We start from the raw sequence: 56133 nt of genomic DNA, 5'->3' as shown, positions 1-56133 counted from the left end.
ACCGGTACAGCAGCCGGCGCCGGCCCCCGGTGCCCTATACTGTCCGACAGGCAGCACCCCCTATTTCCCCTGGGAGTATCCTGGGCCGCCGTGGCGGCCCTTTTTTACCCCCAAACAGGGCGCTTCCGGAAACCTCGGTTTCCCCGCCGTGGTCTGACCACGGAACTGCGGTTTCCGGAAATGCTCACAAGGAGCGCAATATGTCTCACGCACTGCATCTGCTCATGGCCGGTAGCCTGCTGTTGGCTGCCGGTTGCCAACAGCCCATGGCAGCCACCACTCCGCTGCTGATACAAAGCAACAGCAGCAGCTGGCAATGCCCAGCCAACCAAAGCTGCGATGGCACGCCAGACTACCGGGCGCTACTGGTCAATGTCGGCAAGCAGGAGGTCTACCTGTCCTTCGGCCCTGAGCTGAAAGCGCCCTACACCCCGGCGCAGCTGGCCCAGCATTTCCGCTTTGGTGATATTTACCATCCCACCGCCAAGGGCATGATTGCCATACACCTGGAAAACAGCGAGCGCGGCGAAGGCCGTATCGAATTCGTCAGCGCTGCCGATGGCCGCCTCAAGGCCCAGGTCACGGCCCAGCGCTATCGCCTGCAGAACCAGGGCAAGCCCGGCCCGGACTGCCGTACCGACGATATCAAGGGCTATTGCCTGGAAGAGAAGCGCATTGAGGCGCCACTGACCTTGCAACTGGATCTGGCCCTACCCTGATGCCCGCTGCATCACCATGCCGTCTGTCGTGTAGATGCGTTGCCAAGCCATCGGTTGGGTAAGGATTACCACAGTCGAATGCAATGTTAGTATTTGCTTAATGCGCAACGCATACACGGATGGCATAATCTCTTATTAATCATAGGTTTTTGCTGCCATGCCTCTTTTCCGCTCAAGCCGGGGCTTTACCCTGCTCGAACTGCTGATCGCCCTCGTCATCATCGGCCTACTGGTCGGCGTGGTCGGTCCCAATCTGTTCAAGAACCTGGGCAAGTCCGAAATCACCACAGCCCGCTCGCAGATAGACGCCATCAGCAAGGCGGTAGAGGCCTACCGGCTTGATAACGGCCACTTCCCCCGTAACGAGCAAGGCCTTGCCGCGCTGACCCAGCCCCCGTCGGGCGTCAGCACCTGGCGCGGCCCCTACCTGAAGAAAGCCGCCCCGCCCGACCCCTGGGGCAACGCCTATCAGTACCGGATACCCGGCAGCAACGGCCGCGAGTTCGAAGTACTATCATTAGGCCGTGATGGTCGCCCTGGTGGCGCCGCCGAAGACGCGGATCTGAGCAATTGAAATGAGCCGGTCGTACCTGGTCAGCGCGCTCGATAGCGAGCGGCGCATCGTCAGCCTTCGCCTTGAAGCGGCCTCGGATACCGAGGCCCGGGCGCAGCTGAGCGCACGCGGGCTAACGCCGCTGACCCTGCGTCCGGCCGGCTTTGGCGCCAGCAAAGGCGCCGCCAAGGTCAAGTTCGACCTGCTGCTGTTTGCCCAGGAACTGGCTGCCCTGTTGTCTGCCGGCCTGGGGCTGAGCGAAGCCATCGCCACCCTGGCCGAAAAAGAGACCCGCCCCGGCACCCAGCAGATACTGGTTGAAGTGCGCGATGCCCTGCACCAGGGCCAGTCGCTGTCGGCTGCCCTGGCCGCCAAGCCGGCCCTGTTCCCCGAGCTGCTGGTGGCCAGCGTGCGTGCCAGCGAGACCACGGGCGACCTGGACCGGGCGCTGGGCCGCTATATCGCCTACCAGCAGCAGATAGACGCGCTACGCAAGCGCCTGATCAGTGCCGCGACCTACCCTGCCATGCTGCTGTTCGCAGGCGGTGGCGTATGCCTGTTCCTGGTCGGCTACCTGGTGCCCAAGTTCTCCCAGATCTACGACGGCATGCAGGGTGAGCTGCCGCTGATGTCGCGCCTGCTGCTGGGGTTTGGCGGCTTCCTGGCCGAGCACCGTGCCATGGCGGCCGGCGTGCTGTTTGCCACCATCGCCGGCAGCGTCGCCCTGCTCATGCAACCAGCCAGCCGCGCCAAGCTGGCCGACCTGGCCTGGCGCAGCCCAGGCCTGGGTGCCCGCCTGCGGCTGTTCCAACTGGCCCGCTTCTACCGCGCGACCGGCATGCTGCTGCAGGGCGGCATACCGTTGGTCACCGCCTTCGAGCGGGTAACCGATCTGCTCCACCCGGCCCTGCGGCCACCGCTGCGCCAGGCCATACAGGCTTTGCGCCAGGGCCAGCCACTGGCCGAGACGCTGTCGCGCGCCGGCCTCACCACGGCCATTGCCCTGCGGCTCTTGCAGGTGGGTGAGCGCACCGGCCAACTGGGCGAGATGCTGGAACGTACTGCCGCCTTCCATGATGAAGAGCTGAGCCGCTTTGTCGATACGGCTGCCAAGCTGGTGGAACCCATACTGATGCTGCTGATGGGCGGCTTTATCGGCATGATCGTGCTGCTGATGTACCTGCCCATCTTCGACCTGGCGGGAGGCATGCAGTAATGGCCACGCCCAATACCCTGGAACGCAAGCTCAGCGCCGAACAGCTGGCCCGCGCCCGCGTCGAGGCGGAGACCGGCGGCCTGCACCTGCTGACGGCCCTGGCCGCGCAATCGCAATCCAGCAAGGAGGCCGTGCTGGCAGCCTTGTCGTCGACCTTGCGGATTCCGCTGGTGCCCACCCAGAAGCTGGCCGACCTCAGCCCCGATTTCACCCGCCTGCCCTTCAGCGAAGCCTCGGCCCGGCTGTGCCTGCCCATCAAGCACAAGGACCGCACCATCGCCATCGTGGCAGACCCGCTGCAGGCCGGCCTGCTGCACTGGCTGGAACACAAGCTGGACGGCGCCTACCAGCTGGCCCTGTGCGATGACGAGGCCCTGCGCGAGCGCCTGGGCGCCCTGGAAGAAGGCCGCCGCGCCATCGATGGCCTGTTGCCGCAAACCGAGGGCAAGAAGCGGGGCGAGGTGGTGGAAGTCATCACCCTGGCCACCATCGCCGAGGAATCCAGCGCTGCCGTCAGGCTGGTCAACTCCACCCTCTACGATGCGCTCAAGAGCGGTGCCAGCGACATCCATATCGAGAGCGAGCCTGACGGGCTGTGCGTCAAATACCGCATAGATGGCGTGCTGCATGCCGCCAGCCGGGTCAATGGCCAGGAGCTGGCCGAACAGGCCATCTCGCGTATCAAGATCATCAGCGAACTCGACATCGCCGAGCGCCGGGTGCCGCAGGATGGACGCTTCAAGGCCTTTATCCTGGAGCGGGAAGTGGATTTCCGCGTCTCCATCATGCCCAGCATGCACGGCGAAGACGCAGTCTTGCGGGTGCTGGACAAGCAGGCCGTCACCCAGCAGATCAATGGCCTCAGCCTGGCCAGCCTGGGGCTGGATGCCGCCACCTGCAGCACCATACTGAGCCTGGCCCGCGAGCCCTACGGCATGCTGCTGGTCACCGGCCCGACCGGTTCGGGCAAGACCACCACCCTGTATGCCGCGCTGGCCGAGGTGAACAGCAGCGAGGAAAAACTCATCACCATCGAAGACCCGGTGGAATACCAGCTGCCCGGCGTGCTGCAGATACCGGTGAACGAGAAGAAGGGCCTGACCTTTGCCCGTGGCCTGCGCTCCATCCTGCGGCACGATCCTGACCGCATCATGGTGGGCGAAATACGCGACCCGGAGACCGCCCAGATTGCGGTGCAGGCGGCGCTGACCGGCCACCTGGTGCTCTCCACCGTGCACGCCAACAGCGTGTTCGATGTGATCAGCCGCTTCCTGCACATGGAAGTCGACCCCTACAGCCTGGTCTCCGCCCTCAACGGCGTGCTGGGCCAACGCCTGGTGCGGCGTATCTGCAGCCACTGCAGCGTGCCCTATCGGCCGCCATCGGACCTGCTGATCGCGTCCGGCATTCAGGCATCCTGGCTGCCCCGCTTCCAGTTCCGTATTGGCCGTGGCTGCCCGGCATGCCGGCAGTCCGGCTATCAGGGCCGGATCGCCATTGCCGAAGTGCTGCAACTGAACGACACCCTGCGCGAGCTGATATTGAGCCGCGCCCCCATGAGCGAGATCAAGGCCGCCGCCCGCAAGGCTGGCAGCCGCCCCTTGCGTCAGATCGCCCTGGCCGCTGTGGCCCAGGGCGCGACCACTTTGCAGGAAATCAACCGTGTTACCTTCGTTCGCTGAACTGCGCCCCGATAGGGTGGTGCTGTTCCTCGGCGCCGATTCCCTGCTTGCCGTCGAGCAACATGGCTGGCAACGCCGTCACGCGGCCGAGCTGCGCCTGCCCCTGCGGCTGCAGGACGGCCTGCCGCAACTTGACCTGCTGGCCCAGTGGCTGGGCGAGCGCCGTGCCCGCCGGCTGGAAGTCCGGCTGTCCAGCGCCTGGGTGCGCTTCGCCATCCTGCCCTGGCAGACTGCCCTGAGCGACGAAACCGTCGCACAGGCCATGGCCCAGGCCCTGTTTGCCGAACAGTACGGCGCCGCCAGCGCCGGCTGGGAAGTCACCCTGTCGCCGTTCAAGCCTGGCAGCGCCCGGGTTGCCAGTGCGCTGGATGGCCGCTGGCTGGCCGCCCTGCGTGAGCTGGCAGAGCAGCAACGCTACCGGCTGGTCTCCATGCAGCCGGTGCTGGTCTCGCTGTTCAACCGATTGGCCGACAAGCTGCCGCAGGATGCCCTGCTGGCCGTGGTGGAACCGCGCCGGCTGGCGCTGCTGCAGTTACAGCGTGGCCAGTGGGCCAGCCTTTACAACCGGGTGCTGCCCGAGCCCTGGGAGCGCCGCCTGCCCAGCCTGATTACCCAGGCCAGCGCCACCCTGGACGCGCTCAACAGCCCCGTCTACATTGCCGCCCCGCTGTTCCAGCGGCCGGATCTGGGCAGGCTGTCCGCCACCTGGCTGCGGCTGCCGGCACAACGCGGCTATGATCCGCGCAGGGACCCCGAATGGGCCCTGTGCACAGGTGTTTGAATGGCACGCATGCAATTGGATTTCGTGGCGACGCGTCGCCATTTCAGTGTTTTCGGTCTGCTGCTGCTCACCGCTGGCCTGGCCTGCCTGCTGCTGGCCAGCTGGCGCATGAGCCAGACCCAGCAGGTGCAACAGCAGCTGGAAGGCCAGCTATGGCAGTTGCAGGCGCCGCCCGCCAGCCCCGAAACCGATACCGAGGCCACCGCCCTGGTCGCCGCCGACCGCCTTGCACGGCAGTTCCGCCGGCCCTGGACCATGCTGTTCCAGCGGCTGGAGCAGATCAATGTTCCTGGCGTGCGCCTGGGCCAGATATTGCCGCAGGCGGGCGACAAGGCCTCGGTGCAGTTGGGTGGTGAGGCCAGCGATGCCGAATCGCTGTATGAATACCTGCGCGCCCTGCGCCGCCAGGGCGGGGTAACTGACGTCTACCTGCTGCAACAGCACTGGGATGCCGAGAGCGAGGCGCTGCGCTTTGTGGTGCAGGCGCGCTGGGATGCCGGCCAGGAACCGGTGGGGGCGCCATGATGGTCTGGCCACGCTATATCTGGATGCTGCTGGGCACCTCGGGCCGCCTGGGAGTGTGGCTGCTGCTAGGCGCCGCCGTATTCTGGCTGGTGCAGGTGCAACCTGCCGCCACCCAGTTGACCGAGACCCAGGCCAAGCTACGCCAGGCGCAGCAGACGCAGACCCTGTCCGCGCCGGCCAAGCCACGCCGCATCAACGACTTCTATGCCCGCTTCCCGCCGCTGGAGCAGCTACCCGACCAACTGGCGGCGCTGGATGTGGCCGCCGAGGCAGCGGACCTGGCCATCAATGAGTCGTACTACCAGCTGCAGACCGTCAACGGCCTGGCGCTGCGGCGCTACCAGGTGAACCTGCCGCTGGATGGCGACTACCCGTCGCTGCGGCTGTTCCTCAACCGTGCGCTGGGCGATGCGCCCAATGCGGTGCTCGATGAAGTCCGCTTCGAGCGCGACCCCAAGAGTGATGTGGTCACGGCCCAGCTCAAGCTCAGCTACTACTATCGCGAAGCCACACCGGCAGGCGCAGATGCGCCGCTGCCAGCCAGCGTACCCGCCGTGGCCGGCGCGGTACCACCTGTCGCAGTGCCGACGCCAGCACCGGCACCCGCTACGGCACCTGCACCTGCCGCACCCGCTGCATCCGTACCAGCAGCGGCGACACCACCCGCCGCGCCCCTGCCACCCCCTGCGGGAGCCCGGCCATGAGCCTGAACCGCAAGCAGGCCATGGGCCTGGCCCTGGTGGTCGTGGTCGGCCTGTCCGTCTGGTCTACCCGGCTGGGTGGCGACGAAGACGACCTAACGCCGGCGGGGCCGACCGTCAGCATCAGCGACCCGAATGTCGCATCGGCCACCCCCACCCTGCCGCCCGACGCCACCACCGCGCCCGCCACCGGCGAAAGCTGGCAAAGCGCCATGCAGCGCGACACCGGTTCGCTGCAAGGCGTGGTGGCGGATCCCTTTGGCTCCAGCAAGCCCAAGGCCACGCCCCCGGCCGAAGCCGCCGTGACCGAACCGGCCGCTGTCGTCGCCCCCCCGCCGCCCCCGCCGCCCCTGGCACCGCCCTATCGCTACCTGGGCAAGCTGGAGAAGGGCGGCAAGCTGGATATCTATCTCGATAATCAGGGCAGCCCCCTGATAGCCCGCCCTGGCGATACCCTGCCCGGTGGCTGGCGGCTGGACAGCCTGACCGGCGGCCAGCTTGTATTCACCCATCTCGCCACCAGCGAACAACACACTGTGGGCCTTACGCCATGAATCTGATACGCCCCGGCCTGACCGGCCTGATGTTGCTGACCCTGGTAGCCTGCGCCAGCCAGCCCCAGCAACGCTTCGACCAAGCCCGCCAGATGCTGGGCGAGAACCGCAGCGAAGAAGCCCTGCTGGCGCTGGAAGAACTGGTGAAGCAGGAGCCCGGCAACCAGGAATTCCGCCGCTACTGGCTGCGCCAGCGCGATGCCATCGTCGAGCGCACCCTGCGCGAGGCCGAATCGCTGCGTATCAACCAGCGCTACAGCGAGGCCCAGGCGCGGATAGAGACCGTGCTGCGGATACAGCCGGGCAACCCGCGCGCAGCCGATATGCGGCTGGCGCTGGACCGCGAGCTGGCGCATAACACCCTGGTGGAGCAGGCCATAGCGGCCCAGCAGGCCGGCCAGCCCGCCCAGGCCCGTGCCCTGCTCAAGCAGGTGCTGGCCGAATCGCCCCGCCACCTGGGCGCCCGCAAGCGCCTGGCCGAGCTGGACAAGGCCCGCAACAAGGCCGAGATGGCGCCGATATCGGCCAACTCGCCGCTGCGCGCCCCCGTCACCATGGAATTCCGCAACGCGCCGCTGCAAAGCATCTTCGACATGCTGAGCCAGAGCACCGGTGTCAATTTCGTATTCGACCGCGATCTCAAGCTGGACGGCCAGGCCACCATCCTGGCCCGCGACACCCCGCTGGACGAGACCCTCAATGTGCTGCTGACCAGCCAGCAACTGGCCAAGCGGGTGCTGAACGACCGCACCGTGCTGATCTACCCGGCCACGCCCAATCGCCAGAAAGATCTGGAAGGCCTCAACGTCAAGACCTTCTACCTCAACAATATCGAGGCCAAGGCGGCCGCAGCGCTGATCAAGACCATCGTCAAGACCCGCGACATCTATACCGACGACAAGCTCAACCTGCTGGTGATGCGCGACACCCCCGAAGCCATAGGCGTAGCCGAGAAACTGGTGGCCGCCCATGACCTGGCCGAAGCCGAGGTCATGCTGGAAGTGGAAGTGATGGAAATCGGCAGCGAGCGCCTGGCCCAGTTGGGCGTGCAGTTCCCCGACCAGCTGTCGCTGTCGCTGCCCAAGGCCTTTGACGGCAGCAGCCTCAGCCTGGGCGAGCTGAAGAACCTGGGCCGCGATGGCCTCAAGCTGGGCATAGGCGATCCGGCCCTGCTGCTCAACCTCAAGCACACCGACGGCACCACCGATACCCTGGCCAACCCGCGCATACGGGTACGCAACCGCGAGAAGGCCAAGATCCATATCGGCGACCGCGTACCGGTGATCACCACCACCACCAACCCCACCTCGGGCTCGGTGGCCGAATCGGTGGCCTATCTGGACGTGGGCCTCAAGCTGGATGTGGAACCGCAGGTATTCCAGGACGACGAGGTGGGCATACGCCTGAACCTGGAAGTCAGCAATATCGTCAAGGAAGTGCCCAGCAAGACCGGCCTGCTGACCTACCAGATCGGCACCCGCACCACCAGCACCGCCCTGCGCCTGCGTGATGGCGAGACCCAGGTGCTGGCCGGCCTGATCAAGCAGGAAGAACTGGAATCGGCCTCGCGCCTGCCGGGCCTGGGCCAGCTGCCCATGCTGGGCAAGCTGTTCTCGTCCGAGAAGCGGCAACGCACCAAGTCCGAGCTAGTGCTGCTGATCACCCCAAGGATACTGCGCAACCTGGCCGTACCCGATGCCAGCCAGACCGAGTTCACCAGCGGCACCGAAGACCATGTCGGCAGCGAAACCCTGCGCCTGCCGGACGGCAACAGCCAGATCAGCATACCGGCCGAGGGCAGCCAGCCGCTGGCACCCCCGCCCGCACCGCAGCCACAGGTAGAACCGGTGCCACCACCGCAGGTTGACCCGGTGCCGCCGCCACCGCTACCGGTCCCGCCGCAGAACCCGAAATGAAGCAACGTGGCTTTACCCTGATAGAGCTGCTGGTCACCCTGACCCTGCTGGCCATCCTGGCCGGCGCAGCACTACCCTTGGCCCAGTTGCAGGCCCAGCGCAGCCGCGAGCAGAATCTGCGGCAGGCGCTGTGGTCGCTGCGCAATGCCATAGACGAGTACAAGCGCGCCTACGATGAAGGCCGGCTGGAAAAGACCGTGGGCAGCAGCGGTTATCCGGCCAATCTGCGGGTGCTAGTGGACGGGGTATCGGATATCTCCTCGCCGGACGCGCAGAAGCTGTATTTCCTGCGCCGCATCCCACGCGACCCTTTCTTCCCCGACCAGACCGCGCCCCCCGAGACCACCTGGGGCCTGCGCAGCTACGCCTCGCCCGCCGAGGCCCCCAGGGCCGGCGCCGACGTGTACGATGTCTACAGCCTCAACCCCGGCACGGCGCTGGACGGCCAGCCCTACCGACTATGGTGACCCCCATGCGCCATCGCGGCTTTACCCTGCTGGAACTGATGATCGCCATGGCCATCGTCGCCACCCTGCTCAGCATCGTGGCACCGCGCTACCTGGGCAGTGTGGACCGCGCCAAGGAGACCGTGCTGCAGGATGACCTGCACACCATGCGCAAGGTGTTGGACCAATTCCATGCCGACCGTGGCCGCTACCCCAATGATCTGGAAGAGCTGGTCAGCGCCCGCTACCTGCGCAGCATCCCGGTCGACCCCCTGACCGAGCGCAACGATACCTGGCGGGTAGAGCCACCACCGCCCGGCAGCCAGGGCAATGTCGGCGATGTCCGCAGTGGCGCCAGCGGCCGTGGCAGCGACGGACGCGACTATGGCAGTTGGTGAACGGGGCTCGGCCTATCTCTGGCTGATGGGTGTGCTGGTGGTACTGGGCCTTATCATGGGTCGCGCCATTGAAGTAGCCAGCACCCAGGCAGATCGCCAACGCGAACGCACCCTGCTGCAGGTGGGCGACGCCTACCGCCGCGCCATCGCCAGCTATGCCGCCCTGCCCGGCAGCGACGGCAGCCTGCCACGCTCGGTGGAAGACCTGCTGCAAGACCCCCGCGCCAGCGAACCGGTACGCCACTTGCGCCGTGCCTATGCCGACCCAGTCAGCGGCCAGCCCATGCAGCTGATACGGCGCGAGGACGAAGGCATCGTCGGCGTCCACAGCCCCTCCGACCGCCCTCCCCTGATGCGCCGTGGCTTTGCCCTGCGCTACAAGGAATTCGAGAAGGCAGAGCGGATAGCGGACTGGCAGTTCCTGTTCCAGCCTAGCGGGCAGGCTAAGAACTAGGTTGGTTGGCCATGATGGGCCACACCAGCAGGTAAAGCGCTGCCGTCAGACTGAATGGCCATACTGTTATGCTGCGGCTCCCTTCAGTCAGGCGATCTGGCCACCGAACCGTCGGCCTGCAATACCTGACCTCCTCCAAAACCGGCTCGCCACCAGCGCCATACACGCTGGCCTGCGGCCTGCCCCTATAGGCAGGCGTGGCAGGACAAGCCAATCACGGCACGGCCGGCACAGGCCGTGGGGGCGAGCCCAGCCAGGCAAACACGGCCGACCACAATTCCGGATGCGCAGTGACGAAATCGTGCCCCCCGCGCAGCATCAGCACCTGGTCTGCCACAAACTGGCCGTGCGCGGGCTGCGATACCAGATCTTCCCGCGCGTAGGCCGCAAATGACAGCCTGCTGTCTGACTTCACCTTGTACAGCCCATCCAACGCCAACTGGGATGCTGCGCGATTCTGGTCCGATACCCCCAGCATGGCCGCCTCGAAGTTTTTCTGATACGTCAGGTTGGGGCGGGGAGAGAAGGGAGTGCCTGACTTGCCGACCCAGTGTTCCGGTGGTTGCAGGCGCAGTAGCGGGGCAATCAAGACCAGCCGATGCGGCACCTCGAGTGCGTCGCTGGTCAGCTTGGCCAGCGGACCACCCAGGCTCTCGCCATGAATAACCAGCTGGCCCGCAGGATTGAGCTTACGGATGAAACTCGCCGTGTACTCGGCATCCTTGCGCATGGCCTCAACCATACCCTGTGTACGCAAGCGACTGGACACGCCACTACCCGTACCAAGGTTGCCGCTATAGTTCACCGCCAGCACATTCCAACCCGCGTCCATGTACTCCCTGATCGAATTGGAATCCAAATTCGCTATGGTGCCGCGTGGTCCACCACGAAAAAACACCACCAAGCCCTTGGTACCGGACGCCTTGGCCATCAAACCATGCAGCGGCCAATCATCGGCGCCCAGACTGAGCTGCGCCAGACTGAAGTCCGTAGGCTCGCCCGCCGTGTTGTTGGCCGGGCAGGACTGCAGGAAACGACGACCGCTCCTGCTCAGAACGATCACCTTGCCCGCGTTCACTTTCTTCAAAATCAGTCCGTAGTCGCTGCCATCACTGGTCGCTAGATCATGGATATAGAAACCCGGGTGCTTACCCAGCGCTTCTGCCACTGCCGCCTCCAGACTCTTGGCCCCCTTCGCGGTGCTGTTGATATACAGCCGCGCCTTATCAAAATACCCTAGCAATCGGCCGTTGTTGGAAGCGATTAGGGGTTTGGCGAAGGGCGGCAGGGCACCAGCTGGCATATCTGGGGCGATGCCGACATCGCTTAACCAAGGCAAACCGGCTGACCCCAGAGGCCTCGTCAGCTTACCCTGTGGTAGCTCTACGCCTTTGAAGGCGGTTGGCGTACGCGCATTGCTAGTCAGGACCGCCAGATCCAGCCCATGGAAATTTTCGACCAGCGCGCCAATCGGCCCGTGGCTATCCATGAACAGACCCATCAACATATCCCCTGGTACCGCCGTGTGCATCGTCGCTGCTTTGCCAGCCGCCAGATAGGCCGCCGCCGTCTCAGCCGTATCGCTGGGAATGGCTCCCCATACCACCGATGTGGTTGCGACCTGCTTGTCGATAGGAATTCTTTGGCCAATTCTTCCCTGCCCCGTCTGTGCATCGAATACCATGCGAGACAACATCTGGCCATTTTCCACCAGATACAACCCACGCTCATTCTTATCCCAGGCAAGCGCCCTGACGCTTTTATACGCCTCAGCACCCGTCATGCAGGTCTCTTCGGCGCCTGTCTTGAATGCGCAATCAAGATTCAGTATTGATAATCTTCGCCCTACCCCAACAACTGTCGTTTTGCTGGCAATATCCTGATAAAAAACAGCATGCTTACCACTCGGGGACAAGTTAACCCCCTCGCCGCCAAACTCACAAAGTTTTTTTGATGACGCCCGATAAGCGTCAAAATAAGGCCAGGCCTGTGCTTGCTGCTTTTGGTCAGCACAGGCATTCGTCAACAGCACGAGCGATACAGCGATAGCGAGTTTCTTGTCTTGTACAATATTAATTTTCATACTTGATCACTAGCATTGAATACCCTTTGCCTGAAAAGGACAAGAGAAAAAAGGACGGCATCTTGAAGGACTTACGAACATTAAGCAACCCGCCTCGGCAAATGCATAGTAGTCAATTTGAAAATTTTAGGCCATTGCGCGATTAGGGAGGCAAACGCGTAGGGCGCAATAAGCGAAGAGCATTACGCCGCATGCTATCACTACCACTTATGCTAAATACAAACCATACAGATTGATTACTCAGCGGTGCCAATTTATTAATCTTTACGATACATCGGTGGATAGTTGAGGGCAGCCCCTTCGGAATGATGAACATATTGACCATCGCGGCATTCGGCATCAAACCAAGTGCCGAGCTGTCCTTATACAACGCCACGCCCCCTGCTTAATGCGCGCAATGAAAGACCGAGGTACTGAGCTGGTAACGAACGCCATGCTGGGCGCTTCGGAGCTGCAAGAGTATGATGGCGGATAGATACATACTTAGAGGAGGCTAAAATGCATAACGAGAATGATGCATGGGCAAGGGACCAGTACCAGATTTCGAAGTTTGCACAGGCATTGGAGCTGCAACTCCGTGGAAAATATGAGGACGCGGCAGCTGCTGAGCAGGGAACAAGGGCTGCAGCAGATCGCACTTTAACTCTGGCCGTGAATGCGCCGTGGGGGAAGGGAAAAAGTTTTTTCCTGGAAGGATTTGTTCAGCAATTAAAGTCTAATCATGTGGTCGTAACTTTTGACGCATGGGAGACAGATTTTGCAGGCAATCCCTTGGTCGCATTTTGTCTTGAGGTTACATCGCAAATTGCAGCGACGACTGGTATAGGAGACTCTGTTAAGGACGAATTAAAGAAAGCGGCCGGTCAATTGTTTTTCCACTATGCGAAACACATGGTAGGTGGAGTTTTTAGTGCTTTGCTCAGTACTGCTGTTCCTGCGGGAGGTGTTTTAGCGAGTGGAGCGTTGAAAGGAATCGAGGGGGCTGGAAATCAACCGCCAGCAACTGACGAGGACTGTGTCGAAAAGATGCAAGCGGAGTATACCTCGATAAAAAAATCAATTAATGCCATGAGGGATGTTCTGGCAAACTTAGTGGAAACAGTGAGCAAAAGCAATGACTTGTATTTGCCTATTTTTATAGTAGTGGATGAGTTAGACAGGTGCAGACCAAATTATGCCATAGAGTTACTGGAAAACATAAAGCATATTTTTGAGGTCGAAGGAGTATATTTCGTATTTGGAATTAGCCTGGATTCACTAGCGCATTCAATTCAGGCTGTATATGGCAATGGATTTGACGGCAGAGCCTACTTAGATAGATTTTTTTCTCTGGAGTATTCTTTACCAATAGCATCAAATTTTGATTATATCCACAGTGCACTTAAGGAAAAGTACATCATCGACTTTAAAAAGCTAATAATATTAGCACCCAGCCATCACGAAGGCATTGACAGGGAGGCTTCGAGATTATTAGGAAAGATTGCCAGTTGGTATGAGATGACCCCACGCGATATCGACAAGGCTTGCCTAAAGTTGTCTATGATACTGAAAGAAAGCAATGCAATGCATGCATTGCCATTGTTTGTCCTTCTTTGCTACTGGCAGTGCAATAAGACACTATCAGCATCATTATTTAAGAAAATAAAAAATGGGGAGGCCTATGGTGAATTGTTTGCTGGGACTAGCAAAAAGAGTAAGCCATACATTGAGATTGGCGAAGGCAATCATGATGTAGATCAGGTCTTTTCGATTTATATGATTGTCGCGAGAAAAGTTGCGAATGAAAGAGACTCAACAAGTAGTGCATCTGTAATTTCCACCGCCGTCTGGGATTCGGCACTATCCAGGCTGAATAGTCATTCTTCGGCTAGCCATTCACTTGGTCACATCATGGAGTATCCTGATCTAATTACGAGTGGCACTTTGAACCATAAGCGCGGCGCCCCCTAAGCTAATTAGCCATCGATGGTGTTTCAAGTGACTTTGTTTTTTACAGTCACCACGCGGCGCAAGGTGCAAGTCTTGTATTTTGTACACCACATGGCCTGTAGCAACCCCTACCACCGAACGAACCCGAAAATAAATCGCTCAATACGGCTGCTTAACCAAACTACGCCAGCTCCGCCACCCTGTCCTCAACAGCCGCCGGCACCATACGCCAGGGCGGGGTCGGGCGGAAGTGGTCCTGCAGGAAGTTGAGAAAGGCCCGCAGGCGCATGGGCATGCCGTTGCGGTGGGGGACCAGGGCGACTACGTCGGCGTCGGCTACCTGCCAATCGGGCAGCACCCGTTGCAGCGTGCCGGCAGCCAGATCGTCGGCCACATGCCACTCCGAGCGCAGCATGAGGCCTTTGCCGACCAGCGCCCACTGCCGCAGTACGTCGCCGTCGTTGACGCTGAGTGCCTCGCTGATGCGCACATTGGTCTTTTCACCGTTCTGGTGGAAAGACCACAGGGTGGTGTCTTCGTCGTTCTCGCGCAGTACCAGGCACTGGTGCCGGCGCAGATCTTCTGGCGTTTGCGGTTCGCCGTGCAGGGTCAGGTAGTCGGGCGAGGCGCACAGCACGCGACGGTTGGGGGCAATGGGGTAGGCGACCCAGTCGGAATCGGGTAGCTCGCCTATGTGCAGCACCAGGTCGAAGCGCTCGTTGCGGTTGACCGAGAAGCGGTCGCTCAGTATCAGTGAGATATCGAGTTCGGGGTGCTGGGCGTGGAAGGCCGCCACGATGGGTGCCAGGTAGCGCCGGCCAAAACCCAGCGGGCCATGGATGCGCAGCGCGCCGGCAATGCGGCCGCTGCTACCGCGCACGTCGTCCATCAGGCGGTCGAATTCCCGCAGCAGCTCCTGCCCGCGTGCCAGCAGCAGCTCACCTTCTTCGGTCAGCTTGATGCCGCGCGCATTGCGGTCCAGCAGCCGCACGCCCAGTCGTCCCTCCAGCTGCTTCAGGCGCTGTGACATCGCCGCCGTACTCAGGTCCAGTTGCTTGGCCGCGCCGGAAAAACTGCCGGCCTCGGCGATCGCCACGAACATGCGTATGGACTGAAGCTCGCTGTAATCATTCATGATTTTTGGGCGCCGCCGGGAGCTGCAACAGGCGGTTAGATACCGGTATTAATAAGGGCTTATATAATATCATTCCGTCATAATGCTAAATGACCGCTGGTCGGTTGTATCCTGCCAAGTAGCAGGTGAGGCATTGCTGTCTAGACAGCCTACGCTCCTGCCTGCTTGCGCTGCAGCCCGCATTCCGCCTTTGTTTCAAGCACTTGGCCTACCTTTGGCCTGGTCGGGGTGTGAGTATTACCGAGTAGCCTGCCGTAGCAAGGAGGCCGCACCACAGGGGTAGCCGGGGTGGGGCTGCTGCCCGCCCCGGTACCAACGATTGCGGCAGCTCAAGCTGCAGCACGCCCTTTATCGTGCGCCGCCGTCGCCAGCCCTTCCAGTATCGGGCAGTCTGGCCGGTGGTCGCCGCAGCAGGCCTGGGCCAGGGTCTGCAGGGTGGCCCGCATCTCGCTCAGCGCGGCGATGCGCGCATCCAGTTCGGCGATATGGCTTTCGGCCAGTTGCTTGACCGCCGCGCTTTCGCGCTGTTTGTCTTCCCATAGTGATAGCAGCAAGCTTATCTGCTCCAGCGAGAAGCCCAGGTCGCGGGCGCGGCGGATAAAGCGCAACAGGTGGATATCGCGCTGGCCATACTGGCGGTAGCCCGACTGGCTGCGCTGGCTGGCTGCCAGCAGGCCTATGCCCTCGTAGTGCCTGATCATCTTGGCACTGACCCCGCTGGCGCGGGCGGCTTCTCCGATATTCATGGCGTGGTTACCTGGTGGTGTCGCTGCGGACAAGCCCACAAGCGTACGTAGCATTATCGTTCCCCCGGCTGCCAGCGCCGCAGCAACAGGGCATTGGCCACCACACTGACGCTGGAGAACGCCATGGCGGCCCCTGCCACCACCGGGTTGAGCAGGCCCATGGCGGCCAGCGGTATGCCCACTACGTTGTAGCAGAAGGCCCAGAACAGGTTCTGCCGTATCTTGGCGTAGCTGCGGCGGGAGATGGCGATGGCATCGGCCACCCGGGCCAGATCGCCCCGCATCAGGGTGATGCCAGCTGCATGCATGGCCACGTCGGTGCCGCTACCCATGGCGATGCCGACATCGGCGGCCGCCAGTGCCGGTGCATCATTGATGCCGTCGCCCACCATGGCCACCACATGGCCTTCAGCCTTGAGCGCCAGCAGGGTCTGGGCCTTGTCGGCCGGCAGAATACCGGCCTGGAACTGGCCCAGCCCCAGCTCGGCAGCCACCTGGGCGGCGGCGCCCTGGTTATCGCCCGTCAGCATGATGGTCTGCACCCCCATGGCCTGCAGCCTGGCCAGTGCCGCTGCCGCGCCGGGCTTGATGGCATCGCCAAAGGCCAGCAGCCCCAGCACCGCCGGCTCGCCTACCCGGGCCAGCCAGGACAAGGTGCGGCCCTGTTGCTCCAGCGCAGCGGCCTGCTCGGCCAGGCCTGCCAGGGCTATGCCTTGCTCCTGCATTAGGCGGGCGGTGCCCAGCAGGTATACCGCTCCGTCGATTTCGCCGCTGATGCCACGCCCCGGCAGGGCCTGCAACTGGCCGGCCGGCAGCGCGGTAACCCCAGCCTGTTGTGCCGCCCCGACCACGGCATGGGCCAGCGGATGCTCGCTACCCGCCTGCAGCCCCGCTGACAGTGCCAGCAAGCTAGCGTCGCTCACCCCATTGCCGGCCATGGCCAGCAGGCGCGGCTTGCCCTCGGTCAGGGTGCCGGTCTTGTCAAACGCAACGGCACTGATACGGTGGGCCGTTTCTAGCGCCTCGGCATCCTTGATCAGTATGCCGTGCCTTGCCGCCACCCCGGTGCCCGCCATGATGGCCGTGGGCGTGGCCAGCCCCAGGGCACAGGGGCACGCGATCACCAGCACGGCCACTGCGTTGATGATGGCCGGCTCCAACTGGCCGGCCAGCAGCCACCAGGCCAGCAGCGTCAGCAAGGCGATGACCAGTACCACCGGCACGAATACCGCGCTGACCTGGTCCACCAAACGCTGTATCGGCGCCTTGGCCGCTTGGGCATGCTCTACCAGCCGGATGATGCGTGCCAGGGTGGTCTCCGCCCCGATAGCCACGGTACGCACCAGCAGCAGGCCATCGCCATTGATGGCACCGCCGGTTACCCGCTCACCCGGGCCCTTGGGAACGGGCAGGCTCTCGCCGGTCAGCAGTGCCTCGTCCAGCTGGCTGCTGCCTTCCACCACCTCGCCATCCACTGGCACCCGCTCACCGGGGCGCACCACCACCATATCACCCACGGTAATCAGGGCGATGGGCACATCCTCATCCCGCCCCTCACGGCGGCGCCTTGCAGTGGCTGGCCGCAGGGCCTGCAGGGCATGAATGGCCTCGCTGGTCTGGCGCTTGGCCCGGGCTTCCAGCCATTTGCCCAGCAGCACCAGGCTGATCACCACGGCCGAGGCCTCAAAGTAGAGATGGGGCATGCCGTGCTCGCCATGCCGTAGCAAGAGATAGACACTCAGGCCAAAGGCCGCGCTGGTGCCCAGGGCGACCAGCAGATCCATATTGCCACTACCCGCCCGCACCGCCAGGTAACCGGCACGGTAAAAGCGCGCGCCCAGCCAGAACTGTACCGGGGTGGCCAGCAGCAGTTGCAGCCAGCCCGGCAGCATCCAATGGCCACCCGCCAACTCGGCCAGCATAGGCAGCACCAGGGGCAGCGACAGCGCGCCCGATACCGCCACGGGCCACCAGGCCGGCAGCGCAGGCCGCGCGCTGTCCTTGTCCGCCTGAGGCAGGCTGGCGCTGTAGCCGGCGCGTGCCACGGCGGCCATCAGGCAGGCGCTCTCCACCCCTTGGTCCACCAGCAGTGTGGCCTGCTCGGTCGCCAGGTTGACACTGACTTCGCGCACGCCAGGCTCCCGCGCCAGCACCTTCTCCACCCGCCCTACGCAGCTGGCACAGCTCATCCCGCCTATGGCCAGGGTCAGGGTCTGCTGCGGCACGCTGAAGCCCGCCTGGGCGATGGCGCCGCGCACCATGGCCAGCGTCAGCTCGGGGCCCGCCGTGAGCGTGGCCGATTCGCTGGCCAGGTTGACGCTGGCTGCCTTTACACCGGGCAGCCGTGCCAGCACTTTCTCCACTCGGCTAACGCAGCTTGCACAGGTCATGCCGGCCACCGGCACGGTCAGTTGGCGGGTCGGCTCCTTAGTCTCGGTTTGCATGGTGTCAGTCCTTGTCATGGATACGGGGATGACTGCAGTCTGCACCTTCCCATCATGGTAAGGTCAAGCATCTTGTGCGCGGATTCGTCGCCGCCAGTCGCCCGCGCTGTGCGCAGTGCAGGCCAGCCGCTATCATCCGCCTCCCGCTACCCCTTGATTAAAAGCAATGATGGATTGGCAGCCCTGGCAATACACCGACCCGAACGGCCTTACCCTGCGCGGCTGGCATACCCCGCCCTCGGGCAAGCCTGTGCTGCATTTCCTGCATGGCAATGGCTTCAGCGGGCGCACCTATGAGCCCATGCTGGCATGGTTGGCGGCGGATTTCGACCTGTGGCTGTGTGATCTGCCCGGCCATGGCCGTAGCGATGCCGGTGATCGTTTTCTGGGCTGGAACCGCAATGCCAGCCTGGCGCTGGACGCTTTTATGGCACACCAGTCGCTGTGGGATGCCGGACTGCCGCGCTACGCCCTGGGTCACAGCTTTGGCGGGGTGCTGACGGCGCTATCGCTGGCAGAGCGGCCTGGCCTGTTCCAACGTGCCGTGCTGCTGGACCCGGTGATCTTTACCCCCTGGATGAACCGGTTGCTGCGGGCGGCGGAAACCCTGGGGCTGGCACACCACACCCCGCTGGCCAGGCTGTCGCGCAAGCGCCGCCGGGTCTGGCCCAGTGCCGCTGCGGCGCAGGCAACACTCAGCGGCCGTGGCATCTTCCGGGGCTGGACCGAGGCCGCCATGGCCGCCTATGTGGCCCACGCCATGGCCCCGATTGCCGAGGGTGTTGGTCTGTGCACGCCTGCCTGCCTCGAATCCACCATCTTCGGTTCGGCCCCGCAGCGGCTATGGCCTTCGCTACGTGCCAGCACCACCCCGGTGCGGCTGATCCACGGCGACCAGACCTACCCCTTCGTGCCGGTCTCGGCCCAGCGCTGGCAACGGCTCAACCCCCAGGTCGAAGTCATGCAGACCCAAGGTGGCCATTGCTTTATGCAGGAGGACCCGGCACAGGCGGCCGATTTGACACGTGCCTACCTGCTGGGAAAAAGCTGAAAAACCTGGCGCATGGCCGCATGCGTCACAGGCAGGCGGCAGGCGGCAGGCGGCAGGCGGAGCATGCCGGGCAGATAGCAGGCCAAACTACGGCGCTGCTATTCCCCCAGCAACTGCCGGGCACTGGCCAGCGTGCGCAACTGCCTGCGCACATGGCACACCACATCCTGCCGGCTCAGGCTGTCGCCGCTGCAGATCACTTCATCGGGCGCCACGCCCAGCTCGGCACATAGCAGCAGGGCATCGTCGTCGTAGTTGCTGACGGGCGGCAGGGCACGGCCCAGGCGGCAGGCCGGCACCGACAGGTTGTCGTCCATCTCGTCAACCGGCAGCAGGTTGATGCCAAAGGACGGCTCTTCCGCCTCTATCATGGCCAACAGGTCATTGGGGGCCAGCGGCTCGCCTATGGCAACGCAGTGCTCGATCAGCACCCCGGCCATGGGCGTCAGCACCATATGGGTCTCGCCGGCCACGGCCAAGCGCACCAGCGGCGTATCGGCCGGAATATCGGCGCCTATGGCCACCAGCCATTCGGTCACCACCGTGGGGGTGCCAAGATCGTCGGGGGCGCAAACCAGATGGGTGGTGGAGGGCATGGTAGCGAACCTGTTAGAAATTGCGCCTAAGGCTAGCACGCTGCCGCCCATAAAAAAACGCCGCTGGGAGCGGCGTTCTTGCCTTTGGGCAGCGACCGGTATCAGCGCTTGTTGCGACGCTCGCTGACAGCGCCGGCCAGCTTCTTCAGCACGGCCACGCTGTCGTCCCAACCCAGGCAGGCATCGGTAATACTGCAGCCGTACTTCAACTGCTGGCCTTCCACCAGATCCTGGCGGCCTTCGTTGATATGGCTTTCTATCATCACGCCAAACACTGCATGGTTGCCGCCGGCAATCTGGCTGGCCACATCGTCGGCCACCGTGATCTGCTTGCGGTAATCCTTGCTGCTATTGGCATGGCTGAAGTCCACCATGACTTTTTCCGGCAGGCCGGCTGCCGCCAGGTCATTGACCGCACCCGCCACATGCTCGGCCGAGTAGTTGGGTGTCTTGCCACCGCGCAGGATGACGTGGCAATCGGGATTGCCACCCGTGGCGACGATGGCGGAATGGCCGAACTTGGTCACCGACAGGAAATGGTGCGGCACGCTGGCCGAGCGGATAGCGTCGATGGCGATCTTGAGATTGCCGTCTGTACCGTTCTTGAAACCCACCGGGCAGCTCAGGCCCGATGCCAGTTCGCGGTGAACCTGCGACTCGGTGGTGCGGGCACCGATGGCACCCCAGCTGATCAGGTCGGCAAAATACTGCGGCGTGATCATATCGAGGAACTCGGTGGAGGCCGGCACCCCCATGTCGTTCAGATCCAGCAACAGCTTGCGGGCAATGCGCAGGCCGTTGTTGATATCGAAGCTGCCATCCAGGTGCGGGTCGTTGATCAGGCCCTTCCAGCCCACCGTGGTACGCGGCTTCTCAAAGTAGACACGCATGACGATCAACAGATCGCGCGCCAGTTCCTCGTGTAAGGCCAGCAGGCGTCGGCCATAATCGAGCGCCGCCTCCGGGTCGTGTATCGAGCAGGGGCCTACCACCACCAGCAGGCGATCATCCTCGCCGGTCAGGATACGGTGTATGGCCTGGCGGGCCTGGAAGGTCGTGGTCGTCGCCACCTCGGTCACCGGGTACTTTTCCAGTGCCGCGATGGGCGGGAGCAATTCCTTGATTTCCTTGATGCGTACGTCGTCGGTTTGGAACAGCATGGCGGGCGCTTGCGGTTGGATTCGGGGACTGCCTAGGTTATCGACAGCCCTGCTGCGGCGCAAATAACTTTGTTCGATGGCTACGATAGCGGCCACGCATATACAGGAGGCAACCTTGAAGATCCACCAGCCCTGGCTGGCCAGGCTATTTGTATTGCTGCTGGCTGGCGTGGCCCTGCTGGCCGGCTACAGCCTGATCAGCACCTTGTGGCGCATGTGGCAGTACGGCGGTGACGGCCGCCCCGAGATAGCCTGGCGCCTGGCCCTGCAGGCCAGCCTGTTGCTGCTTGCCGCGCTGGCCCTGTATGTAATGCGCCGGCGTGCCATGCGCAAATCGCGCTAAAAACAAAACCGCCGGTTTCACGCGGCGGTTTTGTCTTGGGCGCTTGCAGGCTCAGTCGGCGTATTGCTTCTTGAGCCGTTCACGCCGCTCCTGCGCCTCTACCGTCAGCGACGCGGTAGGACGGGCCAGCAGACGGGCCAGGCCTATCGGTTCGCCGGTATCGTCACAGTAGCCGTAATCGCCATCGTCTATCTTCTTGACGGTGGATTCGATCTTCAGCAGCAGCTTGCGCTCACGATCACGCGTACGCAGTTCCAGCGCATATTCCTCTTCGAGGGTAGCGCGGTCAGCCGGATCAGGTGTCGCTTCCTGCTCTTGCAGGTGCTGGCTGGTGGCAGTGGCATTGGCGAGCAACTCGGCCTTCATGTCGAGCAGGCGTTGACGGAAGAACGCGAGGTGATCCTCGTTCATATAATCGTCGCCCTGCCAGTTGAGGATATCTTCCTCGGTCAGTTTCTTGGCCATGGTGGTGCTTCTCCACGCTGGTTGACGGACACACCGCCCAGGTTAGGCGGCGATGCTCCAAAGTTGCGGGGCGCGAGCTTAACGGTGTGTCAGGCGCCTTGCAACCATCATCATCGGAACAGGACCGTGAATATTGCGGCTAAACAGGCCACGATGCTGTCCCTGTAAAGACACAAAGCCGACCAAGGCCGGCTTTGTTACCTTATTTCTGGCTCAACACCCACTTCACGATCACCTTCAGATCGGCGTCGGCGATCTGTTGCGGCGGCATCGGTATCTGCCCCCACACGCCTACGCCACCCTTCTTGATCTTGGCGATCAGTTTGGCCTCGGCAGCCTTGTCACCACGGTACTTGGTAGCCACATCCTTATAGGAGGGGCCGACGACCTTGGTGGCCACCTGGTGGCAGGCCATGCAGTTGTTCTTGGCGGCGATGGTGGCGCCATCGGGAGCAGCCTGGGCGGCCAGGGCAGTGCCGGCCACGAGGGCGGCGAGCAGCAGTTTCATCAATGTCTCCTGACGAGGTGTTCGTCCTGCAATACGGTATGACAGCTATCCAGGCCCGCTGTTTCCAGGGCGACCTGTTGTTTTTGGTCTGACTTGGTCAATGATCTTAGCCCCCTGCGCAACACGATGCAATTGAGGCGGATCAAGGAGGCCGGCCGGCGTTGCGGCAGCCCCAACCGACAAGCGATGGTATCCAGAGATGACCTGCGTTCATCACAGGCCCGGCAACGAGCAACAGCGAGGCTCCCGCGCGGAGGCGAGGGCGGGGGGAGTGGACTTAATCAGGTGAGAGCCCACTGGTTCAGGCTGCAAATAAGGCTTAGAGCCAGGGTTACCCTGGCGCCTGCACTACTCGTCATCACCCAGCTATGACCTGCTTTCATCACAGGCTCTCAGGACAGTGGAATATGCTGTGCTACACTGCCGCGCAGCTTGACCGGCCAGTAAACTATTCCCGATGCATGTTGATACCCTGAATCCTGACCAGCCCAATAACCGACTGTTCTCCATGACAGTGGGGTTCTCCCTGCTGGCCCATGTTGTTGTAATCGGCCTGGTCCACTTCACCCCGCCCGATCCGCGTACGCTGTTCAACCGCGCGCCGCTGGAGATCGTGCTGGTCAATGCACGCTCCAAGAATGCGCCGGCCAAGGCCGATGTGCTGGCCCAGGCCAACCTGGATGGCGGTGGCAATACGGATGAGGCCAATCGCCGCATCAAGACCCCCTTGCCGGCCCAGCAGGTGCTGCAGCCCAGCAATGAGCTGGTGCATGCCACCCGCCAACAGCAGGAGCAGGAAGAACGCCTGCGCAAATTGCTGGCGCAGGCCCAGATGGCACATAGCCTGAGCGCCGAAGCGGTACTGCGCCCCAGCCCGGTGCCGTCCACCAGCAAGCAGGAAACCGAGGCACTGAACAAGCAAGCCAGCGAAATCGCCCGCCGCGAAGGCGAGATCGCCCGCGAGATCGCCGCCTACCAGTCACGCCCCCGCATGGCCTACGTGGCCGGCCGCTCCAAGGCAGTGGCCGAGGCCCGTTACGTGGATGACTGGCGTACCGTGGTGGAACGGGTGGGTAACGAGAACTTCCCCACCAGCGCGGGGGGTAAACGCCTGTACGGCCGCCTGTTGGTCACGGTAGAGATCAACCGCGACGGCAGCCTGCGCAATGTCACCTTCGACAACTGCCGCACCTGCAACAATGATCCGGCCCTGCAGAAAGCCGCCGCCCGCATCCTGGCCCGCTCCGCGCCGTTCCCAGGCTTGCCGCGCGGCATACTGGATCGCCAGGGTGCGCCTGCCGACATACTTTCCATCACCCGCTCGTGGACCTTCTCTCGTGGTGATAACGCCATGACGGCTGAAGAACCAGCAGGGGGTTAGATAGCTGGCGTGTATAGCGTCGGCGACGTCGGGCCGTTAGCTGCTGAACTGGCGGGCGACCAATGCGCCGTTGAGGTATTCGATGCTATGGCCGACTTGAGCGCCGTGTCTGGGTTCAGCGCGGCGGCAAGTCGCGCTGTGCGCCAGCCTTGAGGAATTCCGAGGTGGCATCCACCAGTCTGCGTGCTTGTTCGACGGCACGCTTCAGGTGCGGCAGCGCCCGCTCGGCATCGGCCGGATTGCGTTCCAGTATCTGCACAATCTGGCGCAGCTGGTCCAGCGAAGGCATCAGCCCTGCGCTGACATTCTCCAGCAGCTTTTCCTTCAGCAGCTTGTCGCTCTCCAGCTCTTCCTTGTCGCGCTTGAAGCGTTGCTCCTTGAGCTTCCACGGCGCGATATCCTGGGCGATCAGGCTGTAGCCCTTGAGGGCACCACCCTGCTTGTGCGCCAGCATGGTCAACATCACCGGCAGATTGCGGCCATCGCGGCTCACCAACGCCATCTCGCCGCGCCAGGCGCCATCCTTGGTCGCCAGCGGCAGGCAGGTATGCAGGAAGTGCGGCTGTGCCCAGGGCGGCAACAGGTCGGTCATGAACAGTCCTTGCAGCGCCTCATTACCTATGCCCAGCCATTCACGACCAGCGGCATTGAGATTCTGCAGCTGCCCGGCCGGGTCGGCCCAGGCAATCACCTCGCGGCTGCGCTCCACCACTTCGCTGGCCAGTGTGTGGCGCTCCCGCTCGCGATGCCGGTGGTCGGTATCGCGCATAATGGTCAGCAGGCAGTCACGCCCGGCGTGGCGCAGGCTGGTGGTCATGGCTTCCACCCAGCGGGCCGCACCCTCGCGCGGCGCCAGCAGCCAGTCGTAGCGCTGCGGCCTGCCATGGCGGGCGGCATCCAGATAGGCGGCCTCGGCGCGGGCATCATAGCCCTCGGTGGTGGCCGAAAAATCCACCAGCCGCTGTCGTAGCAGCTCACCCCGGCTGCAACGCAGCATGGCCAGGGTGGCGGCATTGGCATCGAGTATGTCCAGGGTCTGGGCATCGCGCACCAGCAAGGGGTCGCCAGCTGCCACAAAAACTGCATTGCCTATCTCGTGCGGCACCGCCTGCAGCACCGCAGGCGGCTTGCAGGGGGTAACCAGGCAATCGATGCGCACCGGCACGCCTGCCTCATTGGTGGCCACCCGACAACGGTGCAGCACCCAGCAGATATCACCATCGCTGGCCATCAGGCGGTAGGTGAATTCGACTTCGTTGCTGCCGCTCTCGCGCAGCTTGTCCATGCCCAGCCACACTGCCGGCTGGTCTTCGGGGTGGATGGCTTCCAACCAGAAATTGGGGTGCTGGGCCAGCAGGTTGACCTGCTCGCCATATAGATCGGTGGCCGACTGCGACAGGTACAGCAGGGCATCGCGGCTCAGCGTCATGGCAAAGGCCACCACCTTCAAACCAGACAGGATCGCCCCCCCCTGCTTGTAGCCATCTATCATGGCTTCCGCATTCAGGCTGGGGTTGCTGGGAAAGTATTTCCGAACGAGCACGATATCAAACCGAATTTGTGGGGGGGCGGACGATATAATTGCCAGCATAGCACTGCAACTTGCAAGGACACTCCCATCCGTATACTTGGCATAGATCCCGGACTGCGTACCACCGGCTTTGGCGTCATCGACGCTGTGGGCCAGACACGCGTCTATGTGGCCAGCGGCTGCATACGCAGCGGCGAGGGCAGCCTGCCGGAACGGCTCAAGGTACTGCTGGAAGGCATAGGCGAAGTCTGCCAGCGCTATCAGCCGCAACAATCCGCCATTGAGCAGGTGTTCGTCAATGTGAATCCTCAATCCACCCTGCTGTTGGGGCAGGCCCGTGGCGCCGCTATCTCGGCCCTGGTACTGGCCAACCTGCCGGTGGCGGAGTACACCGCCCTGCAGGTAAAGCAGGCCGTGGTGGGCAACGGCCATGCCGCCAAGGAGCAGGTCAGCCACATGGTGCAACGGTTGCTCAACCTCAACGGCGAGCCCCAGTCAGATGCCGCCGACGCCCTGGCCTGCGCCCTGGCGCACGCCAACCACGCCACCGGCGGCCTCGCCAACATCGGCATGAAGTCGCGGCGTGGCCGCTGGGTCAGTATCTGACGCCCTCCCCTGATGAATTGCGGCCCAAGCCCGCACCAACCCCACGGAAAGCCCCAGCATGATAGGCAAACTCACCGGCAAGCTATTGGAAAAACACCCCCCGCAAGTGCTGCTGGATGTCGGCGGCGTGGGTTACGAGGTGGATGTGCCCATGTCCACCCTCTATGTCTTGCCGCATGCAGGCGAAACCGCCTCGCTCTACACCCACTTCGTGGTGCGCGAGGATGCCCAGCTGTTGTTCGGCTTTGCCAGCCGGGCCGAGCGTGAGACTTTCCGGCAGCTGATCAAGGTCAGTGGCATAGGCCCCAAGATTGCCCTGGCAGTGCTCTCGGGCATGACGGCAGACGAGCTGGCGGCCACGGTGGAACGCGAAGATGCCGCCCGCCTGGCCAAGGTGCCAGGCATAGGCAAGAAGACGGCCGAGCGGCTGATACTGGAATTGCGCGGCAAGCTGGCCGGCACCACGGCGCTGCAGGCACACGCCAGTGGCCTGTTCGCACCACCGGCCAGCACCCGCGATGATGTGGTGAACGCCCTGCTGGCGCTGGGATACAACGAGAAAGAGGCCAATACTGCCATCAAGGCACTGCCCGACGATGTCAGCGTCAACGATGGCATACGGCAGGCACTGAAATCGCTGGCCAAGGTCTGATGCGGCAGACGGTAAATATGCCGATTGCCCACGCCGGGGATTATCCAGCCAGGCCAGTTAGTGTACGATCGTTCTCTATTACCATGGAATAAAGTACGGCGGCCATGATCCAGTCCGACAATCTCAGCAGCGCACCCGAGCGCATCGTCACCCCGGTGCGGCAGTCCAGCCAGGAGGAGGCGCTGGAGCGCGCCCTGCGGCCCAAGCTGCTGGACGAATACGTGGGCCAGGAAAAAGCCCGTGGCCAGCTGGAGATCTTTATCGAGGCCGCCAAGCGGCGGGCCGAGGCGCTGGACCATGTGCTGTTGTTCGGCCCACCCGGCCTGGGCAAGACCACCCTGGCCAACATCATTGCCAGGGAGTTGGGCGTCAACCTGCGCCAGACCTCCGGCCCGGTGCTGGAACGGGCCGGCGACCTGGCAGCCATGCTGACCAATCTGGAACCGCATGATGTGCTGTTCATCGACGAAATCCACCGGCTGAGCCCGGTGGTGGAGGAAATCCTCTACCCCGCACTGGAGGATTTCCAGCTCGACATCATGATAGGCGAGGGCCCGGCCGCCCGATCGGTCAAGCTGGACCTGCCGCCCTTCACCCTGGTGGGCGCCACCACCCGTGCCGGCATGCTGACCAATCCGCTGCGCGACCGTTTCGGCATCGTGGCGCGGCTGGAGTTCTATACCCCGGCCGAGCTGACCCGTATTGTCAATCGCTCTGCCAGCCTGCTGAACATGGAGATCGATGACGAAGGCGCTTACGAGGTGGCACGTCGCTCGCGCGGCACGCCCCGTATTGCCAACCGCCTGCTGCGGCGGGTGCGCGACTTTGCCGAGGTCAAGCACGATGGCCGCGTCAGCCGCACGGTAGCGGATGCCGCACTGTCCATGCTGGATGTAGACCATGCCGGCCTTGATGTGATGGACCGCAAGCTGCTGTCTGCCGTGATTGAGAAGTTTGGCGGCGGGCCGGTAGGATTGGACAATGTGGCCGCCGCCATAGGCGAAGCAGCCGATACCATAGAAGATGTGCTGGAACCGTACCTGATCCAGCAGGGGCTGTTGCAACGCACGCCGCGTGGCCGTATGGCCACCCTGTTGGCCTATGAACACTTCGGGCTCAAGCCGGCCGGCCAGTAGATCGCGGCGGCATCGTGTCGCCGTTTTAAGCTGCCGTTCAGCTTGCGCTCAGTTAACCATTAGCATACTCCGCGGCTCACACGCCGCTGATCGTCCCGTAAAGAAGGAACCCGAGCTTGGAAGCCACCCTCACCACCGATGAATTGTCCATCTTCAGCCTGATAGGCAACGCCAGCATAGTGGTGCAGATCGTGATGGCGATACTGCTGCTGATGTCCCTGCTGTCGTGGTGGCATATCTTCGTCAAATGGTTTGGCCTGCGTAATGCCGCCAGCAAAACCGATAGCTTCGAGACTTCCTTCTGGGGTGGTTCCGATCTCAACACCCTGTACCAGCAGGTCAGCCGCGACAACAACAGCGCCGGCATGGAAAAGATCTTCGAGGCTGGCTTTGCCGAGTTCCTCAAGCTGCGTCGGCAGAATGGCCACGATATGGGCGCCCTGATGGAAGGCACCCGCCGCGCCATGAAGGCCGCCTGCCAGCGCGAGGTGGACAGGCTGGACGCCCACACCAACTTCCTTGCCACCGTGGGCTCCATCTCTCCCTATGTGGGTCTGCTGGGCACCGTCTGGGGCATCATGAATGCCTTCCGGGGCTTGGCCAATGTGGGCCAGGCCACCCTGTCGCACGTGGCACCGGGCATTGCCGAGGCCTTGGTGGCTACCGCCATCGGCCTGTTTGCCGCCATTCCGGCCGTGGTGGCCTACAACCGCTTCTCGCATGATGTAGACCGCCTGGCCAACCGCTTCGACAGCTTTATCGAAGAGTTCAGCAATATCCTGCAACGGCAGGCCACCAAATGAGGCACCCACTGCCGCAAACCCTGCTGCGCCTGGCCCTGCTGCTGGTACTGGCGGCCGGTTCGCTGGCGGCACAGGCCAAGGTATTCCTGTGGGAAGCCGAGCGCGAGGGCCAGCGTATCTGGCTGCTGGGCTCCATCCACCTGGGCCGCGCCGATCTCTATCCCCTGCCCGCTGCCATTGAGGCGGCCTACAAGGAGGCCGACACCCTGGCGGTGGAGGCCGATATCAGCGACCCGGTGGCCTTCGTGCCGCTGACCGCCATGGCCATGCTGCCGGCCGAGCAAAGCCTGGGCAATATGCTGAGCCCGGCGCAGAACCGCCAGCTCAACCAGGCCCTGGCCCGCGTCAACCTGCCACGCGTGGCGGCGGACAGGATGAAGCCCTGGCTGCTGGCGCTGACCCTGGGTGTACTGGAGATGCAACGGCTGGGCTTTCAGCCCCAGAACGGCATAGACATGCACTTTCTGCAGCGCGCCCGTAGCGATCGCAAGAAGGTGCTGGAGCTGGAATCGGTCAAGGCCCAGTTCGAGCTGTTCGACAGCCTGAGCCAGGAAGAAAGCCTGAACTTTCTGCTCAGCACCCTCGAGCCCATCAACAAGCAGCAGCTCAAGCCCATGCTGGAGGCCACCATGGCTGCCTGGCAGCGTGGCGATGCCAACTCCCTGCGCCGGGTGATTGATGACGCCATGCCCAACGACCCACTGAGCCGCCGCCTGAACGACAAGCTGCTGGGCCAGCGCAACCGCACCATGGCCGACAAGATAGCCAGCATGGCCGCTGCCCGCCCGCCGCTGGTGGTGGTGGGTGCCGGCCACCTGGCCGGTGACGACAGCGTGCTGGAACTGCTGAAGACCCGCGGTTTCCGTATCAAACAATATTGAGATACCACTGCCCCGGCGCATGAACAGCCTGGGCAGGTGGTCGGGAAGAAGGTGTACATATGGCCAGACGACAACGCCGTGCCAAGGCCGAAATCAATGTCGTGCCCTATATCGACGTGATGCTGGTATTGCTGGTCATCTTTATGGTGGCCACCCCCATGATGCAGCCTGGCGTCGTCAATCTGCCCTCGGTGGACAAGGCCGACCGCGCCTTGGACGTCAAGCCCCTGCGGGTGGAAGTCAGCCGTGACGAATTGATGACACTGGAAGATGCCGGCAAGTCCGACAAGCTGGCCACTACCGACGATCTGATCGCTGCAGTGAAGGCCAGAACCGTGGCGCAGGCGCGACCGGTATTGATCAGAGGTGACAAAGAAGTGCGATATGACGCTATCATTAAGGTGATGAACGCCTTGAAGAAGAGCGGCGTCGAGCGAGTGGGCCTGGAGGTCATGCCGGAACGATGAGCAGATCGGACCCGCGCGAAGAGCATCGCGCCCTCTCGTTTGTACTCGCCGTCGTCATGCACGGCGTGATCGCCGCCCTGCTCTACTTTGGCGTGCAATGGCAAACCCAGCCTGCCGCACCGGTCGAGGTGGAGCTGTGGGCCGGTGCGCAGGAAGCCGTGCGAGAACCGCAAGCCAAACCACCGCCCAAACCCAGGGAGGTGGCACCCGAACCCGAGTCGGAACCGGAACCCACCCCGGTCAAGCCCGACATACAGCTGGAGCCTGCCAAACCTCAGAAAAAGCCGGAAAAGCCCAAACCTGAGCCCAAGCCCGAACCGGCCAAGCCCGTGGTCGAGCCCAGGAAGGTGGAGCCCAAGCCGGAGAAGAAACCCAACAAGGTGCTGCAGGAACTGGCCGGCAAGCTCGACAAGCCGCCGGTGGATGCCAGCGTCTCGCTCAACGCCCTAGCGGCCCGCCAGCAGGCGGCCGAAGCCGGCGCCAAGGCCAGTGCCATGGAGGCCTACTACGCCCGCGTACGTAATCTGATACGCCGCAATATGAACTATCCCGACGATCAGGCGGGGAACCCGGAGGCCGAGTTCAGTGTCACCTTACTGCCGGACATGTCGGTGCTGAGCGCCGACCTAAGCAAATCCAGTGGCAATGCGGCCTTCGATGAAGCGGCCAAGCGCGCCATACTGCGTACCAGCCAGTACCCAACCCTGCCGGCCGGAGTCGATTTCTCCAGCCTGCGCAAACACAAGTTGAAGTTCCGTCTGCGTGATGCCTAGTCCCTGCCATGAACCTGCCAATGTTTTCCGCCAATAGCACGACTGTGGCAGCGCACTGCCTACCCCGCTCCAGCCGCGCGGACCCTGGCCGGTGCGGCCTACTGGCAGTCGCCCTGCTGGCCCTTGGGTTGGCCGGCTGCGCCAAGCCCACCGCCCCACCGCCGGCTGCAGCGCCCACCCCTGTGGCCACGCCAGCGCCGGCACCAGTGGTGGCCGCCCCATCGCGCGATGAGCTGCTGGCCCAGTATGTGGACAAAGTACGTCGCTTGATACGCAGCAAGATGGTCTACAAAGGCAAGACCGGCAATCCCGATGCCCTGTTCGAAGTCACCCTGCAGCCCGACATGCGCATCCAGGCCGTACGCCGCGTCAGCTCCAGTGGCAACAAGGCCTTTGACCAGGCGGTGCAACGTGCCATACAAAAAGCGGGCAGCTACCCGCCCCTGCCCGAGGGGCTGGAGTTTTCCCTGTTCATGACCCACAAGATCAAATATCGACTCAATGACCTGCGCTAATCCACTCCGCTACCTTGCCACCCTGCTGCTGGCCTGTTGCGCCCTGAGCAGCCGGGCCGATATCACCATAGACGTGACCGGCACCGGTACACGCCAGTTCCCGGTTGCCATCGGCACCTTGTCTGGCGAGGCCGTGCTGAAGGAACCGCTGACCGCCATCATCCGCGCCGACCTGGCCGGCAGTGGCCGCTTCAAGCTGGTGGAGACCGGCACCACCCCGCCGGTCGAATCGCCGGTGGCGGCCGAACTGGCCGACTGGAAGGCCCGTGGCGCCGATGCCCTGAGTACCGGCACAGTGCAACTGGCGGCTGATGGCAGCGCCGTGATACGGCTGCGGCTGCACGACACCGTGACCCAGAAACCGATCGCCGGCTTTGAGGTACGGGCCCGGGCCAGCGAGCTGCGCGGCGTGGCCCACCAGCTGGCCGACCAGATCTACGAGGCACTGACCGGTGAGCGCGGCGTGTTTGCCACCCGCATTGCCTATGTGCTCAAGCAGGGCAAGCGCTACTCGCTGCAGGTGGCCGATGCCGATGGCCACAATACCCAGACGGTGATGGCCTCGAACGAGCCCATCATGTCGCCGGTGTGGTCCATGGACGGCAGCAAGCTGGCCTATGTCAGCTTCGAGCGCAAGAAGGCCATCGTCTTCGTGCAGGATCTGCTGAGCGGTGCGCGTCGCCCGGTCGCTGCCTTCAAGGGCAGCAACAGCGCTCCGGCCTTCTCCCCCGATGGCGGCACCCTGGCGGTGACCCTGACCATAGACGGTATCTCCCAGATCTACCTGGTGGATGCCAGCGGCAGCGGTTCGCCCCGCCGGCTGACCCGTAGCAGCGCCATCGATACCGAGCCCACCTTCTCGCCCGATGGCCGCACCATTGCCTTCACCTCGGACCGGGGGGGCAGCCCGCAGATCTACACCGTGCCGGTAGGCGGCGGCGAACCGCAGCGCCTGACCTTCGACAGCAGCTACAACGTATCGCCGGCCTTCTCACCCGACGGCAAATCGCTTACCTATATCCGCCGCGATGACGGCCGCTTCGTGGTCGCCTCCATGGACTTGGCCTCGCGCCAGAGCCTGACGCTCAGCCAGGGCAACTACGACGAATCGCCGAGCTTTGCCCCCAATGGCAAGCTGATTCTTTACGCCAGCGAGACCGGCAACCGAGGCACGCTGGGCACGGTATCCAGCGACGGCCAGACCCGCCAGCGCCTGTCGGCCAATGGCGATGCCCGTGAGCCGGCCTGGGGCCCCTACATCGGGCAAATTGCCGTGACTCGACTATCCTCAAACCCATAATCCCTATCACCACAACATGATGAAATATTTCAGCCAGGAGATCGCCATGAAGAATACCCTCGCCAGCCTCACGCTCGTTGGCCTGCTTGCCGCCTGTGCCAGCACCACCCCCGCGCCCGTTGAGAACAAGGCCCCCGATGCGACGCCTACGCCTAGCACCAACAACAGCAATACCAGCACCCAGCCAGTGCAGCCCAGCCAGGGTAGCAAGCTGGATCCGCTGAATGATCCGGCCAGCATGCTGTCCAAGCGCGGTGTGTACTTCGATTACGACAAGTATGATGTGCGCGCCGACCAGCAAGCCCTGGTCGAGGCCCATGGCCGCTACCTGGCCGCCAACCCCGGTCGTTCGGTGCGGGTGGAAGGCAATGCCGACGAGCGCGGCAGCCGTGAGTACAACTTGGCCCTGGGCCAGAAGCGCGCCGAAGCCGTGCGCAAGGCCCTGAGCGTAGTCGGCGCCAAGGATGGCCAGATCGAAGCCACCAGCAATGGCGAAGAAAAGCCGCGTGCCACCGACAAGGACGAGGCCAGCTACGCTGAGAACCGTCGCGCCGACATGGTCTACAACGGCGAGTAATCCCACCGGGGGCCGGCCTGCCTGCCCCCGTCTGTTTCCCCACCCCGTGTCCGCACGGGGTTTTGCATGACAGGATGACAACGATGCAGATGCGGCTTCTTTCCCTAGCCCTGCTATCGGCCCTGGCCCTACCGGCCCAGGCCGGGCTGTTCGACGACGACGAAGCCCGCAAGCAGATTGCCGAGGTACGCAACCAGGCCGAGGCCAAACTGACGGCAGTGAATGAGCGGGTAGACCAGCTCGACAGCCGCAGCAGCCAGAAGCTGGTTGAGATTACCGGCCAGTTGAGCGAACTGAGCCAGCAGATTGCCCAGCTGCGCGGCCAGTTGGAGGTGATCACCTTCAATCTGCAAGGTCTGCAGAAGCGCCAGCAGGACCTCTATGTCGACCTTGATACCCGCTTGCGCAATATCGAGGAAGGCAAGACCAAGCCACTGACACCGGGTGCCGAAGCGCAGAATGCCGCGCTGGAAGCCGAGGCAGCCAGCGCCTACGAGGCGGCCTACAACCAGTACCGCGAAGGCAAGCTCAAGCCTGCCATCGAGGCCCTGGGCAGTATCAGCAGCAAATACGCCACCAGCCAGGTCGCCCCCAATGCCTTGTTCTGGCTAGGCATGGCCCAGGCACAGGCCGGTAGCATTGCGGCGGCCCAGCTAAGCTGGCGCAAGCTGGTCGATGCCTACCCGGAACATGCCAAATCACCCGACGCACTGCGGGCCATAGCCAGCGTGCAGCTTGAAAAAGGCGACAAGAAGGGCGCTGCCCGTACGCTGAAGGAACTGACCGCCAGCTACCCTGGCACCGAAGCCGCCAAGGAAGCAGAAAAGCAGCTCAAGAAACTGTAAGAGCCTGCCACGGGTGCGAGGTGACAGACTGCATGGGCGCCAGGGCACCCCTGGCGCTGGATCTCAGCTCAGCCAGAACCTGCAGGCCCCCCCTGCTTGAACCCTCAGCGCGGCGACGAAAGCCCACCTTGCGCGGTGCGTGGAGGGTGCCTCGCTGGCGCTCGCCATCATTTTGAATTAGCTTCAGCTGCTCAATATCTCTAGAGCGGCTAACAAAACCCAGCGTAACGCCAGCGTAGCGGTTCTGGCTAGGCGTGCGAGCGATGGCCCGCGCAGCAGACAGTACGTCGCTACGGCAAGCTCGCACGACCACGCCAGCAGGGTTTTATTAGCGGCTCGTAGTTCATAACAGGCGCCAAGGACTGTTTACCATGACTGCACGTACTGAGCTGTACCCGGCCATCGAACCCAATCGCCATGGCATGCTGCCGCTGGATGGCCGACACACCATGTATTGGGAAGAGTCCGGCAACCCCGACGGGGTGCCGGTATTGTTCCTGCACGGCGGGCCGGGTGCCGGCGCAGGGGCCAAGCATAGGCAGTTCTTTGATCCGGCCTACTACCGCATCGTCATCTTCGATCAGCGCGGTGCCGGTCGCTCCACGCCACTGGGCGAGCTGCAGGACAACACCACCCAGCACCTGATTGCCGATATCGAGCAGCTGCGCACCACGCTGGGCGTGGAACGCTGGCTGGTATTCGGCGGGTCCTGGGGCTCCACCCTGGCGCTGGCCTATGGCGAAGCCCATCCCGAGCGTTGCCTGGGCTTTGTGCTGCGCGGCGTGTTTCTGTGCCGGCCATGGGAGATAGACTGGTTCATGCGCGGCATGCGGCAGTTCTTCCCCGAGGCCTGGGACCGCTTTGCAAGCTATCTGCCCAATGACGAGCGCGGCGACCTGTTGGGCAACTACCATCGCCGCCTCAACGACCCGGCCCACAGTGTGCATATGCCCGCCGCCCGCATCTGGAGCGTTTATGAGGGTGAATGCGCCACCCTGTTCCCCGATCCGGCAGTGCAGGCCAACTACGGCAGCGACACAGTCGCCCTCGGTGTGGGCCGCATCGAGGCGCACTACTTCGTCAACCGCATCTTCCTGCCCGAAAACGATCTGCTGGCCCAGGTAGGCCGCATCCAGCATCTGCCCATGATCACCGTGCAAGGCCGCTACGACGTGCTGTGCCCGCCAGTCTCTGCCTGGGAGCTGCACCAGGCTTGGCCGGGCTCGGAACTGACCATCGTGCAGGATGCCGGCCATTCCGCCTGGGAGCCGGGTATCACCCGTGGCCTGGTCGCAGCCTGCGAGGCGATGAAGACCCGGATGGCGACCAGCGTTTGATAACTGGGGCCGGCTCGCATCGCCTAGCCGCACGCTAAAGGCCTGGGGGCTTACCCCGGCCGCAGTCATCGCAGTATCTGCTGCTGGGCAGCAAGCGTGCGGTGATTCATAGCTTGAAGGAAGCCTCTCATCTTGTCCTGTTGCAGGGGCGAGGCGAGAGGCTCTTTGCTTTTATTAGTCAAACGCAACGCAGCTACCTGACGAAACACGGCAGCTAGTGCCTGCATATGTCAAATGGGTAAGCCCCACGCAAGCAAGAAGAAGCCCATGCTGTGTGCATTTTCACGGTTCATGCTGCATTGGCACGCTATTTGACTAGCTGAGTCCTCCCGCTGCGGCTGGGTACCGATGATGACCTGTCATCGCGGCCCGCCGGCGTCGATGAGGACACCCATGACTTACCTGCAACGCCCTATCCGCCGCGCGCTGCTGGCATCCCTGATTGCCAGCGCATTTCAGGCGCCGGCCATGGCTTTCGAGTGCCAGATACCGATGTATGCCCAGAGCGGCCGGCTCTGCCTGCCGGCAGTGGACGTCAGCGCCGGCAGTTGGGTAGATCAGTACGATGCCGTGCTGACCCTGGTGCCGGGGAGCGACCCCATGCGATTTCGGCTGGAACAGGGCAGCCTGACCACCGACCGCCCCGGCATGGCGGTGCTTAATCTGCATGATGGCAGGCTGCTGATACCGGCACTGTCAGTGGATCTGGGTAGTGGCTTGCAGGTAATGGAGGCCGAGCTGGCGCTGCTGGCTGGGGTGGAGCCGATAGAGTTCGTACTATCCAACGCCAAGGCCGGGCCCTTGGTGCCGAACCCGGCCGAGATCGCCATACAGGATGGCAAGCTGTTGCTGCCCGATGTGGTGACCACGCTGGGTGAAAATGGCGCGGTACGGCGACTGCGTGGCGTGTTCGCAGCCAGCAGCGAGAGCAGCGTGCTCAAGCTGCGCCTGCTCGATCATGGCGAGGCCACTACCACAGGCCGGCCGGCGCTCTATTCAGTGGCCGACGGCAATCTGGTGGTGCCGGCCATGCGACTGGACGGCAAGCTGGTGCGTGCCCTGTTTGCACCCGACCTCGAGGGGTGGACCCTGCACGCCAGCACCGAACTGGCCGAGCCCCAGCCTGGCGGGGGTGAAGGCGGCGGAGACGGCGATGGCGGCGGCACGGGTGGCGGCACCGGCGGAGGGAACGGCGGTGGCACAGGTGGCGGTGAGCCCAATCCGGCCAGCTATCTCAGTACCCCTAGGCTGGGTGCGCATGATGTCGATGCTGGCGGCAAACCGCGTGAACTGCGCAATGATCTCAAAGGGAGCCTCACTGCCATGGTGCAGTTTGGCCAGAGCCACACCATACAGCCCAAGGGCAATCGCGCGCTGAATCTGCCTACGCTGGTAGCCCAGCGGGCGGCCCTACTGCTGGTCAGCCCGGCCAGCCCGGTCAAGTCGCTCAAGGTCAGGGTGACGATCAACGGCCAGGACAAAGGCAGTTTCGCCCTCAAGCACCCCAACCTGATACCGCGTTCGGACTATGCCGACAATTCGGGGCGGGAGGATGTACTGTACTCGCGCCGAGCCTGGACCATGACCCTACCCTGGGAGCTGGTGCAACCCGGCATGGCGCTACAGTTCGAGGATGAACAGGGGCGCAGCGGCGCCCTGGCGGCCGAGCAGATCGAGATGGCTGCGCCGGCCGAGATGGTGATACACAGCCTGCGCCTGGGCATGCTGACCGATGCCCCGGTCAGCGAAGACCATTACATGTTGACGCAACCAGCCAAGGCGGCGGCGGATTATTTTCAGACCGTGCCGCTGGCCCGCCTGACGCTGGCCCACTACGAGACGGTGAAGCTGGACAAGGTCATGGTGGCGAGCGGCGAGATCTACACCACCGCCAGCAAGGACCAGGGCGGCACCTACGACGGGGACATGCGCGAGAATGTGGCCAAGGCCCAGGTCAGTACCGGTATCAATCTGGCGAACTTCGGCATTGCCAGCGCCCGCATGAATCAATCCAACCCGCATGTGTATAACCGCCGCACCCTGCACCATGCCCAAGGCCTGTACGCCAACGGTGTGCAAGGCCACGGCCTGAGCGGTGGCAATGGCATGGCCACCCTCTACAGCTCCTGGGGCAATGAACTGAGCCATGAGCTGGGGCACTCCTATGAGCTGGGCCACTATCCAGGGGCGGATTTCTCCGACCCGGTCACCGACCAGAAGCTGATGCACGCCTCCCACCATAGCGAGAGCGGCTGGGGCTATATTGCCTATCGTGACCGCATGCGCGCCAACCTGCACTGGGGCTGGGCTTATGGCGATGGCAAATCCGACATCAATGGCAAGCCCTTCGGCCAGAGTTTCGCCGGCCTCTACCTCTACAACCGCGATGCCATGGCGGGTGGCGAAGTGGTCAGCGCGCTGTCCCGCTTTACCCATCACACCGGTTATAGCGCCCTGCGCATACAGGATCACCTGACGCTGGAACGCTATCGCTACCCCAGCCATGTCGCCCGCCCGGTACCCGACGCCGGCTACCCCAGCGGCTACAAGAGCTGGAGTGTAGCGCTGGGCAAGTACATCGATACCCGCCAGGCCAACCCGGCCTTCAACTACCTGGCACCCAGCAAGGTAGGCGTACCGGTGTTTACCCTGCTGGGCGGCTACAACCCGGCCAATGCCGCGCAAAACCTTATCTATCCGGCTTTCCGCAGCAACTACGGCAACGTCTTCAAGCTGCCGGAGCCGGATCTGAATGCCACATCGCGACTATGCTGGATGGCCATCAGCTACCGTAATGGCAAGCTGCAGCGGGTCAATCTTGACGCCAGCGATGGCGTTAAACAGTTCCAGATCAATCTGGAGGAAGCCGCCGCCCCGACCGAGGCCAGGCTCACCTGCCGCCAGGCCGGCCAGGAAACCGTGCTGTTTAAGCAGGCTATTCCTACCGGCCTACCCGCCATGCCTGCCCCGGCGATCGTGGGGCAGGAGGCCGGCTATGAAGTGCTGCGCAAGCAGGAAATGGTCGAGCTGGATGGCCAGTTGCAGGCATTGGCAGGGCAAGCTGTCCCCCTGTTGCCCTTGGAAGCCGCCACCAAGCTGGCCGGTTGGGGCAGCCAGCTACAGGGCCTGGGCGCGAGTGCCAGCCAAGTGGCCGAGCGCATTGCCGCCCAACGGGCTGCAGCCCAGGAGATCGATGTCTTCCTCAATCGCTATCGTAGCGAACTGGATCAAGGCAGCCAGGACCACAAGCGCCAGCTGGCCGAGCTGATACGCCGCACCGGCCTGGCCGAAAGCCGCGAACGCTTGCTACCTCAGGGTGGGCGGCTAACGATACATGGCGGTAAATGCCTCAAGCTCGACACGGCAGCCAAGCCACCGCTGCCTGTCACCGTCCCCGCCGACAAGTGTAGCAATGAGGCGGAACAGCAATGGTTCAGCGATGCCCGTGGTGCCATCCACAACCGCGCCCGGCCCGAGCTATGCCTGAGCAGCGACGGCAGCTGGGCCCAGGCGGTAACCATGGCCCCCTGCAGCTTGGCGGCCGCTGGCCAGGTCTGGCGACAGCAGGCTGATGGCCATATCCAGTACAGTCCCAATACCGCTCGGGTACTGGATCTGGCTAGTGGCCCCAACCACCTGGTGTTGTACTCGCAGCACAGCGGCAGCAACCAACTGTTCAGCCCCCTGCCCATCAGCGCCAGCGCGGCGGTGGTGCTGCTGCCGAGCGCGCAGATTGCCCGCCTGTATGGTTTGCGCATGGATTGAGCGCTCGACAAAAACAGAACGGCCCTGCTGGGCCGTTTCTCTTTATACAAACTCATTCCTGGGACCTGCGCGGGGGAAGGTCCGCGGCCTCAGGGCAAAGTTAGATAAGCTAATTGTTCAATGATGACTTGAACTGTCGTATGTATGTATCCACGAACTCGTAGAATCAATCGCCACCCTATCCTATTATGAAATCCATAAGCCATTAAGCCTCGGACTGCCATACCCTTCACGGCTCGGATCAAGGGTGTTGCTCATGAAGATACTTGGTGTACTCCAGATATTTTCTTGGCTGGTTCTATCGCCATTGAGATAGAGAAGTTGTTATCTCAAGGCCGTCCAGCCAGCCTACAGTCACTGGAAAAGCGGACTAAGGCCGGCTAAACGCGTACGACCTTGTTAACCGCCGCAGGTGCCCTTCTTGGCCATATCTAGGGACTGAACAGCTGCTTTCCCTTCGGCCTCTTTTACCACTTCCAGGTTTGCGCCGCCAACAAAGGCGCCCATTTTTATGTACTGATTAATGAAATAGTGAATGCCACTGGTTACGGCGAGCTTGATTTCATTTGGAGAGAATTCTGACTCTGTCGCAATGGTATGCTCTTGGTCTCCAGCCACTTCTTCATAAAAGAAGACGTTCGGTGCGGATTCGCCAATGCACTTTCCATTAACCAGGATATCTTTCTTCAGCGCAGTTCCCAAACCGGCGGAGCGATAGATATAGAGGCCTGCTTTGCCTGGTGCAGGCGGGGCGAAACGTTTCGCTTGCTCGGATACTTCCTTGCTTTCCATTGGGACAGACGCGCAGCCTGTAACCAGAACAACGATGGCGCCAGCTAATGCTATCTTGCTAAACATAGATTCTTCCTATAATCCTTAAACGGTAGTAATTGACCAGCAGCTAATATGCTGGGGGGCGCAATTATCTACCCACTCAGGGTTTTTCGTAAAGCTTTCATTATGTTAGGCGATGCTCTCTCGGCATCATGTCATTATTTCTACCTTGTGCGAGGAGGGTAGTTTGACCCGAACGTCATAATTGAATTCGAACTGATTTTCAGCAGATGCCGTGCCGCGAACGAAACCCAGGGCAGCGGTTCAGGTTAGGCGCTGTGAACGCTGCGAAAAGGGGGGTGGGTACGGCGAGTCCGCGGGCAACACCAGAAGGGCTTGCTAACGTTACTTAGAGTTAGAGCCTGTTATGGAATGCGCCACTTCTGCAGGAGTCAGAGCCCACCTGTATCCATCAAACCACTTCCTCCACCCACAACAAAGCCTCTATCTGTGCCCGGTTGGCCTCGGATTTGCTGACGCCGGCAGCGGCGAACAGCTTGGGGTCTTCCGGCAGGTCGCCGTCTTCGCAGGCCAGCGCCAATGCCAGCAGGGGGCCGAAGCGGCCTTCCTGGGTGAGCAGGGCCTGGTTGATTTGGTCGGGCAGGTTCAGCTTCTCCACAATCTTTTCCATGGGCTGGCGCAGCAGGGCATCAAGCATGGAGAACATGCCAGTGGTAAACAGCTGGTCCAGTTCCTCGCGTTTAAACTGCTTGGCGCCCAGGGTTTCCATGATGCGGCCCCGCAGCAGGGCGGTTTCCAGCAGCAGGCTGTGATCGCCTTCCTGCCGCTCATGGCTGAACAGCAGCAGGGTCAGCCAGCGGTAGAGCTGCTTGTGGCCCAGCACTATCATGGCGCGGTCCAGTGTCTCCACCTTGGCCAGCAGGCCAGCGCCGGGCGAGTTCACATAGCGCAGCAGCTTGAAGCTGAGCATGGGGTCGTACTTCATGGCATTGGCGATTACCGGCGGCTCCGCCTCGGCGCGTACCAGGTTCAGTACCTCCAGCAGCCGCAGATAGCTGGCATCCACGGCGTCGGCCTCGGATAGCTCCTTGCGGCGCAGGTAACTGCCTTGCAGATAGTGCACCTGCAGCTGACGGCAGACCTGCAGTTCCTCGAAGAAGTGGATATCGCCAACCAGCAACTCGGCATCCGGCGCGGCATTGGCGGTGGCCGAAATGATCTTGGACAGCTCGGTGACGTCCTTATCGGACACCGACAGCTTGTGGTAGTCGGCCATCTGGAACAACGGTATCAGGGCCGCATCCAGGGGGAAATTGTCGAAACCCAGCTGGAAGCCATGGTCCTTGAGGGCCTGCAGCATCTCGATATGCTCGAGTGCGTCCTGAAAGAATTCGGCGTTGTAGTGCAGCATGAGCACGAAGCGGCCCTTGGGCAGCTTGGCCAGCAGGGGGCTGTCCAGCGCCCAGACCGAGACTTCCAGGAAGATGCGCTTGGCGCCAAAGGGCTTGGTGGATTCCTCGGCCAGGAAATTGCGCAGTAGCACCTCGTCGTACAGTTTCCAGACCGAGTGCGCCATCTTGTCCTTGCGCTTGAGCACACTGTCGCGCAGGCGGAAGTCATAGCCCACCACCTTGAGTTCGCGATCCAGCACGATTTCCCGCTGCAGCATGGTCTCGGTAGGAACGCCCGCCACAAAACCAGCCTGCCCCGGCGCCGCGCCCAAGGCACTGGTGGCCGGTGTAACGGTGTTGGGCGAAGTACGCGCAGCCTGGGCAGCGGGAGTAGGCGGGGGAGGCGTTTCCTCGCCACCGAACAGCTTTTTGATCAGCCCGAAGACCATGTGTAGCCTGCCATTTCGTGTGGATTCATACCCTGTCGTTCATCAGGATAGACCGAGAAATGTGCCGCCCCCAAGGTGTTGCAGTGCAAGGTGGCAGTTTTTTATGAGGCTATGGGCCAGGGCAAGGACGGGTGGCAGGTACCAGCCACCACAGCACGCGCCCTGCCCTGGCTGCTGGGCGGCCGTCGGCAAGGCGGTGGGGCTTAGAGCAGATGCGGAGCGGGATCAGCCGGTCAGTTTTTCCAGTGCTTCGCGGTACTTGGCGGCCGTCTTTTCGCCGACTTCGACCGGCAGGGCGGGTGCCGGTGGGGTCTTGTTCCAGCCGGTGGTTTCCAGCCAGTCGCGCACGAACTGCTTGTCGTAGCTGGGTGGGTTGCTGCCGGGCTGGTATTGGTCGGCCGGCCAGAAGCGGCTGGAATCCGGGGTCAGCGCCTCATCCATCAGGGTCAGCGTGCCATCGGCATCCAGGCCGAACTCGAACTTGGTATCGGCGATGATGATGCCACGGGTGGCGGCATACTCACTAGCAGCCAGGTAGAGCTTGATGGCGGTATCGCGCACCTGGGCGGCCAGTTCGGCGCCCACCAGCTCGCTCATCTGCTCGAAGGAAATGGGCTCGTCATGGTCGCCCACGGCCGCCTTGGTGGAGGGGGTGAAGATGGGCTCGGGCAGCTTCTGGGCCTCCACCAGCCCAGCCGGCAGGGTGATGCCGCTGACCTTGCCCGTGGCCTTGTAATCCTTCCAGCCACCGCCAACGATATAGCCGCGTACCACGGCTTCCACCGGCACGGGCTTGAGGCGCTTGCACACCACGGCGCGGCCTTCGACCTGCGGCAGGTCCTCGGCGCTGACCATATCCTCTGGCTTGTCGCCGGTGAAGTGGCTGGGCACCAGATGCTTGAGCTTGTCGAACCAGAAGTTGGAGATGGCGGTCAGTATCTTGCCCTTGGCCGGGATGGGCTCATTGAGGATGACATCGAAGGCCGACAGGCGGTCGGTGGCGATCATCAGCATGCGTTGCTCGTCGATCTCGTACAGATCGCGCACCTTGCCGCTGTAGATCTTCTTCAGGCTCTTGAGATTGGTTTGGGTCAGGCCGTCCATGCTGGCGCTCCTAGGTCAGATGTTTCAGTGCTTCCCGCCGCGACAGGGGCGAGAGCGGGGTGTGGGTGACGAAGACACGTATTGCGTCTGCATCGGTATAGGCATATTCGCGCAGCGCCCAGCCTATGGCCTTGCGGATGAAGAATTCGGTATCGGCTGCATTGGCCGTGCAGTATTGGAACAGCCGGCGGCTGTCGGTGTCCTGCTTCCAGCCCAGCTGGTGCAGGATGGCCACCCGCCGCAACCAGGGGTCGGGCACGCCCGCCAGCTGGTCCATGCGGGCCTGCAGGTGGCGATGGCGGCGTACCAGCCCGCCGACCACCCAGGATGCCAGGCCGTCCACCGTATCCCACCAGGGCTTGCTGCTGGCCAGGGCTTCCAGCGCCGGAAGGCTGCCGGGCTCCAACCGCTTGCCGTGCTTGTCGAGCAGGTCTACCGCCACATACTGGAACTCACGCTCGGGCTGGTCCCACAAGGCCTGGGCCAGTGCCAGCAAGGCGCTCGCATCCAGTGTGGCCGCGTCGCGGATAAAGCTGGCGCTGGCCTTGCGCCGCGCGGGTGTGGGTATGCCCAGGAAATCGAACTGCTCACGCATATAGGCGCGCATGGCGGGTGCGCGCTCGGGCTGGGCGCTGGCTGCCAGTGCACTGCGCAGCGCTGCCAGCCCGGTGTTCATGTGCCCAGGGTGTCCTTGAGCGCCTCGGCCTGTTCCAGCGCGGCAGCGGCGGTATCGGCCAGCACGCAGTAGTGGCCCATCTTGCGGCCGGGCCGGGCTTCACGCTTGCCGTAGAGGTGCAGGTGGGCATTGGGCGCCTGCATCAGCACCGCCCAATTGGGTTCGCCACCATCGTCCTGCCATACATCGCCCAGCAGATTGACCATCACCACTGGCGAGAGCAGGTCGGTGCGGCCAGGGTGCAGGCCGCACATGGCGCGCACCTGCTGTTCGTACTGGCTGGTGACGCAGGCATCGATGGTGTAGTGGCCGGAATTGTGCGGCCGGGGAGCGATCTCGTTGATGACCAGTTCGCCACCATCGAGCACAAAGAACTCCACCGCCAGCACGCCGATGTAGTCCAGCGCCTCGGCCAGTTGCCGGGCCATCTGCTGGGCCTGGGCGGCCAATGCGGCATCTACCTGGGCCGGCACGATGCTGACATCGAGTATGCCCTTGGCGTGGCGATTCTCGGCCACCGGGAAGACGGCCACCTCGTGCGGATTGCTGCGGGTAACGATGGCCGAGACTTCGCAGGCCAGCGGCAGCATTTTTTCCAGCACGCAGGGCTGCCCACCCAGGTCGGCATAAGCCGCACGGGCCTCCACGGCCGTGGCAACCCGAACCTGGCCCTTGCCGTCGTAGCCTAGCCGCGCAGTCTTGAGTATGCCGGGCAGATAGGGTGTCAGGTCGTGGTTGAGGTCTTCCACAGTCTCCAGCGCCAGATAGGGCGCGGTCGCGAGGCCGGCCTTGCGTATCCAGGCTTTTTCCTGGATGCGGTCCTGGGCGATGGCCAGGCAATCGCCCGAGGGGCTGACCGGCACATGCTGGGCCAGCCAGCGCATGGAATCGGCGTTGACGTTTTCGAATTCGGTGGTGATGGCAGCGCAGGTCTCGGCCAGCTCCTTGAGGGCAGCGTGGTCGTTATAGGCGGCGCGCAGATGCACATCGGCAAATTCGGCTGCCGGGGCATTGCCATCCGGGTCCAGCACGGTTACCCGGTAGCCCATGGTTTTGGCTGCCACGGTAAACATGCGGCCCAGCTGGCCGCCGCCCAGTATGCCCAGCATGGCGGGCGGCAGTATCGGCTTGTGGCTGGCCATGCTTACTCGACCTCGGGCAGGCTCATGGCCAGCACCGCATTCTTCTGCGTTTCGCGGAAGCTATTGAGGGCGGCACGCAGCTCGGGAATCTCGTTGGCCAGCAGGGCCACGGCAAACAGGCCGGCATTGGCGGCACCCGCTTCGCCTATGGCAAAGGTGGCTACGGGTATGCCCTTGGGCATCTGCACGATGGACAGCAGTGAATCTTCGCCACGCAGGTATTTGCTGGGAACAGGGACACCCAGTACCGGTACGGTGGTCTTGGCCGCCAGCATGCCCGGCAGGTGGGCTGCGCCACCGGCACCGGCAATGATGGCCTTCAGGCCACGCGCCTCGGCCGCCTCGGCGTATTCATAGAGCAGATCCGGCGTACGGTGGGCGGAGACCACCCGTGCCTCGAAGGCAATGCCGAAGGCTTTGAGCTGGCGGGCAGCATGTTGCATGACTTCCCAGTCAGAATTGCTACCCATCACGAGGCCGACTTGGATCATCGGATAATCCCCTGTTTCAAAAAGTGGATTTTACAGAAATTCGGCTGGCCGCCAAAACCTTGATGCAACATGAAAAGTAGCGCTTGGAATATAGGCCGTATTCGCCAAGGTGTGCTGCTGCAGGGGCCATAGTATGGGCTCTTGGTCCGGCATGCACGCGGCGGTGAGCAAGCTGGGTCTTTGGGACCGCTGATCAGCCTGAACGGTAGCTGCCGGCAGCCCTTGCGGGCCTGCCCATAGACGGCAAAACGGCCCGTCTTGCGAGGGGCCGTTCTGTTGTAGCGCTTGGTCTGCTTACACGTTGTAGGCTTTTTCACCATGGCTGGTGACGTCCAGGCCTTCGCGTTCTTCGTCTTCTGGCACACGCAGGCCAATGACCAGGTCGACCAGCTTGTAGGCCACCACCGACACCACGGCAGACCACACCACGGTGAGCAGCACGCTCTGGGTCTGTATCCACACTTGCGAGGCGATGGAGTAGTTGGGCGCCACGGCATTGGTGACATAGTCCCACACACCCAGGCCACCCAAGGCCGGATCGGCAAACACACCGGTGAGGATGGCACCCAGAATGCCGCCCACGCCGTGGACACCGAATACATCGAGGGCATCGTCAGCACCCAGCAGGCGCTTGAGGCCATGCACACCCCACAGGCAGATCACACCCGCCGAGAGGCCGATGGCCATGGCGCCGCCGACACCGACAAAGCCGCAGGCCGGGGTGATGGCCACCAAGCCGGCCACGGCGCCCGAAGCGGCACCCAGCATGGAGGGCTTGCCCTTCCAGATCCATTCCACGCCCATCCAGGCCACGGCGGCCAGCGCGGTGGCAACCCAGGTGTTCACGAAGGCCAGTGCGGCGATGCCGTTGGCTTCCAGTGCGGAACCGGCGTTGAAGCCGAACCAACCCACCCACAGCAGCGAGGCGCCTATCATGGTCATGGTCAAGCTGTGCGGGGTCATGGCTTCCCTGCCGTAACCCACGCGCTTGCCAACAAAGTAGGCACCCACCAGGCCGGCCACGGCGGCATTGATATGCACCACGGTGCCGCCGGCAAAGTCCAGCGCACCCTTCTGGAACAGCAAGCCCGCCGTCAGCAGCGCCTTGGCGCCGGCTTCTGCATCGGTATAGGCATCCGGGCCAGCCCAGTACCACACCATGTGCGCCATGGGCAGGTAGCTGAGGGTGAACCAGATCACCAGGAAGGCCAGTACGGCGGAGAACTTGGCGCGCTCGGCAAAGGCGCCGACGATCAGGCCGCAGGTGATAGCCGCGAAGGCGCCCTGGAACACGATGTAGATAAACTCGGACAGGTAGATGCCCTTGGACCAAGTGGCCGCCAGCGAGGTGTCGTTCACCCCCTTCAGGAACAGCTTGGAGAAGCCGCCGAAGATGGCATTGCCCTCGGTGAAGGCGACGCTGTAGCCATAGGCGACCCACAGTACCGAGATCAGCGAGAACACCACGAACACCTGCATCAGCACGCTGAGCATGTTCTTGGAGCGCACCAGGCCACCATAGAACAGCGCAAGGCCGGGGATGGACATCAGGATCACCAGGGCGGCAGCGACAAATACCCAGGCGTTGTCAGGCTTGCTCAAGGTGGGCGCGGGTGCGGCCGCCGGGGCGGCAGCCTCTGCCGGAGCGGCTGTCGTGGCTGGGGCGGGCGCTGCTTCAGCGGTGGTAGCCGGCGCTGCTGCAGGGGCAGTAGCTGGGGTAGTCTCCGTCACGGTGGCGGCCGCAGGTGCAGCGGCCGGCTCTTCGGCCCAGGCGATGCCCAGGCTCATGGCACTTGCCAGTGCCAGCGCGGTAAACAGTTTTTTCATGGGTCAGTCCTCCCTTGCGGGCTTACAGGGCGTCTGCGCCGGTTTCACCGGTGCGGATGCGGATGACTTGTTCAAGATCAAAGACGAAGACCTTGCCGTCGCCTATCTTGCCGGTGTTGGCCGCCTTCTCGATGGCCTCGATCACCTGTTCTAGCAGGTCATCCTTGACGGCAATCTCGAGCTTTACCTTGGGCAGGAAATCGACCACGTATTCCGCGCCGCGATACAGCTCGGTGTGGCCTTTCTGACGGCCGAAACCCTTGACCTCGGTCACGGTAACGCCCTGCACGCCTATGGCGGACAGTGCCTCCCTGACCTCGTCAAGCTTGAACGGCTTGATGATGGCGCTAACGAACTTCATCTTCGCTCCTTAAGGTGGTGAACCAGTGGATACCTCGGTAGGGTAGCGATAGCATGGGTCGTGCCATGTTTATATTGTCTATTTATTCAAATACTTATGCTTTCAAGCAGCACATACCCCGTGGGATTTGCACTGCTTTGGTGCGATGGGATGGTCGCCCGCCTATCGCTGGTGCGGCGGGCCGCCATAACGGGGGTTTGCTAGACTAGAGGGCAACGAGATAACGCCAGGAGTAAAACCATGCTAGCCCAACGCCTGTTTGATGAAGTCAGCGGCAAACTGTCCGAAGTGATGGCCGCCGGCCCCGCCAAGGATATCGAGAAGAATATGCGGGCCGTGCTGACGGCGGCCTTTGCCAAGCTGGACTTGGTGACCCGCGAGGAATTCGAAGTGCAACAGGCCGTGCTGGCCAAGACCCGCGAGACCCTGGTGGCGCTGGAAAACCGCATCGCCGCGCTGGAAGCCCGCCCGGGTGCCGTCAGCGACGCGGTGAATCCTCAGGACGATTTTTAAGCGCCGATGATGAACTGAGGACACTGATGGGTGTTAGGGGTAGCACTGGCGCCCTCAAACTCAGCCAGGCTCCCCACCAGCCAGCTTGCGCTGGAACACATAGACCGCAGCGCCCAATTCGGGCGGTAGTACCAGCCGGCTGAGCACGGGGTCTTCGGTCATGTCGAAATGCTGCTGCTCGCGGTAATCGGCCCAGTTGCCGGTGATGAACTGGGAGCGGCTGCCGATGACGATATAGGTCTCCACGCTACGGGTGCGGAATACCTGGCGCTCGAAACGGTTGTTGGCGGGCGGCCAGGAGCAGATCACCACCTGGGGCGACTGGCTCAAGGCCTCGCGGGCGTCCATCCTGCTGACCGAGTCGGGGTACTGGATGGCGCCGTGCCAGCTGCCATCGTCGCTGGGCTGCACCGCCACGCCCTGTTGCTGCAGAAAGCGGCTGAGGGTGCCGTCGCCGGCAGCGATTTCCACACAGTGGCGGCCGGCAATCAGGCCGGCCAGTGCCTGCACCAGATCGGCCGAGTAAAAACAGTAGATGCCGCGCTTCTCCACCAGCGGCATCAGCCGGCGCCGCTGCCATAGCAGGGGCCAGAGCAGGCGGAACCAGAACAGCGACACCGGCTTGCGCTCCAGATCGCGCTTGAACAGCAGCCGCTGTGCCACCCAGCCATTGAACAGATTGAAGCGTACCTTGCCCTGCTGCACGCCAGTGGCTTGCGAGAAGGCGTACTGCCGTATCGCCTCCTCGGTCATGGCATGGCGTACCTGCTGGGCCACGAACAGGGCGAAGGCACGGCCATCGCGCTCGCCGCTGAGAAAGTTCTGCTGCATGCGGCGGCGCATGGCGGCTTGTTCCACCAGCGATTTCAGCTCGCCCGGGCGGCGCCGGGCGATGGCTGCGGCCAGCTCGGCCTGCACCTCGGCCCACTCGGCCGGGTGGGCGGCGCATAGCTCTGCCAGCCTTGGCCGGCCCTGCAGCCACTGCCAGGTCTGCTGTGCACTACGCTGGCCGGCGGGCATCGTCAGCGCTTACAGCTTGGCAAACACGCGCTGGGCCGCCGCCAGGGTGGCGTCGATGTCGGCATCGCTGTGGGCCGCCGAGACAAAGCCGGCTTCGTACAGGGCCGGGGCGATATAGACACCTTCGTCCAGCAGGCCGTGGAAAAAGGCATTGAAGCGTGGCTTGTCCGTCGCCATGACCTCGGCGTAGGTCTTGGGGGGCTGGGCATTGAAATAGACACCAAACATGCCACCCACCGCATCGGCCGAGAAAGTCTGGCCGGCGGCCTTGCCTGCTGCTGCCAGGCCATCGGCCAGCCTGCGGGTCTTGGCGCCCAGGCTATCGAAGAAGCCGGGCTGGCGTATCAGGCCCAGGGTGGTGAGGCCGGCAGCGACAGCCACCGGATTGCCCGACAAGGTGCCGGCCTGATAGACCGGGCCCAGTGGCGCGATCTTGGCCATGACCTCGGCGCGGCCACCAAAGGCGGCCAGCGGCATGCCGCCGCCAACCACCTTGCCCAGGGTGGTCAGGTCAGGCGTGACGCCATGCAGGCCCTGGGCACAGCCCAGGCCCACGCGGAAGCCGGTCATCACTTCGTCGTAGATCAGCAGGGCACCGTGCTTCTCGGTCAGGGCACGCATGGCGGTGACAAACGCCTCTGACGGGCGCACCAGGTTCATATTGCCGCAGAAGGGTTCGACGATGATGGCGGCAATCTGCTCGCCCTGGGTGGCGAAGACTTCCTCCAGCTGGGCCACATCGTTATAGGTCAGCACGATGGTGTGCTCGGCCACCGAGGCCGGCACGCCAGCGCTGGAGGGGTTGCCGAAGGTCAGCAGGCCGGAGCCCGCCTTGACCAGCAGGCTGTCGGAGTGGCCGTGGTAGCAGCCCTCGAACTTGATCAGCTTGTCGCGCCCGGTATAGCCGCGTGCCAGCCGGATGGCACTCATGGTGGCTTCGGTGCCGCTGGACACCAGCCGCACCTGCTGCATGGACGGCAGCATCTCGCACAGCAGGTCGGCCAGGTCGATCTCGGCCTCGGTAGGGGCGCCAAAGCTCATGCCGGTGGCGGCCGCCTTCTGCACGGCCTCCACCACGGCCGGGTGGGTATGGCCCAGGATCAGCGGGCCCCAGGAGCCCACATAGTCGATATAGCGCTTGTCGTCCGCATCCCAGACATAGGCGCCAGCACCACGGGCAAAGAAGCGCGGGGTGCCGCCAACCGCGCCAAAGGCCCGCACGGGCGAGTTCACGCCGCCGGGGATATGGCGCTGGGCGCGCTGGAACAGTTGTTCGTTCTTGCTCATGGTCGATCCTGTTGGTTGATTGCTGCCGGTACGGTTGCCACGCCCCCGGTGGGTGCCGGCTGCCGTACGCTCATGGGCGGGTATGCGGTGTATCAGCGGGCTGTCGTCCGCCATGTTCAGCCGCGCCCCCAGGTGGGCCAGGGGTGGCGGCTCAGATGGGCATTGGTATAGCGCGGGTCCTCGGTCACTTCCTCGCCCAGCCAGTCGGGCCGCTCATAGGCCTCAGCCTCGTCGGACAACTCAATCTCGGCCAGCACCAGGCCAGCATTCTGGCCAGAGAACTCGTCCACCTCCCAGACATGGCCGCCCAGCGCGATGCGGTGGCGGCGTTTTTCCACCAGCATGGGGCACATGGCGCTCATGATGGTTTCCGCATCGGCCAGCGGGATAGGGTATTCAAACTCATGGCGCGACACATTGCTGATATTGGCCTTGAGCGTCAGCCAAGCCTGGTCGCCCTTGATACGCACCCGCACGGTGCGCTCGCGTTCAACCGACAAATAGCCCTGCTTGAGCCATTCCCCTTCCGCCAGGCCGCGCCAGCCCTCATTCTTGAGCAGGAAGCGGCGTTCTATCTCTTTTGCCATGATGTCATTCCAATAGTGCGGCGAGCTTGCGGGCAGCCTGTTGGGTGGTGTTGAGCTTGTCGCCGTAGTGGTTCGTGGCGGGGCTATCTACACAGGTAAGTGTCTTGCCTACGGGGTTGTAGACCCAGTTCAGGACAGTGTCGCAATAGCCTGCCATGGCGGTGTCGGGGCTAGCGGTGTCGGCATAGACATCGCGCAGGCCGTTGATGGAGGCATTGGGCTGGAGAAACCAAAAGATAGCCTCGGCGGCCCAGTTGCGCCTATGAGTCGCCATTTTTTCTTTTGTGATCTCATGGGCGAAGACTCGAAGCTCGCCCCGCAGACTGGTCTGCAGCACCTGGCCCATACTCAGCCTGCCAAGTCGTTTCAGCGCGCTAGCCGTGGCTTCGGCCAAGGCGGGCTTGAGCTCCGGTTGTTGCAGCGCCAACTGCTCCAGCAACTGCAATTGGCTACTCAGTTGGGCGTTGGCCACCATGGCATCGATCAGCACAGTGCTGCCTTCCAGCATGGTGGTCCAGAAGCGCAGGTCTTCCGCCAGTACCGCCAGGCTGGCGGCATCGCCATCACGCAGACGTAGCAACTGCTCGGCTGTAGCCAATTGCTGCAGCCTTTGCGTAGAGGAGAACAGCAGCGACTCGTTGGGCGCCACATTGTGGTAGCTGGGCGAGGCAATCAACTGATAGTAACGCCGTAGCGCAACTTGCTCGCGAGTAATCAGCTCCCGGTAGCGCGCCTCATCGCGATAGATCTGGGCCAGCCGCTCGGCGGGCTTCAGCCCCTGCCAGCGGGGCAGGTCGTGAATGCTGTGGCGCTTGGTGCTGGGTAAGACGGCTGCCTCCCCAACAGCTCGCTGCTGGGCGACCCTGGCGATCTGTTGTCCTACTTTCAGCGGCTCATCGGTGGCTACACCCAGGGCCAGCAGGTAGTAATAGCCATTCTCGGCATCGCTGACGCGGTTGGGCGGCGTTGCCAGCCAGGCCTGGGTTTCGGGCGTCAGCTCGGTATCGAAGCCGTTGATCAGTATGATCACCAACAGCAACAGCAGGATAGTACCGAGCAGCCAAGCCACGGCTTTGAACAGGCGGCGTATGAGGGTGCGTAGCATGCCGGGCTCAGAACGGTTTGACCACCACCAGGATGACGATGGCCATCATGATCAGGGTGGGGATCTCGTTGAACAGACGATACCAGCGATGGCTGCGCTGATTGCGGCCGGCGGCGAAGTCGCGCACCAGCTTGCCGCAATAGACATGGAAGCCGATCAAGCCCATGACCAGGGTCAGCTTGGCGTGCATCCAGCCGGCTGTCATCCATGGCCGCAGCAGCCAGAGGCCAAACACCAGAGCCAGCACACCCAGCAGCGTGGTGAAGCGGAACAGCTTGCGCTCCATCAGCGCCAGTTGCGCCTGGGTGGCAGCGTCGGTCGACATGGCATGGTTGACGAACAAGCGCGGCAGGTACAGCAGGCCGGCCATCCAGCTGATGACGAAGATGATATGTAGGGCTTTGACCCAGAGCATGGGTGTTCCTGAAAAGTGGGTAAGATAAGACCGGGCGGGCTGTCCCGGCCTTAGGGTACCGTGGGCTGTAGTTTTAACGCCGTTTGCGGGCCTCGTCGTACAACGGCTGCACCCGTGGGATCAGCGCCTGCAGCTCGCGTATGCGGGTCTGGTTGGAGGGGTGGGTAGAGAGGAACTGGGGCGGCTGGCCCTGGCTGGCCTCCGCCATCTTCTGCCACAGGGTCACGGCCGCTGCCGGGTTGTAGCCGGCACGGGCTGCCAGCTCCAGCCCCATGGCATCGGCCTCGGTCTCGTTCTGGCGGCTGTTGGGCAGGTTGACGGCCAGTTGGAAGCCATCCAGGCCCAGATCGACATACTGGTCGTACTTGCCCTTGGTCAGCAGCGAGATGCCCTGGGCCAGCAACTGCTGGCTATAGACCTTGCTCATGCGCTCCCTGCCATGCTCACGCAGGGCGTGGGCCATCTCGTGGCCCATGATGGCGGCGATTTCGTCGTCGCTCAGCTTGAGCTGGTCGATGATGCCGGTAAAGAACATGATCTTGCCGCCGGGTGCGCAATAGGCGTTCAGCTCGGGGCTACTCTCGACATTGACCTCCCACTGCCAGTTGGGTGCATCCTTGCGGAACACGGCCACCTGCGGGATCAGCTTGTCGGCTATGGCGCGTACCCGCCGGGTGGCCTTGGCATCGCGGTTGAGCTTGCCCTTGCTTTCGGCATCACGCAACGAGGCCGCGTAGGATTGGGCCGCCATCTTGTTGACCTGCTCATTGGAGAGCAGCGAGAACATGGCCTGCTTGCGTTCCACCCCCACCGTCCCGCTCTCGGTGGTCTGCACTTGTTGGCAGGCAGCGAGCAGCAGGGCAAGGCACAGGGTGGTCAGTCTGGGGAATCGGCTGGGGGTCATCACGTTACTCCTACCTCTATCGGGGATAGCCAAGTACAGTGCAGGCTTGGCGCCTGCGATGGCCGAATGTTCTTTATGTAATTGATATCAAAGAAAAACCATAATCTCATCACCCCAATTTAGCCAGGGCGCAGCGCTTGTCCTCCGCGATCAGCGACCATATTTTTCGGCGTATTTGATGCGGTCAAATTCAGATTGGGTCCTGGCCAGCTCCCTGGCTTCGTAAAAGCGGCGCTCGCTCAGCAGGCGGTTGAACATGGTTTGTCGTTCCCGCTCCAATCGGGTGATGGCCTCTGCCTCATCGCGCTGGCGTTGCCTATCCCGCTCGCGTTCCTCGCGCTCGCGCTCCGACCGTTTGCGCGCCTCGTTGCGTTCCTTCTCGTCTTGCGCCCGCTCGTGCTCGCGCGACATCTTGCGGTTCCAGTCGGCGTACTCCCGGTCCCGCTCCTCTATTGCCAGGCGGGCAGCCCGTTGCTCGGCCGTCTCCATGCCATCCTCGGCATAGCGCTCGCTGGCCATGACAGCCGCTTCCTGTTCAGTCGCCCTACGGATGGCCTCTTGCTGCATGCTCAAGGCGCGTTCCTGCATGGTCTTCACATTGGTCTGGTAGGCATCCAGGGTGGCCTGCTGGCGCCAGCCAAAGTACAGATAGCCCATCACCAGCAAGGCCAGCAGGCCGATGCCAACCTTGATCAGCAGATTGCCGCCCAGGCTGTGGGCTGTCCGTACCGAAGGCGCCGGCTCGCTTTGCAGCACAACGCGCTGGGCCTGCCCTGCCTGCAGGCTGGCATCGTAGACCGAACGCCGCAAGGGGTTGGAGAGCAGTTGGTAGACCTCTTCCAGCTTTTGCAGACGCGACTCGCGCACGCGGCTGTCCACCACCTCGGCCAGCACTTTCTGCATGGCGATAAAGGCAGCGTCCATTTCTGCCTGGCTGGCCTGGGGGCCGACACCAAGCAAGCTGTAATAGGTTTTACCTTGGGTATGGGACATGGTACGGGGCTCAGATTCCGACGATTTGACGATGCTGCTAAGGTTTGGTGCCAGCGCGGCGCTGCCGGTCCATTTCCGATTTTATCTGGGCGTTTCCCAGCACACGAGCGGCCGCGATCTCTTCAAGCCCTCTGGCGCTGGGGCTGATGCCCAGCAGGCCGTAGTAGGTCTTGCCAATCGGTCTGCCCTTGATCCTTGGGTTGGACAGGCTTAGATCTCGACCATTTCAAAGTCTTCCTTGCGGGCGCCGCAGTCCGGGCAGGTCCAGTTCATGGGGATGTCTTCCCAGCGGGTGCCGGGTGCAATATTGTCGTCTGGGCTGCCGGCAGCTTCGTCGTAGATGAAGCCGCAGATAAGACACATATACTTTTTCATGGGGTTTAGTCGGGTTGGGGTGGTGAATGGGATAAAATTCTACCGTATATAGACTCTATCCTCGATTCCCATACCTCATGACAGACGCTCCCCCCATTGTTCTGGTGCTGGCCGGCAACGATCCTTCCGGCGGTGCCGGATTGTCTGCCGACATCCTCACCATCTCCTCGCTGGGCTGTCACCCGCTGCCGGTCGTCACTGCCATCACGGTGCAGGACACGGCAGGCATGGAGGGTTTCCTGGCGATGGAGGCCGAATGGGTGTCGGACCAGGCCCGCTTTGTGCTGGAAGACATGCAGATCGCCGCCATCAAGGTTGGTGTGCTGGGCAGCATGGAGAACCTGACCGTGCTGGCCGAGATTGCGGCTGACTATCCCGACATTCCACTGATACTGGACCCGGTGTTTGCCACCGGCGATGGCAGCGAGTTTGCCGACGAGGACATGGTGAGCGCCATGCGCGAGCTGCTGCTGCCGCATACCACGGTGCTGACCCCCAACAGCCTGGAAGCCCGCCGCTTGGCCACCGATGATCCGGACGAGCAGGATGGGTTGACGGTGGATGAAGCCGCCCTGCGCCTGCGCCAGTTCGGCCCTGAGTTCGTGCTGGTGACCGGCACGCATGAACTGACGCCCAATGTGACCAACACCCTGTTCGGCCGCGCCGGCCGGGTACGCAGCGACAGCTGGGATCGCCTGCCGGGCAGCTACCATGGCTCGGGCTGCACCCTGGCGTCGGCCGTGGCGGCCTTTCTGGCCAATGGCCTGGAGATGTCGCAAGCCGTGCGCGAGGCGCAGGAATACACCTGGCATTCGCTGAAGAATGGCTATCGCCCCGGCATGGGACAGTTCATCCCCGACCGGCTGTTCTGGGCACGGGGCAAGGGCGACGAGGACGAGCCGGCGTGAGCACGGCTAGCCTGCCGCGTGGGCTCTATGCCATAACCCCGGACTGGACCGATACCGACCGTTTGTTGACGGCGGTGGAGCAGGTGCTGGCCGCGGGTGCGGTGGTGCTGCAGTACCGTAACAAACTGGCCGATGCCAGCCTGCGGCTGCAGCAGGCGCAAGCCTTGCAAGCACGCTGCCGGCACCACCACGTACCTTTGATCATCAACGACCATCTTGAGCTGGCCCTGGCTATCGAAGCCGATGGCCTGCACCTGGGGGGCGATGACGGCGAGCTGGCGGCGGCGCGCCGGGCGCTGGGGCCGCAACGGCTGCTGGGCGCCTCCTGCTACAATCAATTGGCCTTGGCGCAGTCTGCCCAGGCGGCGGGCGCCAGCTATGTGGCCTTTGGCGCGGCCTATGTCTCGTCCACCAAGCCCTTAGCAGTGCAGGCGCCGCTGGCGCTCTACCAGGCGGCCTGTGCCCAGCTGGATTGCCCAGTGGTGGCCATAGGCGGCATCACCCCGCTCAACGCCGGCCCCTTGCTGGCGGCAGGCGTGACAAGCCTGGCGGTCATAGGCGGCTTGTACGAAGGCGGGCGGCCAGCTGAGCGGGCCGCAGCCTATGCGGCTCTGTTTGAGGATAGTTAAACGGCTGCACGCGGACTGACGGTGTAGCACGAACAAGCAAACAGCCCAGCTGACCATAAAGTCAGGCTGGGCTGTTTGCTTGTTGCAGGTGCGGAAGGCCTGCCGATACGGGTAGTGCCAAGCTTCAGCACCCGGATTGCCCTGGCGTCGGCGCCGTCCATCATCACCCATCCAGGGCTTGAGTCCA

Annotated in this window: 57 protein-coding genes; 32 read left to right on the top strand and 25 right to left on the bottom strand. The window is 63.0% G+C overall.

Annotation, left to right across the window (positions count from 1 at the left end):
* Positions 1-200 precede the first annotated feature (200 nt).
* The 12 genes from V7714_RS19550 to V7714_RS19495 all read left to right on the top strand — a co-directional run bounded on the left by V7714_RS19550 (position 201) and on the right by V7714_RS19495 (position 9945).
* Complete coding sequence (locus tag V7714_RS19550; protein WP_335711230.1) at positions 201-719, top strand: hypothetical protein; 519 nt, start codon at positions 201-203, stop codon at positions 717-719.
* Positions 720-876: 157 nt separating this feature from the next.
* The gene (gene gspG / locus V7714_RS19545; protein WP_284195381.1) at positions 877-1293 is read left to right on the top strand and encodes a type II secretion system major pseudopilin GspG; all 417 of its coding nucleotides are present in this window, start codon (positions 877-879) and stop codon (positions 1291-1293) included.
* Between the two features lies 1 nt (position 1294).
* Positions 1295-2488 carry a type II secretion system F family protein gene (locus V7714_RS19540; protein WP_335711229.1) on the top strand — a complete coding sequence of 398 codons (1194 nt, stop codon included), beginning with the start codon at positions 1295-1297 and terminating at the stop codon, positions 2486-2488.
* Positions 2488-4170 carry a GspE/PulE family protein gene (locus V7714_RS19535; RefSeq protein WP_284195383.1) on the top strand — a complete coding sequence of 561 codons (1683 nt, stop codon included), beginning with the start codon at positions 2488-2490 and terminating at the stop codon, positions 4168-4170. The genes V7714_RS19540 and V7714_RS19535 overlap by 1 nt, the downstream gene beginning before the upstream one ends.
* Positions 4151-4951 carry a hypothetical protein gene (locus V7714_RS19530; RefSeq protein ID WP_335711228.1) on the top strand — a complete coding sequence of 267 codons (801 nt, stop codon included), beginning with the start codon at positions 4151-4153 and terminating at the stop codon, positions 4949-4951. The genes V7714_RS19535 and V7714_RS19530 overlap by 20 nt, the downstream gene beginning before the upstream one ends.
* Positions 4952-5476, top strand: coding sequence for a hypothetical protein (locus V7714_RS19525; protein WP_335711227.1), 525 nt, complete (start codon positions 4952-4954; stop codon positions 5474-5476). It begins immediately after the preceding gene.
* Positions 5473-6180 carry a hypothetical protein gene (locus V7714_RS19520; RefSeq protein WP_335711226.1) on the top strand — a complete coding sequence of 236 codons (708 nt, stop codon included), beginning with the start codon at positions 5473-5475 and terminating at the stop codon, positions 6178-6180. Before V7714_RS19525 ends, V7714_RS19520 begins: the two co-directional genes overlap by 4 nt.
* Complete coding sequence (locus V7714_RS19515; RefSeq protein WP_335711225.1) at positions 6177-6731, top strand: hypothetical protein; 555 nt, start codon at positions 6177-6179, stop codon at positions 6729-6731. Before V7714_RS19520 ends, V7714_RS19515 begins: the two co-directional genes overlap by 4 nt.
* A complete protein-coding gene (locus V7714_RS19510) occupies positions 6728-8647 on the top strand; it encodes a secretin N-terminal domain-containing protein (protein WP_335711224.1) in 1920 nt (639 codons plus the stop codon). The genes V7714_RS19515 and V7714_RS19510 overlap by 4 nt, the downstream gene beginning before the upstream one ends.
* Positions 8644-9114 carry a type II secretion system protein gene (locus tag V7714_RS19505; protein ID WP_290333732.1) on the top strand — a complete coding sequence of 157 codons (471 nt, stop codon included), beginning with the start codon at positions 8644-8646 and terminating at the stop codon, positions 9112-9114. Before V7714_RS19510 ends, V7714_RS19505 begins: the two co-directional genes overlap by 4 nt.
* Positions 9115-9119: 5 nt before the next feature.
* Positions 9120-9491 carry a type II secretion system protein gene (locus V7714_RS19500; protein WP_284195390.1) on the top strand — a complete coding sequence of 124 codons (372 nt, stop codon included), beginning with the start codon at positions 9120-9122 and terminating at the stop codon, positions 9489-9491.
* A complete protein-coding gene (locus V7714_RS19495) occupies positions 9478-9945 on the top strand; it encodes a hypothetical protein (protein ID WP_335711223.1) in 468 nt (155 codons plus the stop codon). Before V7714_RS19500 ends, V7714_RS19495 begins: the two co-directional genes overlap by 14 nt.
* 214 nt (positions 9946-10159) lie before the next feature.
* On the opposite strand, the gene V7714_RS19490 is transcribed toward V7714_RS19495, so the two are convergent.
* Complete coding sequence (locus V7714_RS19490; RefSeq protein ID WP_335711222.1) at positions 10160-12028, bottom strand: hypothetical protein; 1869 nt, start codon at positions 12026-12028, stop codon at positions 10160-10162.
* Between the two features lie 498 nt (positions 12029-12526).
* On the opposite strand from V7714_RS19490, the gene V7714_RS19485 reads away from it, so the two are divergent.
* Positions 12527-13978, top strand: a complete 1452-nt coding sequence (locus V7714_RS19485; RefSeq protein WP_335711221.1) for a KAP family P-loop NTPase fold protein — start codon at positions 12527-12529, stop codon at positions 13976-13978.
* 160 nt (positions 13979-14138) lie between these two features.
* Here V7714_RS19485 and V7714_RS19480 read toward each other — a convergent pair whose 3' ends face one another.
* The 3 genes from V7714_RS19480 to V7714_RS19470 all read right to left on the bottom strand — a co-directional run bounded on the left by V7714_RS19480 (position 14139) and on the right by V7714_RS19470 (position 18282).
* Positions 14139-15092 carry a LysR family transcriptional regulator gene (locus tag V7714_RS19480; protein ID WP_335711220.1) on the bottom strand — a complete coding sequence of 318 codons (954 nt, stop codon included), beginning with the start codon at positions 15090-15092 and terminating at the stop codon, positions 14139-14141.
* Positions 15093-15421: 329 nt separating this feature from the next.
* The gene (gene cueR, locus V7714_RS19475) at positions 15422-15892 is read right to left on the bottom strand and encodes a Cu(I)-responsive transcriptional regulator (RefSeq protein ID WP_442891412.1); all 471 of its coding nucleotides are present in this window, start codon (positions 15890-15892) and stop codon (positions 15422-15424) included.
* Positions 15892-18282 (bottom strand): heavy metal translocating P-type ATPase, encoded by a 2391-nt coding sequence (locus V7714_RS19470; protein WP_335711219.1) that lies wholly within the window; start codon positions 18280-18282, stop codon positions 15892-15894. The genes cueR and V7714_RS19470 overlap by 1 nt, the downstream gene beginning before the upstream one ends.
* A 166-nt stretch (positions 18283-18448) precedes the next feature.
* Between V7714_RS19470 and V7714_RS19465 the strand changes: the two genes are divergently transcribed.
* Complete coding sequence (locus tag V7714_RS19465; protein ID WP_335711218.1) at positions 18449-19333, top strand: alpha/beta fold hydrolase; 885 nt, start codon at positions 18449-18451, stop codon at positions 19331-19333.
* Between the two features lie 98 nt (positions 19334-19431).
* Here V7714_RS19465 and V7714_RS19460 read toward each other — a convergent pair whose 3' ends face one another.
* Both V7714_RS19460 and aroG read right to left on the bottom strand, forming a co-directional pair.
* The gene (locus V7714_RS19460; RefSeq protein WP_335711217.1) at positions 19432-19929 is read right to left on the bottom strand and encodes a hypothetical protein; all 498 of its coding nucleotides are present in this window, start codon (positions 19927-19929) and stop codon (positions 19432-19434) included.
* 101 nt (positions 19930-20030) lie between these two features.
* Complete coding sequence (aroG, locus tag V7714_RS19455) at positions 20031-21089, bottom strand: 3-deoxy-7-phosphoheptulonate synthase AroG (protein ID WP_335711216.1); 1059 nt, start codon at positions 21087-21089, stop codon at positions 20031-20033.
* A gap of 115 nt (positions 21090-21204) precedes the next feature.
* Here aroG and V7714_RS19450 point away from each other — a divergent pair, with 115 nt between their 5' ends.
* Positions 21205-21432, top strand: a complete 228-nt coding sequence (locus tag V7714_RS19450) for a hypothetical protein (RefSeq protein WP_335711215.1) — start codon at positions 21205-21207, stop codon at positions 21430-21432.
* A 51-nt stretch (positions 21433-21483) separates the two neighbouring features.
* Here the strand turns inward: V7714_RS19450 and dksA are convergent, their stop codons facing one another.
* Positions 21484-21897: an RNA polymerase-binding protein DksA gene (gene dksA / locus V7714_RS19445; protein WP_284195400.1), complete on the bottom strand. Its 414-nt coding sequence runs from the start codon at positions 21895-21897 to the stop codon at positions 21484-21486.
* A gap of 202 nt (positions 21898-22099) precedes the next feature.
* Positions 22100-22405 carry a c-type cytochrome gene (locus V7714_RS19440; RefSeq protein ID WP_335711214.1) on the bottom strand — a complete coding sequence of 102 codons (306 nt, stop codon included), beginning with the start codon at positions 22403-22405 and terminating at the stop codon, positions 22100-22102.
* A gap of 457 nt (positions 22406-22862) precedes the next feature.
* Here V7714_RS19440 and V7714_RS19435 point away from each other — a divergent pair, with 457 nt between their 5' ends.
* Entirely contained in the window at positions 22863-23786 is a 924-nt protein-coding gene (locus tag V7714_RS19435) for a hypothetical protein (protein WP_335711213.1), read from the top strand.
* A 115-nt stretch (positions 23787-23901) separates the two neighbouring features.
* Here the strand turns inward: V7714_RS19435 and V7714_RS19430 are convergent, their stop codons facing one another.
* On the bottom strand, positions 23902-25329 hold the full coding sequence (locus V7714_RS19430) for a PAS domain-containing protein (protein ID WP_335711212.1): 1428 nt from the start codon (positions 25327-25329) through the stop codon (positions 23902-23904).
* Positions 25330-25404: 75 nt separating this feature from the next.
* On the opposite strand from V7714_RS19430, the gene ruvC reads away from it, so the two are divergent.
* From ruvC to V7714_RS19365, 13 genes are all read left to right on the top strand, one after another.
* Positions 25405-25923, top strand: coding sequence for a crossover junction endodeoxyribonuclease RuvC (gene ruvC / locus V7714_RS19425; RefSeq protein WP_335711232.1), 519 nt, complete (start codon positions 25405-25407; stop codon positions 25921-25923).
* 58 nt (positions 25924-25981) lie between these two features.
* Positions 25982-26575: a Holliday junction branch migration protein RuvA gene (ruvA, locus tag V7714_RS19420; RefSeq protein WP_335711211.1), complete on the top strand. Its 594-nt coding sequence runs from the start codon at positions 25982-25984 to the stop codon at positions 26573-26575.
* A 104-nt stretch (positions 26576-26679) separates the two neighbouring features.
* Complete coding sequence (ruvB, locus tag V7714_RS19415; protein ID WP_284195405.1) at positions 26680-27711, top strand: Holliday junction branch migration DNA helicase RuvB; 1032 nt, start codon at positions 26680-26682, stop codon at positions 27709-27711.
* 116 nt (positions 27712-27827) lie between these two features.
* Complete coding sequence (gene tolQ / locus V7714_RS19410) at positions 27828-28514, top strand: protein TolQ (protein WP_284195406.1); 687 nt, start codon at positions 27828-27830, stop codon at positions 28512-28514.
* The gene (locus tag V7714_RS19405; protein ID WP_335711210.1) at positions 28511-29395 is read left to right on the top strand and encodes a TraB/GumN family protein; all 885 of its coding nucleotides are present in this window, start codon (positions 28511-28513) and stop codon (positions 29393-29395) included. Before tolQ ends, V7714_RS19405 begins: the two co-directional genes overlap by 4 nt.
* A gap of 59 nt (positions 29396-29454) precedes the next feature.
* On the top strand, positions 29455-29862 hold the full coding sequence (tolR, locus tag V7714_RS19400) for a protein TolR (RefSeq protein WP_284195408.1): 408 nt from the start codon (positions 29455-29457) through the stop codon (positions 29860-29862).
* Entirely contained in the window at positions 29859-30635 is a 777-nt protein-coding gene (locus V7714_RS19395; RefSeq protein WP_335711209.1) for an energy transducer TonB, read from the top strand. Before tolR ends, V7714_RS19395 begins: the two co-directional genes overlap by 4 nt.
* A 20-nt stretch (positions 30636-30655) precedes the next feature.
* Positions 30656-31150: an energy transducer TonB gene (locus V7714_RS19390; protein WP_335711208.1), complete on the top strand. Its 495-nt coding sequence runs from the start codon at positions 30656-30658 to the stop codon at positions 31148-31150.
* Positions 31137-32450 (top strand): Tol-Pal system beta propeller repeat protein TolB, encoded by a 1314-nt coding sequence (gene tolB / locus V7714_RS19385; protein ID WP_335711207.1) that lies wholly within the window; start codon positions 31137-31139, stop codon positions 32448-32450. The genes V7714_RS19390 and tolB overlap by 14 nt, the downstream gene beginning before the upstream one ends.
* Before the next feature lie 46 nt (positions 32451-32496).
* Positions 32497-33027, top strand: a complete 531-nt coding sequence (gene pal, locus V7714_RS19380) for a peptidoglycan-associated lipoprotein Pal (RefSeq protein ID WP_335711206.1) — start codon at positions 32497-32499, stop codon at positions 33025-33027.
* An 89-nt stretch (positions 33028-33116) separates the two neighbouring features.
* Positions 33117-33872, top strand: coding sequence for a YbgF trimerization domain-containing protein (locus V7714_RS19375; protein WP_335711205.1), 756 nt, complete (start codon positions 33117-33119; stop codon positions 33870-33872).
* A 371-nt stretch (positions 33873-34243) separates the two neighbouring features.
* Entirely contained in the window at positions 34244-35209 is a 966-nt protein-coding gene (gene pip, locus V7714_RS19370; protein WP_335711204.1) for a prolyl aminopeptidase, read from the top strand.
* A 393-nt stretch (positions 35210-35602) separates the two neighbouring features.
* On the top strand, positions 35603-38974 hold the full coding sequence (locus V7714_RS19365; protein ID WP_335711203.1) for a M66 family metalloprotease: 3372 nt from the start codon (positions 35603-35605) through the stop codon (positions 38972-38974).
* A gap of 399 nt (positions 38975-39373) precedes the next feature.
* Here V7714_RS19365 and V7714_RS19360 read toward each other — a convergent pair whose 3' ends face one another.
* The 8 genes from V7714_RS19360 to glnK all read right to left on the bottom strand — a co-directional run bounded on the left by V7714_RS19360 (position 39374) and on the right by glnK (position 47210).
* A complete protein-coding gene (locus V7714_RS19360; protein WP_335711202.1) occupies positions 39374-39832 on the bottom strand; it encodes a DUF2846 domain-containing protein in 459 nt (152 codons plus the stop codon).
* A 388-nt stretch (positions 39833-40220) separates the two neighbouring features.
* The gene (locus V7714_RS19355) at positions 40221-41609 is read right to left on the bottom strand and encodes an EAL and HDOD domain-containing protein (protein ID WP_290333753.1); all 1389 of its coding nucleotides are present in this window, start codon (positions 41607-41609) and stop codon (positions 40221-40223) included.
* Positions 41610-41834: 225 nt separating this feature from the next.
* Positions 41835-42713 (bottom strand): phosphoribosylaminoimidazolesuccinocarboxamide synthase, encoded by an 879-nt coding sequence (locus tag V7714_RS19350; protein WP_290333754.1) that lies wholly within the window; start codon positions 42711-42713, stop codon positions 41835-41837.
* 10 nt (positions 42714-42723) lie between these two features.
* On the bottom strand, positions 42724-43389 hold the full coding sequence (locus V7714_RS19345; RefSeq protein WP_335711201.1) for a DNA alkylation repair protein: 666 nt from the start codon (positions 43387-43389) through the stop codon (positions 42724-42726).
* Entirely contained in the window at positions 43386-44531 is a 1146-nt protein-coding gene (locus tag V7714_RS19340) for a 5-(carboxyamino)imidazole ribonucleotide synthase (protein WP_335711200.1), read from the bottom strand. Before V7714_RS19340 ends, V7714_RS19345 begins: the two co-directional genes overlap by 4 nt.
* A 2-nt stretch (positions 44532-44533) precedes the next feature.
* A complete protein-coding gene (gene purE / locus V7714_RS19335; protein WP_335711199.1) occupies positions 44534-45022 on the bottom strand; it encodes a 5-(carboxyamino)imidazole ribonucleotide mutase in 489 nt (162 codons plus the stop codon).
* A gap of 294 nt (positions 45023-45316) precedes the next feature.
* Positions 45317-46849, bottom strand: coding sequence for an ammonium transporter (amt, locus tag V7714_RS19330; RefSeq protein ID WP_335711198.1), 1533 nt, complete (start codon positions 46847-46849; stop codon positions 45317-45319).
* A 22-nt stretch (positions 46850-46871) separates the two neighbouring features.
* Positions 46872-47210 (bottom strand): P-II family nitrogen regulator, encoded by a 339-nt coding sequence (gene glnK, locus V7714_RS19325; protein ID WP_284195426.1) that lies wholly within the window; start codon positions 47208-47210, stop codon positions 46872-46874.
* A gap of 240 nt (positions 47211-47450) precedes the next feature.
* Between glnK and V7714_RS19320 the strand changes: the two genes are divergently transcribed.
* Positions 47451-47723 carry an accessory factor UbiK family protein gene (locus tag V7714_RS19320; protein ID WP_335711197.1) on the top strand — a complete coding sequence of 91 codons (273 nt, stop codon included), beginning with the start codon at positions 47451-47453 and terminating at the stop codon, positions 47721-47723.
* A gap of 60 nt (positions 47724-47783) precedes the next feature.
* Here V7714_RS19320 and V7714_RS19315 read toward each other — a convergent pair whose 3' ends face one another.
* The 8 genes from V7714_RS19315 to V7714_RS19280 all read right to left on the bottom strand — a co-directional run bounded on the left by V7714_RS19315 (position 47784) and on the right by V7714_RS19280 (position 54409).
* Positions 47784-48743, bottom strand: a complete 960-nt coding sequence (locus V7714_RS19315; RefSeq protein ID WP_335711196.1) for a hypothetical protein — start codon at positions 48741-48743, stop codon at positions 47784-47786.
* A gap of 9 nt (positions 48744-48752) precedes the next feature.
* Positions 48753-50030, bottom strand: coding sequence for a glutamate-1-semialdehyde 2,1-aminomutase (gene hemL, locus V7714_RS19310; RefSeq protein WP_335711231.1), 1278 nt, complete (start codon positions 50028-50030; stop codon positions 48753-48755).
* 116 nt (positions 50031-50146) lie between these two features.
* Positions 50147-50617 (bottom strand): CYTH domain-containing protein, encoded by a 471-nt coding sequence (locus tag V7714_RS19305; protein WP_284195429.1) that lies wholly within the window; start codon positions 50615-50617, stop codon positions 50147-50149.
* A gap of 4 nt (positions 50618-50621) precedes the next feature.
* Entirely contained in the window at positions 50622-51722 is a 1101-nt protein-coding gene (locus V7714_RS19300; protein ID WP_335711195.1) for a hypothetical protein, read from the bottom strand.
* A gap of 7 nt (positions 51723-51729) precedes the next feature.
* Positions 51730-52137, bottom strand: a complete 408-nt coding sequence (locus V7714_RS19295; RefSeq protein WP_335711194.1) for a CopD family protein — start codon at positions 52135-52137, stop codon at positions 51730-51732.
* A 73-nt stretch (positions 52138-52210) separates the two neighbouring features.
* Positions 52211-53041 (bottom strand): M48 family metallopeptidase, encoded by an 831-nt coding sequence (locus tag V7714_RS19290; RefSeq protein WP_284195432.1) that lies wholly within the window; start codon positions 53039-53041, stop codon positions 52211-52213.
* Between the two features lie 150 nt (positions 53042-53191).
* Positions 53192-54034, bottom strand: coding sequence for a hypothetical protein (locus V7714_RS19285; protein ID WP_335711193.1), 843 nt, complete (start codon positions 54032-54034; stop codon positions 53192-53194).
* 210 nt (positions 54035-54244) lie between these two features.
* Positions 54245-54409, bottom strand: a complete 165-nt coding sequence (locus V7714_RS19280) for a rubredoxin (protein ID WP_284195435.1) — start codon at positions 54407-54409, stop codon at positions 54245-54247.
* Between the two features lie 77 nt (positions 54410-54486).
* Here V7714_RS19280 and thiD point away from each other — a divergent pair, with 77 nt between their 5' ends.
* Positions 54487-55317 carry a bifunctional hydroxymethylpyrimidine kinase/phosphomethylpyrimidine kinase gene (thiD, locus tag V7714_RS19275; RefSeq protein WP_335711192.1) on the top strand — a complete coding sequence of 277 codons (831 nt, stop codon included), beginning with the start codon at positions 54487-54489 and terminating at the stop codon, positions 55315-55317.
* On the top strand, positions 55314-55946 hold the full coding sequence (thiE, locus tag V7714_RS19270) for a thiamine phosphate synthase (RefSeq protein WP_335711191.1): 633 nt from the start codon (positions 55314-55316) through the stop codon (positions 55944-55946). Before thiD ends, thiE begins: the two co-directional genes overlap by 4 nt.
* The last annotated feature ends 187 nt before the right edge of the window (positions 55947-56133 follow it).

This window comes from Chitinimonas sp. JJ19, from assembly GCF_036961565.1.
Lineage (GTDB): Bacteria > Pseudomonadota > Gammaproteobacteria > Burkholderiales > Chitinimonadaceae > Chitinimonas.
Note: the sequence above shows the minus strand (reverse complement) of the source record. Positions and strands in the feature narration are given on the sequence as shown.

Bases quoted from the DNA above. Each gene is read 5' to 3' on its own strand.
- V7714_RS19405 (WP_335711210.1), top strand. From the start codon at position 28,511: ATGAGGCACCCACTGCCGCAAACCCTGCTGCGCCTGGCCCTGCTGCTG.
- thiD (WP_335711192.1), top strand. From the start codon at position 54,487: ATGACAGACGCTCCCCCCATTGTTCTGGTGCTGGCCGGCAACGATCCT.
- V7714_RS19300 (WP_335711195.1), bottom strand. From the start codon at position 51,722: ATGCTACGCACCCTCATACGCCGCCTGTTCAAAGCCGTGGCTTGGCTG.
- cueR (WP_442891412.1), bottom strand. From the start codon at position 15,892: ATGCTACGTACGCTTGTGGGCTTGTCCGCAGCGACACCACCAGGTAAC.
- V7714_RS19345 (WP_335711201.1), bottom strand. From the start codon at position 43,389: ATGAACACCGGGCTGGCAGCGCTGCGCAGTGCACTGGCAGCCAGCGCC.
- ruvB (WP_284195405.1), top strand. From the start codon at position 26,680: ATGATCCAGTCCGACAATCTCAGCAGCGCACCCGAGCGCATCGTCACC.
- V7714_RS19460 (WP_335711217.1), bottom strand. From the start codon at position 19,929: ATGCCCTCCACCACCCATCTGGTTTGCGCCCCCGACGATCTTGGCACC.
- V7714_RS19390 (WP_335711208.1), top strand. From the start codon at position 30,656: ATGTTTTCCGCCAATAGCACGACTGTGGCAGCGCACTGCCTACCCCGC.
- V7714_RS19520 (WP_335711226.1), top strand. From the start codon at position 5,473: ATGATGGTCTGGCCACGCTATATCTGGATGCTGCTGGGCACCTCGGGC.
- V7714_RS19540 (WP_335711229.1), top strand. From the start codon at position 1,295: ATGAGCCGGTCGTACCTGGTCAGCGCGCTCGATAGCGAGCGGCGCATC.
- V7714_RS19285 (WP_335711193.1), bottom strand. From the start codon at position 54,034: ATGTCCCATACCCAAGGTAAAACCTATTACAGCTTGCTTGGTGTCGGC.
- V7714_RS19495 (WP_335711223.1), top strand. From the start codon at position 9,478: ATGGCAGTTGGTGAACGGGGCTCGGCCTATCTCTGGCTGATGGGTGTG.
- V7714_RS19295 (WP_335711194.1), bottom strand. From the start codon at position 52,137: ATGCTCTGGGTCAAAGCCCTACATATCATCTTCGTCATCAGCTGGATG.
- dksA (WP_284195400.1), bottom strand. From the start codon at position 21,897: ATGGCCAAGAAACTGACCGAGGAAGATATCCTCAACTGGCAGGGCGAC.
- V7714_RS19470 (WP_335711219.1), bottom strand. From the start codon at position 18,282: ATGCAAACCGAGACTAAGGAGCCGACCCGCCAACTGACCGTGCCGGTG.
- tolR (WP_284195408.1), top strand. From the start codon at position 29,455: ATGGCCAGACGACAACGCCGTGCCAAGGCCGAAATCAATGTCGTGCCC.
- amt (WP_335711198.1), bottom strand. From the start codon at position 46,849: ATGAAAAAACTGTTTACCGCGCTGGCACTGGCAAGTGCCATGAGCCTG.
- pal (WP_335711206.1), top strand. From the start codon at position 32,497: ATGAAGAATACCCTCGCCAGCCTCACGCTCGTTGGCCTGCTTGCCGCC.
- V7714_RS19360 (WP_335711202.1), bottom strand. From the start codon at position 39,832: ATGTTTAGCAAGATAGCATTAGCTGGCGCCATCGTTGTTCTGGTTACA.
- V7714_RS19350 (WP_290333754.1), bottom strand. From the start codon at position 42,713: ATGGACGGCCTGACCCAAACCAATCTCAAGAGCCTGAAGAAGATCTAC.
- V7714_RS19280 (WP_284195435.1), bottom strand. From the start codon at position 54,409: ATGAAAAAGTATATGTGTCTTATCTGCGGCTTCATCTACGACGAAGCT.
- V7714_RS19440 (WP_335711214.1), bottom strand. From the start codon at position 22,405: ATGAAACTGCTGCTCGCCGCCCTCGTGGCCGGCACTGCCCTGGCCGCC.
- aroG (WP_335711216.1), bottom strand. From the start codon at position 21,089: ATGCTGTTCCAAACCGACGACGTACGCATCAAGGAAATCAAGGAATTG.
- ruvA (WP_335711211.1), top strand. From the start codon at position 25,982: ATGATAGGCAAACTCACCGGCAAGCTATTGGAAAAACACCCCCCGCAA.
- gspG (WP_284195381.1), top strand. From the start codon at position 877: ATGCCTCTTTTCCGCTCAAGCCGGGGCTTTACCCTGCTCGAACTGCTG.
- V7714_RS19465 (WP_335711218.1), top strand. From the start codon at position 18,449: ATGATGGATTGGCAGCCCTGGCAATACACCGACCCGAACGGCCTTACC.
- V7714_RS19315 (WP_335711196.1), bottom strand. From the start codon at position 48,743: ATGCCCGCCGGCCAGCGTAGTGCACAGCAGACCTGGCAGTGGCTGCAG.
- glnK (WP_284195426.1), bottom strand. From the start codon at position 47,210: ATGAAGTTCGTTAGCGCCATCATCAAGCCGTTCAAGCTTGACGAGGTC.
- V7714_RS19515 (WP_335711225.1), top strand. From the start codon at position 6,177: ATGAGCCTGAACCGCAAGCAGGCCATGGGCCTGGCCCTGGTGGTCGTG.
- V7714_RS19395 (WP_335711209.1), top strand. From the start codon at position 29,859: ATGAGCAGATCGGACCCGCGCGAAGAGCATCGCGCCCTCTCGTTTGTA.
- V7714_RS19340 (WP_335711200.1), bottom strand. From the start codon at position 44,531: ATGGCCAGCCACAAGCCGATACTGCCGCCCGCCATGCTGGGCATACTG.
- V7714_RS19500 (WP_284195390.1), top strand. From the start codon at position 9,120: ATGCGCCATCGCGGCTTTACCCTGCTGGAACTGATGATCGCCATGGCC.
- V7714_RS19365 (WP_335711203.1), top strand. From the start codon at position 35,603: ATGACTTACCTGCAACGCCCTATCCGCCGCGCGCTGCTGGCATCCCTG.
- V7714_RS19485 (WP_335711221.1), top strand. From the start codon at position 12,527: ATGCATAACGAGAATGATGCATGGGCAAGGGACCAGTACCAGATTTCG.
- V7714_RS19505 (WP_290333732.1), top strand. From the start codon at position 8,644: ATGAAGCAACGTGGCTTTACCCTGATAGAGCTGCTGGTCACCCTGACC.
- V7714_RS19290 (WP_284195432.1), bottom strand. From the start codon at position 53,041: ATGACCCCCAGCCGATTCCCCAGACTGACCACCCTGTGCCTTGCCCTG.
- tolB (WP_335711207.1), top strand. From the start codon at position 31,137: ATGACCTGCGCTAATCCACTCCGCTACCTTGCCACCCTGCTGCTGGCC.
- V7714_RS19480 (WP_335711220.1), bottom strand. From the start codon at position 15,092: ATGAATGATTACAGCGAGCTTCAGTCCATACGCATGTTCGTGGCGATC.
- V7714_RS19320 (WP_335711197.1), top strand. From the start codon at position 47,451: ATGCTAGCCCAACGCCTGTTTGATGAAGTCAGCGGCAAACTGTCCGAA.
- V7714_RS19525 (WP_335711227.1), top strand. From the start codon at position 4,952: ATGGCACGCATGCAATTGGATTTCGTGGCGACGCGTCGCCATTTCAGT.
- V7714_RS19535 (WP_284195383.1), top strand. From the start codon at position 2,488: ATGGCCACGCCCAATACCCTGGAACGCAAGCTCAGCGCCGAACAGCTG.
- hemL (WP_335711231.1), bottom strand. From the start codon at position 50,030: ATGAGCAAGAACGAACAACTGTTCCAGCGCGCCCAGCGCCATATCCCC.
- V7714_RS19490 (WP_335711222.1), bottom strand. From the start codon at position 12,028: ATGAAAATTAATATTGTACAAGACAAGAAACTCGCTATCGCTGTATCG.
- purE (WP_335711199.1), bottom strand. From the start codon at position 45,022: ATGATCCAAGTCGGCCTCGTGATGGGTAGCAATTCTGACTGGGAAGTC.
- V7714_RS19305 (WP_284195429.1), bottom strand. From the start codon at position 50,617: ATGGCAAAAGAGATAGAACGCCGCTTCCTGCTCAAGAATGAGGGCTGG.
- V7714_RS19550 (WP_335711230.1), top strand. From the start codon at position 201: ATGTCTCACGCACTGCATCTGCTCATGGCCGGTAGCCTGCTGTTGGCT.
- V7714_RS19355 (WP_290333753.1), bottom strand. From the start codon at position 41,609: ATGGTCTTCGGGCTGATCAAAAAGCTGTTCGGTGGCGAGGAAACGCCT.
- V7714_RS19510 (WP_335711224.1), top strand. From the start codon at position 6,728: ATGAATCTGATACGCCCCGGCCTGACCGGCCTGATGTTGCTGACCCTG.
- V7714_RS19435 (WP_335711213.1), top strand. From the start codon at position 22,863: ATGCATGTTGATACCCTGAATCCTGACCAGCCCAATAACCGACTGTTC.
- V7714_RS19375 (WP_335711205.1), top strand. From the start codon at position 33,117: ATGCGGCTTCTTTCCCTAGCCCTGCTATCGGCCCTGGCCCTACCGGCC.
- pip (WP_335711204.1), top strand. From the start codon at position 34,244: ATGACTGCACGTACTGAGCTGTACCCGGCCATCGAACCCAATCGCCAT.